Raw genomic sequence first — 45,534 nt, 5'->3', positions numbered from 1 at the left:
TGGCTTGCTCATGTTCCTCAATCAGGGCTTGCAAAACGGCACGAGCCATGAACAGGGGGTAGCGGCGGGAGTCTATATAATCGTCAGGGATGCGACAACTAGAGAACGCGCTAGCCCGTCGCATGACGATGGAGCTTTCGATGACTATCGCCATCGTCGCCGCAGCCGCGATCGGTGAGTTCTTCACTGCACTGGTGATCACGCTGTTCGTGCTGATTGCGGAGGTGCTGGAAGGCTTGACGGTCGGCCGTGGGCGCAAGGCGATCAGGGACCTGCTGGAGTTCTTGCCGCGCGAGGTGTCGGTGCGCAGGACGGGCGCCATCAAGACTGTCGCGGCCGAGGAACTGTCGGTGGGCGACGTGATTTTGGTTTCTCCCGGCGGCCGCCTTCCCGTCGATGGCGTCGTCGTCTCCGGCCACTCGTTCACCGACGAATCGCGCATTACCGGCGAATCGATGCCGGTTGAGAAGACCGAAGGCTCGCGCGTCTATGCCGGCGCGATCAACCAGTCGGGGGCACTGGAGATTCGCGCCGAACGCATCGGCCGAGATACGAGCTACGGCCGCATCATCGAGGCCGTGGAGCGCGCCGAGCGCTCGCGGGCGCCCGTGCAGCGGATGGCGGACCGGCTCGCCGGCTATCTGGTGTATTTCGCGCTGGGCGCTGCCGTGCTGACCTGGCTCATCACGCGCGACATGCGCGCGACCATCTCGGTGATCATTGTTGCCGGCGCGTGCGGCATCGCTGCCGGAACGCCGTTGGCGATCCTGGGCGGCATCGGCCGTTCAGCGCGACTGGGGGCCATCATCAAAGGCGGCGTCCATCTCGAAACACTGGGCAAGGTCGATACCGTTGTGCTCGACAAGACCGGCACGCTGACATACGGCCGGCCTGAGATCCAGTCCGTTTCGCCCGTGGAGGGCGTGTCGGCCGAGGAGCTACTCGATGCTGCGGCTACCGCCGAGATCCGCTCGGAGCATCCGCTTGGCAAGGCCATCCTGAGCCGCGTGAAAGCCGAAGGGCGTGAAGTTCGGGAGCCGGAGCACTTCGGCTATACGCCAGGTCGGGGCATCTCGGCGCGGCTGGGCGATGCCACGATCCTCGTCGGCAACCGCGCCTGGATGGCCGACAACGGTATCCACATGCCGCCGACTCGTGATCTCGGGGCGTGCACCGAGGTCGTGGTCGCGAGGGACGGACAACTTCTTGGCACCATCGACATCGCCGACACGATCAGGCCCGAGGCGAAGCGGGCCATCTCTGCGCTGGAGGCCATGGGCGTGCGGACGGTTCTGCTGACAGGCGACAACCATCAGGTCGCAACCGCCGTGGCCACCGAACTCGGCTTGAAGAACGTCGAAGCCGAATTGCTGCCCGAGGACAAGCTAGCCCGACTGGCCGACATGGTGAAAAAAGGGTGGACGGTGGCAATGGTCGGCGACGGCGTGAACGATGCGCCTGCGCTCGCTGAGGCGAGCGTTGGCGTTGCGATGGGGTCAGGCACCGATGTGGCACAGGAGAGTTCCGACATCGTGCTGCTGGGCAATGACCTGGCGTGCTTTGTGGACACGATGAAGGTGGCGCGCCGCACGCGCTCCATCATCTGGCAGAACTTTGTGGGCACGATCGGCATCGATCTGTTGGGCATTGCGCTGGCCGCGTTCGGATTGCTGGGCCCCCTGTTGGCCGCCTTCATTCACGTAGCCTCGGAGCTGACGTTCATCCTGAACTCGGCACGTCTGTTGCCGCAGGCACGGCGCAAGTCGCTCCCCTCGGCGGGCGGTGTTTCAGCGGAAGGGCCTGCCGACGTTGCCGCTGCTGGCCGCCACTGAGGCAATACGATGACAACTGCCTCCGCATCGGTCACCTGGGTTGGCGTCAGGGTGGCCTTGGGACGGGTGCGGTGTGCTCAGCACCGGGCTGGTGTCATTGCATTGGCTTCTGCGAGGCAGCAGTTCTAGCGCTGCCTCGTCGTAGTCCCCGATCTCCCGCCATGAACGCCTCCAGCATTGCGGGAGCGTAATCAGCTTGAACTCGATCAGCGTGAAAGCTGGATCTCCAGCACGAAGAAGCACGACACCACGACCAGCCACGCAAGGAGCAAATAAAAGGGGGGCAAAGCCCCCCTGGCAAAGTCAGATCACGTTCGGCGAAAGACATAACGCTATGCGCGTGGCCAGCCTTGATGCAGATCGTCCACGATCAGAGGATGGTGGTGCCGATTGGAGCCTGAATGTTCGCGCAGATGCGGATGATCCGGCGGTAGATCCGGGTGGTCGTGGGCGATATCGGACGGATCGCCCGCAGGCCATAGTCTTAGCGCAAGCACTACGCCGGCAAAGCCAATCAATGACATGACGATGAAGGTTGACTGTAGCCCGAAGGTAGCGCCGAAGCGCCCCGCCAACGGGTAGCAGATCAGCCAGCAGGCATGTGACAGCGCAAACTGCGCAGCAAATAGTGCAGGCCGATCCTCGGCATGGGCGGAACGGCGCAAAAGCCGACCGGAAGGCGTTTGCGCCACGCTGTAGCCGAAACCGATCACCAGCCAAAGCGGCAACAGCAGCACATAAGACGGAATCAGCGCTCCGACGGCCGTACCGATAACCAGCACCGCCGCTCCCGTGACCATGACAGGCCGATCCGCCAATTTGTTGAGCAGACCAGGCAGTGCAAATGCGGCGATCATCGAACCGCCCCCGAACGCTGCCAGCGCCCAAGCCACTTCCGCTTCACCAAGGCCGAAGCGCGCCTTCACGATGACCACCGTATTCACGATCACCATAGCGCCCGCTGCTGACACGGCGAGGTTGACTGCCAGTAGTCCCCGCAGCCGCGGCGTTGCAAGATAGAGGCGAGTGCCCCGCGTGGTGCGCTCCCAGATGCCGCGACGTGGGCCAGGTGTGGACGCGGGCAACACCACACTGACCACCAGCGCGGCCGAGACAAGAAAGCCAAACACCGTCCCGGCAAACAGGTTATGAAAACTGATGACGGTCAGCAGCGCAGCCGCCAGCATCGGGGAAACCAGGCTTTCAAGGTCGTATGCCAGCCGCGAGAGCGACAGCGCCTTCGTGTACTCCTCTTCGTCAGGCAGGATGTCTGGGATCGTCGCCTGAAAGGTCGGTGTGAATCCAGCGGAGGCTGCCTGCAACACGAAGATCAGCAGATAGATTTGCCAGACCTCGGTGACGAAAGGCAGACAGAGAGCCACGGCGGCTCGAACCAGGTCGAGGGCGACCAGCAGCGATCTACGCGGCAGGCGGTCAGCGAACGCCTGAGCGATCGGTGCGATGCCGACGTAAGCAAGCATCTTGATAGCCAGCGCCGTACCTAGCACGGCTCCGGCGTCCGCGCCCGCCAGGTCATAGGCGAGCAGGCCCAGCGCCACAGTCATGAGGCCGGTGCCGACGAGCGCGATCACCTGCGCGGCGAACAGGTGGCGATAGGTGCGGTTCTTAAGGACAGCGAGCATCAGTCGGCCTCAAAGGAGTTTGGCGAGTGCCTTCATTTCAGGCAGGGCGGAAGCTGCATCATGGTCAAGGCAATGATCGATGTGGTCGTGGATCAGCGCACGCTTTGCTGCCGTCACCGCGCTTTCTACCGCCGAGAGCTGGCGGGCAACATCGAGGCAAGGTTCCTCCGCCTCGATCATGCCGATGACATGCCGAAGGTGGCCTTCGGCACGCTTGAGCCGCTTCACCAGGTCGGGATGGCTGGTGTGTTTGTGTGATTCCATCATGTGAGAATTATATCCCCCCTGGGGGGATGCGTCTAACGACAACCGTGCCCTGTCACAGACGGAGCCAAGCGACAGCGCAGCAAAAAAAGCGCGCCGCCCTTGACGGGACGACGCACCAAGGTCAGCGCAGCGCGACTACCTCACCGCCGGCGCCGTCGTCGACTGCAATTGGTCGATCACACCTGGTTCTACGAACGCGCACAGTGGCTCGTCCTGCTGACCTGTCTCAGTCATGCTTGCGAAAGATATGGATTGTTCGGAGGCACCTCGGTGAACAACAGTGTGGGTTCTTTCAATAGATACCCGTGAAGGCGGCGAGACTTCCGTGGCCCAATAACTTCGCACGTCCAAATGTTCAGCCCGCTGGCCTGCTTCTTGTGCAGTCCCAGCTTCTCAAAACGCTTCTGCACCCATTGCCAATCTGACTGGTTTTCCTGCTTGGCCAGCGCACTCACCTGCGGGTGCTCCTGCGCATACCGCTGGAACACTCCGGGGCTGACCAGGTACGCGGTATCGCTCACGGTATGCACGAGCGCCTTTGCGTCGTTGATGATGAGCCGGCGGGAGGCGATGCCTTGTTGCAGCCATGCCATGAAATGCTCGGCGGACGGCTGCTCCGCCGAAGGCGTTGGCGTAGGTACAGGTGACGAACGCAGCGCAGCCGCCAAGGTTGGCGCGGGCGCTTCGAGGCATGCGGAAGGTTTCTCGCCCAAGGCGGCTTCCACATCCTGCCGCGGGGCCGGCGACTCGCCCATCCCCACCATCGTCAGCATGTCTTCCATCACATCGGGCACGAGCTGGGGCGAAGCAACCGGCGCTGTGCTAGCAGCTTCTTCCCGTGGCAGTGCCTCTTGGCTTGCCGGGGCGGCCTTCGCGTCAGCCGTGGCAAGGTGGGGCGGCGCATCGGCCTCCTTGTCCGCGGGGGCCGTGTCAGTCGCCACCGTCCCGGCGAACGGCGCCGGCCGCTCGCCAGGCTCCCAAATCAGCGCAGGCGCCAGTCGCAACAGGGTGAACGAGTGGGACCAGCCGGTCGCACTGATCACGGTCGCGCGCCAGATCGCCTTGCCATCGGACGTCGGCTGCAACATGCCGTGGTCCTGGAGCACGTTGAACACCGCGGTGTTGTTCGCGGGGATGCCATCGACCCCCTGGGACAGCAGGTGCGCGCGCAGCTTGTCCGATACCGTCTTGCTCACCAGCCACAGCGCGTCCTCGGTGAGCCAGCCATCGGAGGCTTCGGGCTGGTTCAGTTTCAGCTCTTCCTTGAGCAGGTAGCGCAGCCCGTTGACCAGCTTGCGTTGTAGCGAGTGCTTGGGCGCGGCCATGGCGCGCGCGGGGTCGCCGCCCAGCTCCTGGGCGACGGAGGCGCGGTCGGCCTGCACGACCAACTCGCCCAGCACCCCGGCGTGCTCGTACTGTCCGGCCAGGACGTAGAGCAGCGGCGCCCACAGGGACGGATAGCCGCTGAGCCAGTCCAGCAGATCGCGATCGAGCAATTGCCGGTAGAGCAAGCCTGTCGCGGCGCTATGGAGCCGGTACTCGCGGTCGTCGCGGTAGCGGAAGCGGTACGGTTGGCGCAGCGGGCCGTGCCACGGGTGCCAGGTGCTGCCATCGGCCAGTTCGACGTGCAGATCGACCGCCACCTTGCCGATGTCATGGAGCAATGCGGCATAGGCGACGGCCGCAGTCCATGCTTCGGCCTGCGCCGCCTGGTCTTCGGGACTGGCGCCGATGGGCAGCAGATGGGACTGCCGCAGCTTCAGGCTGTAGGCGACGATTTCGAGGCCATGGTCGAGCATGCCGCCCGGGTAGGCGTGGTGGTGCGCTTCGGAGGCCGGGAAAGCCTGGACCAGCTCGGCGTAGCGCTCCAGTGGAGTGCGGTACAGGCTGGCGAACTGCCTGCGCGAGAGCGACGTGCGCTGCCAGATGTGTTCCAGCAGCTTCTGCCGGCGCGGGGTGGCCAGCAGCGATGCGGCCGACTCCGGCCGCATCAACCCTTTCGGGAGGTCGGTGGCGGGGGCTGGCGACGGCGCGGCAGCGACCGGGGGCCGTTTTCGCTGGAACAGGGAGAGCATGTCGGTGTCCTGATGGCGGGCCGGGCGGGAGGCCTTTTGGCCTTTTCGGGGTAGGGCCTTTCCCCTTGCACCCCATTCCCTTGCCGTTTCGACCCTTTGGCCTTTAACCGTTTCGGTATAGCGGGGCTTGGGCTGCGGCTCCAGCGTCAATGGGGAACCCGCATTAATGGATTGGACGGCGACCCGGCACTGGCCGCGGCCTATGCTCCCAAGACGCTACCCCGCCAGGTAGGCTTTCACTCAGGCGACAAAGTTGACAAAAGCGACAAGGGCGACTAGAGTGAATCCTGTCTCAAACCTACCTGGGAGCTGACCATGCCCACTGCGATCGAATTCATTGCCGACCGGCTGCCGCGCGTCACGGTGGACGATGTGCGACGCTTCGCCGATACCGTCGAAATCCGGGATGCCCCGGCTTTCGCGGCCGAGTTGCAGGCGTTCATCCACGAGCGCGTCGAGGCGGTGACGCTGCCTGCCAACCTGGAAGGTGAAACGGTGGCGCAGGCCTTGCAGCGCAAGGCGGCCGCGCTGCGCGCCGACACGCGCTGGGCACCGGCTGAAACCGACGTCCAGAGAGGCCGCGCCGTGCTGCTGGAAGCCTTCAACCAGCCGGACAACCTGCCGCCTGCCGAGTTCGCCAAGCTGGCGGACAAGTCGCGCCAGCAAATCTACAAGGACATCCTCGCCCGTCGGCTGCTGGCGCTGAACGTGGGGCCGCGCGGCCAGAAGCTGCCCGACTGGCAGCTCGACCCGGTGAAGCAGCAGTTGACCCAAACCGTGCTCCAGGAGGTCGAGGGCATCGACCACTGGACGATCTACCGCGCGCTGTCTGAACCGCTCGAAGGCTTGGGCGGTCGCTCGCCGGTGGATGCGGTGACGCATGGCACGATCGATGACGTGGCCGAGGCCGTGTTCAACGTGCTGGGCGTGCAGGTGCATTGAAGCGAGATCGCCATGAGCCACGAGCTGCCTTCGTTCCTGATCGATGCCGGTGAACTGCTCCAGCATGTGAGCCGCGTCGTCTATCGGGGCAGCCCGCTGTACTATGGCCGCAGCAGCACGAATCGCTACGATGACCCGGCAGGGGCCTATGGCGTGCTCTACCTGGGGCGCGACCTGCCCACGGCGCTGATGGAGTCGGTGTTTCACAAGCACCAGTGGCTTGAAGACACGAAGCGCTCCATTGCCATGAAGGAAATCCAGGCCCGGATGGTGCGCGCAGTAGGCGTGCTGGACGACGTGCTTCTGGCCGATCTCACGGCGCCGGGCGTCATGGCGGGCTACTTCGGCCTGAACCTGGAGCAGTTGGCCAGCCGCGACTACACGCACACGCAGCAGGTGTCCGCCCAGGTGCATGCGATGCGCGGAAACGACGGCCAGCCCCTGTTTGACGGGGTGCTCTACCCGTCGCGCAACAACTACCCCGCCAAGAGCATCGCCTTGTTCGAGCGTGCGGGAGCCAAGGTCAGCGTTGTCGAGGACATCGACCTGGTTGACCATGTGGACTGGCCGCAGTTCGTTGCCACCTACCGCATCGGCGTGGAACCCGATCCCGGCCCGGTGGAGCCGGAGGACGAAGCGTCCTGAAGCAGCAAGAAAGCGCATTGAAGCCTCAAACCGAATGAATTGGAGCAAACTGGAATAGGCATTCCTCAACAGCAGGAGACGACCATGAACACGACGACCCGCACCAGCACCGCAGAACGCCTCGGCCGCGCCTTTGGCCGTGGATGGCGTGCCTATGCGCGCGGCGAACGGCGGGCGTCGAACTGGTTGGTATCCAAGGGTGTGCCGCGAGCAGGCGCTGTCGCGCTCGTGTGGGTGGTCAAGCTGGTCGCGCTCGGGGCGTTGCTGTACAGCACCTTCTGGCTGGCTCTGCTGCTGGTATGCGTCATGGTTGTTGCCTGGATGGCCCGTAACGCTGACCTGGGCGAGGAGTTGCCCGAGCCAGAATGGCGAAATGGACAGGCCGGGTTCGGCCTGTACACCTACGACGGTTTTCGCATTGATCCTCATGTCGAGGACGATTAGCAGTGATCACTTCTTCGACACTGCATTGATCGCGATACTTCCTCCCTTCCCACCGGCAGCCTTGGCATCTCCGGTGGCACCAGCGAGGCCTTGCAGCACGTTACCGGCGCGAACGCCCGCCCAAGCCAAAGCCATGATCCAGAAGGTAGGTAGCACGATGAACATCGTCCCCGTGATGAACATCAGTAGCATGTCGCCGAAGGCGTTGTTCAGCCCCACCAGCGGGTCGAAGTTGGTGTGCGGCCGGTTCCAGCCGAAGCCCCAGCCATAAAGCGCGTCCAGAATCGTCGAATCGATCCAGCGTGCGAGCTGGAACCAGAAATCCGTAAAAAACAATGCGAATTGCACGACGCTGACGGTGACGACCGTCTTCAGGTCGTAGGTGCCCACGACCAGCACCAGCGGGATGCAGATGACCAGTGCCATCTTCAGCAAGGCGAGCACCATGGGCAGGGATTGGCGCACGACATCCATGGCGGGAAACGCGGCAATCGCGCCGACTGCCATCCCGACGTCGCCCGTGGCGCGCGTCACGATGTTCGGCAGGGTCTTGTCGATCTGGCCGCCGTAGTCCGTATAGACGCTGCCCTGGTTCAGTTTCTGCTGCCGGGGTGACGCGATGGCGCGGATCACCGAATCGTCCACCTCGGCACGGCTCAGGAACCCAGCCCAGCCCGCCAGGCGGTTGAGCAGGCTCGGGTCCACCTGACCCAGCAGGCGTGCCCGCAGGCCGTTGCTGCCCTCTGACCACCACTGCCTGCAGGTCGGGTAGCCGCCACCATTGGCAACCTGCGCGAGGCCTGCATCGCGGGTGTCGTCGTAGGGCCATGCCTCGCGCGCCGTGCTGGAGCGGTAGCTGTCGTAGTAGCCACCCGTGTCCGTGAAAAAGCGCGAGCCGATCCAGGTCACGTCGTGCATCTGCTGCTCATCGAGATCCGGGCGCTGCATGAACAATTTGGCCCGCGCAGGCCCATAGCAATCCCGCGAGAAGTCCGCGACCTCCTGAGCGAGTACCGGGTCGTCAATGCGGGTCGCGTCGATCTCCATCCTCATCTGCCGCAGGTCCGTACCGCACGGGATCGCAGCCACCGAGGCGCTCGTGACCGCGCGCGAGAGCGCGTGCATGAAGGCCCACCAGACCGGCACCTTCGCCGACTGGTTGTTGATGGTGCTGAAGGACTGCGACCAGCCGGTTTCCGCGGGCTGCGGCACGCTGACCTGGCACTGGGCCGAGCGCGAACTGTCGTACTGGATGGTGCTGAGGTCCACGTCGATGAACGGAATGCCCGCGAACATCACCACCACGATCGCAACGAAGACCCGGTTCTCGATGCGCGCGGCAGAGAGCACCCCCTTGTTGCCCTCGTCAGCACCTTCCGCACGGGCCTTCAGCCACTCCTGCACGACGATGGCAACGAAAGGCAGCGCGAACACCCCGCTGGACACCAGCACGGCCCAGATGCCGTTGTTGACGATCCAGGACACGAGGGTGAGGTAGTACTCCAGATAGTCGGTCGTGAAGAGCGTCATAGCCCCGATCTCCCCTCAAGCGGCCTGCATCAACAGGCTGGCTTCCAGCGCGACGATGGCGACGACGCCGGCGACCTCGGTGCGGATCAGCCGGCGCCGCGCCTGCCCATCCGTCCCGCTTTGGTCTTCGCGGGCCAGCACCCGGCGGCGCATCCAGAACCATCCATAGGCCGTTGCCGCGTACACGCACAGCCGCCAGATGAAGAAATACCCTGCGGAGGCCGCCAGCCACCGTTCCCAGCCTGCAACGCTGCCGACCAGGTAGATGCCCGCGACGTTGGCCCCCACGGCAGCGGCAACGATCAGCACCAGCCACAGCAGCGTCTTCGCCGTGTGCCGACTGAACAACCAGCGCAGCGGCCGCCAGGCCATGCGCGCCGGGCTCATGGCCGACTCCCCGGATTGCCCTTCTGGAGCTGGTCGAGACGGTCCGGCACAGGATCGCCCTCGTAGATGCCGCGCGAGCCGGCCGCGCGCGTGCCGTGGCGCTGGATGATCGCCATGGGTGAGTTGTTCGCCAGCTCGCGCCGCAGTTCCAGTTCGGTCTTGAGGTTACGAATCTCACGGTCGAGCGTGTCGCTCTCGTGGTTCACGGCCGCCACGGCAAGCTCGTTCGCCGCGACGTTGGGCTCCTTCTTCCCCGTGAGCAGCGTGCGCTGCAGCAACAGCGCCTTCTCCAGCACGGATGCCAGCGCGACCTCGGACGCCAGGCGCTGCGACAGCAGGTGCTGGTCGGGCTCGTCGCGAAGCGCCTCGATCACGCCGCGCGTAATGGGCAGTGACGCGCTGCCGGCTTCGCGCAGGTTCTCGGGCGTCGTGTTCTTCGCCTTGGAGACGAGATCCTGGAGCGCCTGCAGCTTGGTGTCGTATTCCTCCTGGATCAGCGGCGTGAGCCCGACGCCGGGCGTCGTCTCGGTCTTGGTGCAGGCATCGCACGTGCGCTGCTCCTTCTCGCCAAGCACGCGCGTGGCCCACTCGACTGCGGCCTGCGGCGAGGTCCAGGTCTGGCATGAGAGGCTGCTGCAACTGGACGACGCGATGGACGAGGTGTCGGTCACGCCGCGGCCGTTGACCAGGTTGTAGCCGGCGCGGGTGACATCGCCGACGACCTTGATCGCGGGCTGGCCGGAGCCGCCCGCGTTGCTGCCCCCGACCCACGGCACGCCGTCATTGCCGCGGCGCGTCTCGGCCTGCTCGATGGCCGAGACCGCATCCGTGCTCGACACGGCATCGCGCAGCGCCAGGCCTTCGGCCATCTGGCTCCAGCCGAGCTGGCCGCCCGCCGTTTCGGCCATCTTCTCGGCCATGGCACGACACGTCAGCTTGGAGCGGTCGAAATCGAGTCGCGCCTGCAGCACGCCATTGGTGAGCAGGTTGTACAGACCGGGATCGGCCCGCTGGATGATCAGCGCGGGCAACGATGCCACCGCACTGGTGGCACTCTGGATCACCGACGACATGATTTGCTGGAAGCCGTTGGTGATGCCGTTGAGTTGATTCCTCAAGGTGGTCTGGATGCTCATGTCACCGCAGATCAAGTTGCTGTTCCAGCCCACGCCGACGCCGAGGGAGCGCATGCCGGCCGCACGTCCCATCGACACGGCGTTGCCGCCGCCGATCGAGTACATGACGTCATCGCCGATGACGCTGCCGCTGGTCTGGTATCCCAGTTGACCCCAGGCCACGCCGCTGCCCAGCGCGAGCGCGCCGGCCAGCGCCAGGACGATCTTCGTGCGGGGTGCCCGGCGGGAGAACGGATTGAATGCAGGACGGAAGTTCATGGCACCACCTCAGAGGAAATCGACGCTGCCCAGGAACACCTGGCCCCGGCGCTCGCAGCAGGCATACGGCCGCCACAGCGCCCATGCGTAGTCGCCTTGCTGCGCCTGGGTAAGGAAGCCGCTGCGCGGGAAGACCGTGCAGGACGAGGACAGGACGGGCGTGAGTTCTTGCCACTTGCCGGTGGAGGCATCGCCTTCCATCAGCGCGCCGGCCGGCCAGTAGCCGTCGCGGGAGTTGGCAAGCAACGGCTGATAGACGTGAATCTGCCTGCGGCGAGTGACCACATCGCCCGCACGTTGGGCCACCACTGCGCCGGCCTTGAAGTCGTCGGTCTGGTGCAGGAACCCGCCACGGGGATACACGTTGCCCCACAGGTTCATCGTGGTGCGTGCGCCGACCTCGCGCCGGCCCGGAATCAGCGCTTCCGGGTAGGCCATCTCGGGCACGTTGTAGCGCCAGGCCAGCGTATCCAGGGTACTGAGCAAGTACGGCATGAACGCCGTGCCCGCGCCTTCACAGAAGTAGCCCGACGACGAGACGAACTGGTTGAATACCTCGGCGCCGGGGTGGCCGATGACGTCCGCGTTCTTGAATTTGGCGAGGTTGTTTTCGTGGTCCTCGTTCGTCGTCCCGTCGCCACCTGCCTGGGCGGACGGATTGGACGTGCTCATCGCACGGACTTCGACCCAAGGGTTCTCGCCGGTGTTGCTGTAGCTAGAGACGACCGCATCGGGGATGTAGTGGCGCACCTTGACGGACGTGCGCACCGTGCAGCCCGTCCAGGTGCAGTAGAGCCAATAACAGATTCCGACGACCCGGTATTCGAGGCAGTCTGGCGATGCCACCGAGCCGACGATGGTGGCGGTGTTGACGGCGTAGCTGCCTGTGGCACAGAGCAGCAGCAACGAAGCGACGCCTACACGCATGCGGCGCAGCAGGTCGAGCGGGTGGCTCATGGTTGTGCCCTCCGGTACTGCTCGATGCGGGCCACGGCACGCACCACGTCCGGCTCGCCATAGACCACGTACCGCTGATCCACCACGACGGCCGGGAGGCTGGTAATGCCGAAGCTCCATGCGTCTGTGACGCCCTGGTATGCGATGGCGATGCGGCGTTGGAGGTCGGCGCCGCCGTAGCTCAGGCGGTCCCGCGCCAAGCTCTCCGCGCGCACTGGGTCGGCCGGTAGGCCTGACGCCAGTTCGGCCTCGATGCGCGCGGGCGCGTCCAGCAGGATCAGCCGATCGGCACGGCCGGTGACTGGATGCGCCTGATCGGTGATGACCCAGGTTTCAGCATGGAGCGTGCCGACGACGAGCAGCGTACCCAAGCCGGTGGCCGTCAGCCACGTCCGCTTGACGGAAAGGAGCGAAGGAAAATGGCGCATGGCATGCCACCCCGGAGTTCATGATTCCGGTAGTGCAGCGCAATGCCAGTGCCGAGGCGACAGGAAATAGGAACTGAGCCCTACCCGGTTTTCTCATTCGGTTCCGCTGACGTGTGGACAGAACATGGCTCCCCCGGACCGGGGAAGGCAGGTTGAAAAACCTCCCGACTCTCAGAGGCTCGGTCCGAGCTAGTACGCCGGCAGAATGCCTACGGTCATGGCTCGTATTGACCGCGCCGTCGCCGCTAGAGTCTGACGTATCCGACACAGCTCCCGGCAGGCCGAAAGCATGTTCGTGCGAAGTCCGGTCGTGGCGCCCAAAGTGGCTGACCGGCTCATCAACGCTTTAGCCCGCCACTACTGCCCAGGTTGCTCGGGTAGGCAGAAGTATGAGCAACAAGGCGGCAAGCCAGCGGCAAATGAAAATGGGTTAGCAGTAGTAGGGTGCACCTAAGGGAGCGGCAGGCTGAGAAATCGGCCTCTCTCGTTCGTCGGCTTGCGAACAGCGCCCGAGTGGAGGCTCGGGTGCCGCGAGACGCTCAGGCGCTTATATCAACCGCCGGAGAACAATTCGAGCCGAGCACGGCGAGCTTCCGGTGTCTCGTTGCGCATCTCGTCCAGTACCTGCTGACGGGTTTTCCGAGGCTCCGTGCTCTTGATGGGCAACGGCACGCCGCGTTGCAGCAGCGCAAGAGATCCATCCTTGCGCGCAGCTTCGACCTCGGCCAGCACTTGGGCGCGAGTTTTGGTGCTCTTGAAATGATCGGGGTGGTAGGTGAACCCTTCTTCCGTGGGTGCGGGATGCCATATCGAATTGGCCTGTGCTGCCATGGGCAGGGCCGTTGCGAAGACGACAGCCTGCAATGCGACGAGATGGGTGAGTTTCATTGCATGATCCTTTGCTGTGTGTGATATGAAAAAATCCACATGCCCGCAGGCATGCGCACAATGTAGGAAACTGCACCGAACGGAAGCACAACGTGAAGATGACAATCTGGACAGGTGGCGAAACGCCCGGGAAGAACCGGCAGGCCGTATGAAACTGCTTGTCGTGGAAGACGAAGCCAAGCTTGCGGACTACCTTCGCAAAGGGTTGGCGGAAGAAGGCTACGCAGTCGATGTGGCCACCAACGGAATTGATGGGCTTCACATGGCGTCGCTTGGAAACTACGACCTCATCATTCTCGACGCCATGTTGCCCGGAATCGATGGTTTCGGTCTGTTGGCCGCACTAAGGCAGAGCAAGCAGACGCCGGTGATCATGTTGACGGCACGCCAACGCATCGAGGATCGAGTGCGTGGACTGAAGACTGGGGCGGACGACTACCTTGTCAAACCCTTCGCCTTCTCTGAACTGGTCGCTCGTATCGAGGTTCTCTTGCGTCGCGCAGCCGGTACGAGCCCGGCGCCTGATGCCCTCGTTCTGGTTCTTGCGGACTTGCAAGTTGACTTGGCAAGGCGACGTGCGACCCGAGCCGGACAACGCATCGACTTGTCAGCAAAGGAATTCCAGCTCCTGACACTTCTTATACGCCGCAAGGGCCAGGTGTTATCGCGTACCGAAATCGCCGAGCAGGTGTGGGACGTGAACTTTGATTACGGTACGAATGTGATCGACGTTGCCGTTCGTCGGCTACGCAACAAGCTCGATCTGCCATTTGAGCGTCCGCTGTTGCATACGGTCCGAGGAATGGGCTACGTACTTGAAGAGCGGCAATCGTGAGGCTGCAGCGTACTGGTTCGTTGGGCGGCCGCCTCGCCCGCTGGCTTGCACTTCTGGCGCTGGTGGGGCTTACGCTGACCTGTTTTGGGGTCTACACCGTCACTGCGCTGAGTTTCCAAGAGCGTCAGACGGACACGCTTCGCCAGAAGCAGCTTCAGGTGAGCCACTTTGTTGAAGAGGTGGGCGGCGCGGACAACTCCGTGCTGACGCACAAGCTCGACGACGCCATGGTCGGCCAACCGAACATTGGCGTCACTCTCATTGATGCTGATGGTCGCGTGCTTTATGTCAATTCTGCCGGTCGCTTGCTCCACTCTGCCTCTGATGGCCGTGTTCCCAACACTGGCTCCAGTGTGGCAACGAATCAACGCACGATTGAGCAGAAATTCGAGATCACAACGGCCGCCATTCCCATTCAAGTGGTACTGAGCCTGGATGCCAGCGAAGACGACCTGGTACTCAAGCGCTTGGCACGAACACTGATCGCGGCTGCGCTCGCTGGAGCCTTGGTGATTGCAGCCGGTGGTTTCTTGCTGGTGCAGATTGGGCTCCGTCCGGTACGCAATCTTTCCGTCCGGATTCAGGCGCTGGAGGCTGATACCCTCCATCAGAAACTGGACGGCGCTGACCAGCCCGATGAATTGGTCCCGCTCGTGGGTCATGTCAACGGACTGCTGATGCGTTTGCGCAAAGCCTATGAGCAATTGGAGGCGTTCAACGCAGATGTTGCGCATGAATTGTTTACGCCTCTATCGACGCTAATGGGGAGCACCGAGGTCGCTCTACGCAAGGTGAGAGATGTCAACACGCTTAGGGATGTGCTGGGTGCGCACTTGGAAGATTTGCAGCGTATGTCGATGATCGTACAAGACATGCTTTTTCTGTCGCAGGCGGATCGAGGAGCGGAGGCCCGCCGAGTGAGGGTCGACAGCATGGCAGATGTTGCACGTGCGGTCATGGACTTGCACGATGCAGCCATTGAGGAAGCGGGCCTGCGGTTGCAAGTTGACGGCGACGCGACTTTGGCGGCGGATATTCGCCTGCTGCAACGCGCCATCTCGAACCTCATTAGCAATGCGACCCGGCATGCTCGCCCAAAGAGTACGGTGGTCATCAAGATTCTCAGGCAAGGCGACCAAGTGACTCTGTGCGTGGTGAACCAAGGTCACACGATCCCGATCCAGCACATACCCCATTTATTCAATCGCTTCTACCGAGTGGACGTCGCGCGGGCAGAAGCTGTTCGCAACCACGGGCTGGGCTTAGCCATCGTGGCCGCCATCGCCCGCATGCACGGTGGATGGACGGTGGCCGAGTCGAGCGACGAAACTACGTCTATCGGACTGGTTGTGCCTGACAAGGCTAATTCGTCTACTTCGTGCTTAGCGGCCGAAGACTGTTGAGCACGACAGGCGGGGTGGCCAAGGATCTTGGGCTACCTGGGCACTTCTCCAAAATCGTCGGTGGATGCTTCCGAGGAGTATGCGGGCGAAGTGACGTCAGCAGACAGCATGTCCATGGCCGAGAGCAAGGCATCTCCTTCGATCGGCCCCTGCAGCAGGATGGCCTGGCCCGTCTGGCGATCGAGCAGCCGCAGCGACGGCGTGGCGGTCACGCCGCTCTTGGTGGCTTCTGCGGCCTGGGAACGGATGGCCGCGTCTGGCCGCTCGCTTGCCATGCACTGCTCGACGGCCGGCGTCGATTCGGGATAGCGCAGGCCATCGGGCAGACCCTGGCCGTCGCTGCGCGTGTGGGCATAGACCCACTCGACGGCTTGCCAGAACGCGGCATGCCCGCCAGCTTCAGCGGCGCACTCTGCCAGACGTGCCTCGGCCGACGCGGCGGGCTCGTGTGCGGCCAGCGGCTGGTGATGCCATTGCAGCGCCACGTCGGCGCTACTGCCAACCCAGCGCTTGAGCTGCGGGAAGTACTCCCGGCAGAACGGGCATTCCAGGTCGGCATAGAGCGTCAGCGTGAAGCGGCCCTCCGGGTTGCCCATCTGCCAGGGCGGCCCGGAGGGCTGCGTCATGCTGACCGGCGCGGGCGACTGCGGCGGGGATTCGCCGGGCGACCGGGACACAAGCCAGATCAGCAGCAGCGCGACCAGCACCGCAGCCAATACCCAAGGCCAGCGGAGCCGCCGATTGCGGCGGGGGAACGCCTGGACCTGCATCGGGATGGAAGGACGTTTCGGTTCCATGGCGTTCTCCGGCTTACGACAGTTCCAGGGCCGGCGACTCGATGCCGCGCGCCTGGTCGATCTTCTCGGCGACCCGGAAGGCCGCCACCAGTTCGGTGCAGCCGTATTGCTGCATGAGCTGGTAGCGTTCGGCCTTCTCCTCGGGTTCTGTCTGTGCGAGGGCGAGGTACAGGCTCGGCGGCACGGCGCGGAACAGCACTTCCATGCTCTTGGAGAGGATGACGCCCTCGGTGAATTTCCCCGCCTCTTTGCGCGCTGAAAGCATCAGCGCCTTCTGCGCGGGCGAGAGTTCGCGGAACCGCGCGATCTTCTCGACTTCATCGGGCGGCATGCTGAGACAGATCCACCACTCGATCATGTTGAGCATGGGCTCTGCAGCGCGCGGCAAGTCGTCGATGTTCTGCGTTGCGAGCCAGAACCAGGCCCCCAACTTTCTCCACATTTTTGTAATTTTCACGACATAGGGCGCGAGCAGCGGGTTCTTCGTGATGATGTGCCCTTCGTCGGTGACGTTGATGATCGGGCGGCCCAGGTACTGGTCGCGCTCGGCGATGTTGTTCACCGTGCTGATCAGGCTGAAGTAGGCGATGGAGAGCTGGGCGTTGTAGCCCTCGCGGGCGTAGGTCGCCAGATCGACCAGGGTGATGTCGGCTTCGGGCCACGGCGTGCCGTCGCGGTCGAACATCTCGCCGTCCGTGCCTTGGCAGAACATATCCATCGCGTCCGCCATCTCCAACAGCCGCACGCGCCGCATCTCGGGCAGCGTCGGGTCCTGGCCACGGGTGCGCAGCGCGTTGCGCACGTCGCGCGTGAGAACGGTGCGCTTCTCGATACCACCTCCACCGTGGCAGTGCTCGGCGGCGTCGAGGATGCACTGCCGAATCAGCGAGCGGTCGGCCCGCGTCATCCGAGCTTCCTCCTTATCCTCGCCGCCCGTGATCATCAGCCGCGCCGTGATCTCCAGTTCGCCCAGCACGTCGCGCTGCTCGTCCGCCTCCATGGCCGAGGCGTCCGGGGGCAGGTCCTCGTCCAGCGCGTCGGCATCGAGGGTCTGTACGTCGCTCGGCGTTTCAATCAGCCGGCGCGCATCGGCGAACGGCGCGAGGCTGATGCCCGAGCCAGGGGCCAGCTTGACCCGGTTCACGGTCAGGCCCAGACGCTTGGCGAAATCGCTGAACAGGCCGAAGCTGTTGCCGGCCTCCACGATGAACAGCCGCGGCCGGTAGATGGCCGTGACCTGGTTCAAGAGGTTGTTGAGCGTCGCGGACTTCCCCGAGCCGGTGGGACCGAACAGGAACAGATGGGCGTTCATCTGCCGGTCCAGGCGGTTGAGTGGGTCGAACGTGATCGGTCCGCCGCCGCGGTTGAACATCGTGATGCCGGGGTGTCCCGTACCCTGGGCGCGGCCCCATACCGGCGACAGGTTCGCCGCGTGCTGGGCGAACATCAGTTGGGTGTACCACTGGCGCCGATCCGTGTCGGGGTTGTAGCAACACGGCAGCCATCGCAGATAGCTGTTGAGCGGCGCAACTTCATCGTCTTCGCGAACGGGCTGCAACCCTGCGTTGAGCATCACGTTGGCGAGGTCGAGCCCGCGCCGATCAAGCTCGGCGTCATCGCGTCCGCGCAAATAGAAGGCCAAGGTGCAGCGATACAGCTTGTGCGCGCTGCCGATCAGGGAGCGCGCCTCATGCACGTCCTTGAGGGTCTGCTCGGACGCCAAGGTCTCACCGACCGCCTTCTTTGCCAAGTGATTCAGGTGAGATTCGAGAACATCTTGGGGCGTCGCTACCATGGTCAAACACATGGTCGTGTCTTCGGGCATCTGGTCGAACAGCGTGTTGATTGCATCGCCCTTGCGGGTTTCACCTGTCAGGTGCCCAGTCCCGGGCGGCATGCGCAGCCGGTCGGTGATTAGCACACGGTGGGGCATGCTGTCGAAGTACCAGGTGCCGTGCGCCACGTCGGAGCGTGGCTGGCCGAAGAACAGCCGCTGGCTGAAATCCCGTCCGCTCGCCAGCTCGATTTCGCCGGCTTCGGTCTCGTCGGGGTAGCGCGCCAGTGCATAGAAGCGCTCCCGATCCTCGGCCCCAGGCCCGAGCAATGCGGGGCACGGATTGAACCACCGCAGCAGCCAGTCGTGGACGTCGGCCGCGGCCATGCGCCGTGCCTGGATACCGGCATTCGCGAGTCCGCCGCACAGGCGGTCGCAGACGATGTTCAGCATCTGCTCGGGCGTCTGACCGCGGCGGCTTGCTTGCCCGGTGGCACGGCGATAGACCACCATCCGCACGCGCCGCGTCTGGCCGCGCCAGCGCAGCCGCGTGACCACCGTGTCCTCAAAAAGCCCGCCCGGTTTGGCGACCGCGCGCAGGTGATGGCTGAAGAAGCGGAGATAGAACTCGGTGAAGGCCGTATCGCGGGCTCGCGGCTGCACGTAGTCGCGCAGGGTTTGCATGTACTGGTCGAAGCTGGGTTCATCCTGGGCGTAGAGCTGGAGCACCCAGGGGTTCTCGTCAAGTTCATCGAAGCTGTCTTGCAAGGCGTTTTCGAGCGCGTCGCGGGCGTGCGCCAGCCATCCGGGTTCCCGGCCCTCGGTGCCCAGAGGCACCAACTCGTAGAAGGCCGCCACCGACTGCCCGTCCTCCAGCAGCATGGATTTCGACTGCGGCAGGAACTCCACCCATGGCAGCAGTTCCGCGAACGACGGCGCGACGTCGTACAGTGCTTGCTCGTCGGCCACGGTCGCCGGCCTGCGGTCCTGGACCGCCGCTCCGGGTTCGGGGACGCCGGCCTGGCGCAAGGCCTCGACGTGGCGCTGCCAGCCGTCCGGCTGTTCGTCACCGCCAGCGCCGGGTGCGGTTAGCTTTGGCCAAGGGAGCTTCCAGCGCATCAGTAGTCCTCCGTCCTTTCACCTGGCATGGCGTACTGGACGCGCTGGTACAACGGAAAAACCGTCGTGTAGCCGGGCACGGGCACGGGGTCCGTGCCCGCCAAGTGCGGGTACACGTACATGACGAGATCGGGATTGGGCAAGCGCTGGAACTGGCGATAGACCTCGTTGCGCGCCGTGCGCGTGTAGCGCATCTGCTCGGCGGGCGCAGCCTGCACGTCAGCGTCGGTCAGCGGCCGGCGCAGGCTCTGGCGCGCGTCGAGCAGTTGCCTGCGCGCCAACTGGCCGGCATTGCCGCCGCCGCCGGCGTTCTGCTGCCAGATGTCCATCATCGTGCTGTCGCCGCGGGGCAATAGCTTTTCCTTATTGGTGGCGCAGCCGCCGAGCACCACGACGGCGAGGGCCAGCGCCAGGCCCTTAGTCAAGTTCGAGAGCATGGCTTTCTCCTGCGCGGTGATCGACCTTGCGGCCTTCGGGATCGAAGTCGATGGCGAGTGGCTTTTCGAGGTGAACGGCGACCTTGGCGCCGGGCTGGACATAGACGGCCGCGAATGCCTGGCCGTACAACTTGTTCACCCAGTCCGCCATGTCGCGCACGCCCCCGGCCATGATGCGGCCCACGGCCTCGTTGCCCGAGATGCCGACGCTGCCGATGGAGCCATCGGCACCCACGTAGGACATCTGGCCGCTGTTGCTCTTGATGAGCGAGGCCACGCCAGCGCCGGCAGCGGTGATCAGGGCTTGCGAGCCGAGATATTGCTGGGCGTTGCTGCGCCGATCTCCGCTGACACAAGGAATACCGTACGGATCGCTGATCCAGCCTAATCCGTTGCGCTGCTGGTTGTTCTGCTGGTTGCCTTCGCGGTCTTCGGGGATCGTGCGAATCGTGCCGTCGTTGAAGACGAACGTGATGCTGCGCACCTGGCCGCGCACGCACGAGAGCGTCCAGTCCCCAGAGGCCGTGCCGGAGAACACCGCGCCGGCCACGTCGGGAATGTCGATGCCATTGGCGGTGAGGTTGTCTGGGCCGACCAACACCTTGAACGGATACGGATCGTTGACGGTTCCGTCGATCGGCACCCGTCCGATCAGCGCCGTCATGGCGACCGACCCCATGAGCGTGGAGTTCGTCGGCACGGTGTAGACGGCTTTCGCGGTCTTGACTCCGGCAGCGCGAGCACCCGCGTTCTCCACGGTTTGCGCCGTGGTTTCCAACGTGCTCGGCGCGGGGCCGAAACTCGTCGGGAAGCTCATGCCGCTACCCGTGCCACGACTGCCGCTACGGCCCTCGGCCTTCTTAGCGTCGTCCGGTTCAACCCACCGCATGCCGCCCTCCATGCCTGCCTGGTCGCCATCGCGCAGCCCCAAGCCCACGGGCAGATCGGCATCGCCGCCGCCGCGCCCGCCGATGCTGTCCAGGCGCCGCTGCAGGTCGGCGAGCAGCCCTTCGGTCTGCTGGCGAGCGCTGGCTGCGTGCTCCTGGTCGCGGCGCAGATTGGAGCGCTCGGATTCGAGGGCCGAATTGATGCGCTGATCGATTGAGTTCTCGCGCTGGCGCAGCCGCTGGTTTTCTTCGCGCTGTGACCTGTTGTCGGACAGCGCGGACTGAAGTTCGGTGCGCAACTGCTTCACCTGCGCCACCAGGGTTGCCACGGTGTCGCGGGGGGTGTCGCCCTCGATGCCCAGTGCCTTCATTTCATCCCGCGTGAGCTTGGTGCCGGCATCCGCTGCTTGCGGTGCCGACGAGCCTCCACTGGAGAACAGCCGGATGGCAACGAACAGCACCAACAAGGCGACCGGGATCATCAGCCACTTGAGCAAGCCGTTACTGCGCATGGCGGGCCTCCTTGCCATCGTCGGCTTCCGCTTCCGGCTGCGGCAGGTGCGCAGCCGGGTCGAAGCGGTGGATCGCCGGCAGCAGCGATTGCGCGAGGCCGTGCCCGCGCGTCACCAGGTACAGGACGGTCGTGTCCTCGGGCGTCCCGCGGGGGCCGAGCGCTTCGTGCTGGAAGGTGGCGGTGAGGAAATCGCCTTGCAGCACGCGCGGGTCGAGCGTGACCCAGCCGCTGCTGCTGTTGGTCAGGCGCACGGCAGTGACCCACTGGTCTTCCAGCCGCCACGACGCGAGAGTGACCGCGCGCACGGGCAGCGTCGGCATCAGCGTGCCGAGGTCGAGGTCACGGCGCAGGTTCACCCGCATGACGCCCGGCAGTGGCTCCACGGTGCGCAGGGGCGCGTAGAGGTTCTGCGCGGCGAATCGTGTCAGGACGACCGAAACCGGGGTTTCGCGCCGCGCCGCATGAGTGCCTGTCTGATCCTGGGCGCGCGCCGGGGCCTCATCGGCACCGCCTGCCTGATCGCCATAGCGCGCCGGGGTGCTGCTGCCCTCGACAATGCGCACCGGCTCCAACTCGGCTTCGCCGTCCTTGGGCGGTTCGGCCGCGATGTCCAGCAGGATCAGCGCGCCCGTGTCGGCGTCCTGCAGTTGCAACCGCGTGGGCTCGATCGGCTCGCTGGCGCGCAGGTACACCGCGCCACCCGCGCTCTGCACGCGCAGGCGTTCGCCCACGCCTGCGGGCACGCCCACGCGGACGTTCCGGTCGATGAACACGATGCGCTCCTGGCCCACCTTCAGCGGCACCGCCAGCGGCATGCGTTCCCAGCGCAGAATCTCCACAGCATGGGAGACGGGTGCCGCGGCCGCGGCCAGCAGCCCCAGCAGCACGAGTGCAGGTTGCTTCATGGGGTGTTTCCTCCTTGGGGCGCTTGCGGAGACAGGCCGCCAGGCGCCGGGCGCGTCGGCTCCGGGGCGCTGATGCGCTGGGGCGCGCCGTCGTAGCAATCCAGTGCCAGGCCGAACGGGTTGCGGGCGGGATCAACGTCCACCCGCGTGACTTTCACCGGGTAGCGCACGAGCGCGCGCTTAACCTGCTCGGCGCCGTAGTACTCGTCGGCGGTGATGTCCAGCGTCACCACCCAGTCGCGGTCGGAGACCACGCGCACGCGCGCCGTGGGGTCGTCGCCGTAGCCGCGGCCGGGGATTTCATAAATCCCGCGCACGCGCTGGCGCAGTTCGCCCGTGCTGCGGCGGTAGTCGTAGTCCGCGCGCAGGAAGGCCTGGCAGGACGGGGTGAGGTACGGCGAGAGCGTATGGAGGTTGCGCGGGTAGTCCTCTTCGCCGTTCGTCGGCCAGCGGTTGAGGGTCTGGAACACGTAGAACGTGAACGCATAGACCGATTCGGGCGGCACTTCCCACCACTTGCGGGTACTGCCGGAGCGCAGGTCGGGCGGAACGTGGATGGTCAGGTCGCGCGGCGCGCTCCACCAGCCACCGCCCATGACCAGGGCGACGATGACCAGCGCGCCAGCACCCAGGCGAAGCGTCTTGATGTGCGCCTGCAGATGGGTGATCTCGTTCTTGAAGCGGCTCATCGTGCCCCCCTTGCAACAGACCTTCGGGTGGTCCAGAAGCCGGAGCGCGAGATCAGCACGTGGCCGCCTACCCAGCCCGCCATCAGCGGATGGCGCGTGGCGATGCGCCATTGCAGTTGCCGGTACAGCCAGGTATCGGGACGCCCGCGCTTGAGCCGGCGCAGGATGCCGCCGCCGATGAAGACGCCCAGGGCCACGCCCAGGACGACGAACGTCGGCGCGATGGCGATCGTGCGGAACACCCAGGACAGCGGCGCGCCGACCAGCAGGCCGGCGGCACCGGACAGGCCGCAGCAGATCCACAGCTCGTCGGCGGTGAGGCCGCGCACGACAACGGGGTGGCGGTTGAGCCGGTGCGGAAGGAACGTGACCGTCCCGTCCGCACGGACGTGCTGCTGCTCGGACATACCGGCCTCGCCTTACAGGATGCCGGTGGCTTCAGTGAGCAGCCAGATGCCGATCACGAGCAGCACGGCGCCGATCGCGACGGTGAGGCCGAACTGGCCCCAGGTCTTGCGGCCGGTGTGGATTTCCGCGTAGGTCCCGTAGGCGTGGTAGCAGACGCCGATAAACATCGACGCCACGACCAGGAGAGCCACGAGCATGATGATGTCGTAGCCATAGTTCCTGATCGTTTCCATGATGCCGTTGCCGGTGCCGCGGGTCGGGTTTTCCAACTGCGGCAAGCCCTGCGCGAACGACAGCGCGGGCAGCGCGGCGGCGCCCAGTGCCACGGCGGCGCGCTGGGCAAGACGGGAATGGAGGATGCGGTTTTGCATGGTCATGCCTTTCAGGTCAGGAGAGGAGGAAGAAGCTCAGGACGAGGTACATCGCGACGAAGCGGATGCAGACGCCGAGGAACTGGCGCTGGTTGAGGCGGCTCTCGGACCACCCCACGTAGGCCGTTCGGATGGCCCAGACGCCCCAGACGAGGAGCACCGCGAACACGGCGCCGACCAGGACGGTCGCCATCGCCGAAGGCGCGATGCCGCTGTTGGCTTGAAATGCCGAGACCTGGGCGCCGTTCATCGCTTGCCCTCCGCAGTCGTCGTCGGCGATGGCGAGGCGGCCCGCTCGGTGCGGTAGTCGCCGGCCAGTTCGGAGGGGTCGCGCGGCTGGGCGCGCGACGGTGTGAGATGGGCCTGGATGCCGGCGCGCACGCGCGCCAGATCAGCCAGCAGCCGCGGGTAATCGAAGTGGTAGCGCTCGCCCGGCTGGATGGGGGCATGCGCGGCGCTGTCGGCGACGGTGCGCTCCAGCGCATCGAGTTGGCGCAGTGCGGCGACCAGCTCCTGGCGCTGTGCGGGGGACTCGGCCAACGCCATCGGAAACTGACCCAGCAGGAGGGCCGTCACGAGAAAAATGGGCACGCCGCGATGCGCGGCGCGCTGCCAGATCGGAGCCAACATCGCGCCATTCCTGTGTGATCAGCAATGGCTTGATCGTGGGCAGCGAGGGGCTTTTAGGCCGCAAACAATAGGAACTCGCGCATGCCCGGATTGATGGCCTAGAGGTACTTCTTGAAGCTGCCTGCGGTCAGGCTCACGGCCAGTCCCAGCAAGGCGGCGCTGGGCAGCAGGATCAGCAGTGGATGCACCGAGATCGGCAGGGCCAGGTACGTGACCCATGGCAGCACGGCCAGCGGCATCAGGCTCGCCTTCGCGCGGTGGTAGATGAAGCCGGATTCCCGGCCTGCGCCGAACCGGCGCACGTCCCGCCGCACAAGACCGTCGATCAGGCCGACGAACGCCGCGGTGAAGATCAGCGGCAACGTGAGCACCAGCACCAGCAGGCGCACCAGGAACGTGAGCGTGGTGAAGGCAGCGGCGATCAGGTAGCTTTCAGTCCAGACATAGACCTGGCTGATGTAGTAGCGGAAGTTGCGGCCCCCGTCCTGGTCCTTTCCGTGGCTGGGCGCACGGGCGCGCTCGGCGGTCTGGCTCATGCGCTCCAACAGCCCGGAACGCACGAACACCCATTCGTAGCCGGTGTCCACCAGCTCATGCGCCGTGCGCCCCGGCTCCTGCACGACCACGCTGCGCGTGAAGTGGCTGGACAAGTGCCCCAGCTCGTACTGCAACATCTGCTGCGAGTGACGCCAACCCTGATCCTTCCAGAACAGGTGCATGCCGACGCACTCCACCACGATCGAGAACAGCAGCGAGCCGATCAGCACCCCCAGCAACCGGAACGGCAAGGTGATGGTGCCGACGATCAGGCCTTGGCGCTGGTTCTGCTCCCGTTGTGCGGTCGAAGCGGCGTCCTTCATGGCGAGGCCTCATTGCCGATGCCATCGCCGATGGGGGTGGCCACCGCGGAGGGTTCTGCCGGAGCGGCGTCATCCAGCAGGTCGTCGGGCAGGCCCGCGTCCTGCAAGGCCGGGGAACTGGTGAACTCCCACCACTGCGTCGCTTCGCTGTAGCTCTGGCGCATATACCCGGCCAGTTGCTGCAGGTCTGCCGGCATCACCTCGTCCGGGTCTGGCGCCGGCAACGGCATGCGCACTTTCCAAAGCTGACCGCCCTGCAGCAATGCGAAGCACTGGCCCTTGGGCAGGCCGACGACATGCGACGGCTCAATCATCGGTACGCTGGACATGCTGATGCGGTCCTGCGTGTTGCTGGTGAAATCCGTCGCGCCGCGGATGTCGGAACTGTCGGTCGCGCCGCTGACGATGGTGGTCGTATAGACCTCGACCTTCGGCAGTTGCCGGGTCAGCAATTCAGCGGTCGCGGTCTCGCGCACGCGCAGCATGAACAGGTTGTTGAAATTCCCGATCACCTGGCCCGCCTTCGCGCGGTTGCCGATGCGTGCCTCGATGTCCGAGAGCGTCTGTGTGTAGGCGGTGACTTGCAGGCCGGCACCGCCACCCTTGTTGATCAGCGGGATGAACTCGTCGCCCATCAACTCGTTGAACTCGTCGGCGTGGACATTGATCGGCACGCGCGCACCGGCTGAAGCGCCCGGCAGGCCGTCGTCGATCCCGTGCTTGTAGATGTGCCCGGCGACCGACACGAGATCGCTGAACATCGAGTTGCCGACCGCTGCGGCGACCTCGGCGTCGGAGAGCGCATCCAGGCCCACATAGACGATGGCCCTCTTACGGATGATCTGCATCCAGTCGAAGATCGGGCGCGGGTCGGCCAGGTCGGAGTAGTTCGGGGCCAGGAGCTGCGCGATCTTGCCGCTGGTAAGCTTCTCCAGCAGCGGCAAGAGGCTGGCGACGATCTTGTCGAAGTACGTCTTGTCGTATCGGACAGCAGAGCGCAGGCCGTCCAGCACTGGGTCGTAGTTGCGGGCTTGGGAGAGGTACTGCTCCAGCGCCACCACACGTTTTTCCCGCCCGATCATGTTGCGCGGGATGTTCTTCTCGTTGAGCTTGGCCTCGATCTGGACGATCACCTCCCAAGCCTTGGGCTCCGTCTTGGCGAAGTAATGCTGGGCGTACTCGATGAACAGCGCGTCGATGTTGATGACGTGCCGCTGGATCAGCATGTAGTCCGGGCGCTGTCCCAGCTCCACCAAGGCGCGGGCGATGATGTTGACGAAGCGCCAGGCGAACTCGCGGAACGCCGCGCTGTTGCCTTCGCCGGAAAGCTGCCCCGCGACGCGGGTGGCCACCTCGCTGATGCGCCCGAATCGCCCCACGGCGTTGTAGCGCGCGGAAATGTCCGGCCAGCCCAAATGAAAGACGTAGAACTCGCCTTCGCGGCCCGCGCGCTTGGCCTCGACGTACATCCGCTTCAGGAGATCGGCGTCGCCCTTGGGGTCGATGACGATCACCACCTCGTGCTCGCCCGCAGCGTTCACGCGCCGGATGTCCTGGGTCACGAACAGTTCGGCCAGCCGGGTCTTGCCGACGCGCGTGGTGCCCAGCACCAGCGAGTGGCCGACGCGCTCGCCGAGTGGCAGGCTGACGTCCACCTCCTCGGGTTCGATACCGTGCAGGCGCGGCAGGCCGCCCACAGGCGGAAGCGGCCGCACTGGGTTGAGCGGCACATCCCAGCTCGTGAGCCGGGCCAGGCTGGACAGCGGGAACGGAGCGAACTCCAGCCGTTCCTCCAGGCGCCGCGCCAGCCGGTATGCAGGTGTCGGCTCGACGTAGCGGCGAAACTCCGGCCGGTACGTCTGCATCAGCCTATGGGTGTGCTTCTGCTCCCACAGGAAGCCGCGACCCACGAACAGCCGCTGCTGGCTGACCGGCACGTCCTTGCTGGTCATCACGTAGCGCGGCAACCTGCGAATGTTGCGCCGGTAGCGCAGGATGACGCGGGAATCGCGGTAGCGGATGGCACCGTAGGCGCCGAACGCCAGCGCGCTGCCGACGCCCATGGACGGGCTCAGCGCGAGCGACCATGGGGCCACCAGGGACAGAAACGCGGCGCCCGCGCATGCGGCAACGGTGTATAGCTCCACCGCTGGGCGTAGCAATACCTCGACCGGCTGTTTCCCCGACATGGCTTCATTGCTCGATGCCGGTGGCCGTGATCAGCGCCGGGTAGTGCCGCAGGCCCAGACGCTCGGCCAGGTCGTCGCCGGACACAGGCGCGAGCGGCACACCCGGCACCAGGGCCCGCAGCCTCGCCAGGCCCTGCATGGTCTCGACGTTGACCACCAGGCCGATCGCGCCGCGCTCGCGCAGCGCTGCCGCCTGGCGGCGCAGCCAAGCCCGGGATGCCTCGTCGTCGCCGACGACCACGAAAGGCCGCAGGCCCGGTGCCTCGATGACCCGCCGCGCGACGGTGCCGGGCGTGAGCTTGGCGCTGCGCACGGGCAGCATCGCGGCCTCGTCCGCCGGCGTGGCGGGAACCTGGGGTGTCGGGATCGGCGGCCGGGCCGGCGCGTTGGTGCGCGGCTGGAGGTTCAGGGCTTCGTAGTACGGCAGCGCCGACGCGCCGCCGCGGTCTTCGACCACGATCAGCGGCTCGCCGGCGAGCGAGGCCAGCGGCAGACCTGCCAGCAGTACGAGCAGGCCCCGCAAGGCCAGATGGGATGTCGTCATGGGGATGTCTCCTGGCGCGCGGCGAGGACCGCGGCGGTTGGGCGCGCGCCCTGCACGCGGGCAAGGTGGCGGGATACGCTGCGCCGGTAGCGGGCGGCAGGCTCGCCCCCGGCAGGACGGTGGTAGCGGCCGATCGCCAGCAACCAGTCTTCGCCCGGGGTGTGCTGCTCGCGCAGGATCTCGGCGGCGATGGCCAGATTCCGGTACGGGTCGAGCAAGTCGCACGCGCTGGCGTAGCGCTGCTGGTGGTAGCCGAGGTTGATCTGGCCCAGGCCCGCGTCGATGCGCGTGTGCGGCGTGGAGCGCATCGCCCGCTGCAAGCCGGCGCAGGCGTCGGCGCGGGTCGCATAGCGGCGCGACTGGCCGGCGACGTTGAGCGACCACGGCCACGGGACGATGCGCCCATTGCGGCGGATGCCGCTCTCCTGCAAGGCCACGGCGTAGAGCACCGTCGAGGGGATGCCTGCGCGCTGCGCGGCGAGCTGGTACGCCGGTGGCGGAACCTCCCGGGCCTGGGCGACGCAGGCGCACAGGCCAGCGGCGAGCGCCAGTGCGCGCAGGAGTGCGGCTATGGCTGGCGCTGCCATTGGCCGTTCACCTCGCGCACGACCGCAGGCAAGTCGCCAGGCAGGCCCAGCGACAGCCAGCGGCCGCCGTCGTGGTTGAGCGTGATGCTGCCGCGGCGCACGCGCGCCGGATCGACGTTCGCGCGCTTGGCCCATTCGCGGATGCGCGCGTCGTCCTGGCGGCTGCCGACCATGTACAGGTCGAACGCGGTGCCCGACGATTGCAGGCGCTGCACGAGCTGCCCGCAGGCTTCGCAGCCGTCCTTGACGAACACCGCCGTGCGGCCGGAGCCGCGCGTGGCGCCGGCGACCGGCTTGTCGTCCGGCAGGTTCACCCGTTGCATGCCGGGGTTCAAGCGCTGCCAGGCCTCGTCGTAGGCACGCTGATAGGCAAGCAGCTTCTCGACGCGGCGCGCCTCGACCTGCACCTGCAGTTCTGCGTAGCGGCGTCGTTCCTCGTCGGTGCGCGCCTCGATGCCCAGGGCCGACAGCGGGTCCAGGTTGGGCGAGTAGATGCCCAGTGGCCCGTCCATCAGTTCGCGGTAGCGCGCCCACTCCTGCGGTTGCAGGCCCCAGTCGCTTGCCACCCGGTCGTCCAGAACGCGAGCGGCCAGCGGGCGTTCCTGGCTCTGCGCAGTGCGAGCGGGAGCCGTGGCCGGCTGCTGCGCCCACGCGGGAAACTGGGTGGACGCCAGCAGGAGCGCGGAAAGGATGATCGACGGCTTCATGTGGTGTGCTCCGTTCAGGGGATCGCCACGCGGCGGGTCTGGTCGCCGGCCTGGAACACCGCGGTGCTGCCCTCGACGGCCTGCAAGCGCCATTGGCCGACCGCATCACCCGGCAGCAGCACCTGAAGCTGGTCGGGCGTGAAGTCCCCACTGCTCGGCGCGATGGACACGCTGCGCTCGCCGGCGCGCAGTTCGACACCGACGATGCGGAATGGCAGCGGTGGCGGTTCAGGCTTGGCGGCGGCCTTGTTCGCTGCGCGTGGCTGGACGGGTGCTGCGGCGCGTGCGGCGGTCTGGCGCGCCTTGACCTGCTCGACTTCGGCGCGCAGTGCCTGAAGATCGTCAGCGGCGGCATAGGCGCTTAGGGACTGCTCGACCTGGGCCGCGCGCGCTTCCAGGATTTGGCGGGTGTCTTTGAGGTCCGCCGCCGTGGCGACGGCCGGACGCTGCTGGATGGCCTCGATGGTCTCGGCCAGGCCCGTCGCCTGCGCTTCGAGGCGTTGCAACCGGGTATCGAGTCGTTCTTGGTCGGTCTGGTCGTTCATGGCCTGGTAGCCCAGGGCCACGAGAGCACTCAGGCCAAGCAGCCAGAGCCACATCAGGCTCTGTACCACCACGGTGGCGGTTGAACGCTGGGCGGGCTGCGGAGCGTTCATGGCTGGCCTCCCGATGCTGCGGGCGCGAGCGGGAACGTCTGCACCGTCTCGGTGGCGGGCGGCGCGGCTACGTTGTCGGTGGTCATGCTGTCGCCGGGCCGCTCGAAGCAGATTTGCCGTGCGCGGTCATCCGCGTGCAGTTCCCAGGCCGGGCCAGCCAGGGTGAGCAGCGCATCGCGCAAGGTCATGGGGCCGAGATGCAGGTGCGCTGCCGGCAGTGGCAGCGCGTACAGCGCGACCACGGCGTGCGCCGCCTGGCACAGGTCGTAGCCGCTGCGCTTGAGCACATGCCGCAGCCCGTCGCCGACCGTGGCGCGAGCATCCCCCGGCATGGACACGTCGATGGTCTGCAACAGCAGGTCGCGCTGCGCTGCTGTCGGTGCCAGTTCCACGAGGGTGTAGCGGCCGTAGCGCACCACAGGGATGTACTCGGGCACCTCGGTTTCGGGCGCGGCCGAGACTTCCTCGATGATGTCGGGCGCGACCGGCGCGGTCGTCGTTGCGCAGCCGCCGGCCAACACCGACCACAGCAGGCCGAGAAAACCCGCCAGCAGGCGGCGTTCGGGATGGTGAAACCAAGGTGGAGAGGGGCACATGGCGCGTCGTCCTGAAACTTCGAGCCCTCACCATCGCCGCTCAGGCCGGGTGCGGCAGCAAACAATGCGAACCACGCTCCGCCCGATTTGCCGGCAGCGCCTCGCTCAAAGAAAAAAGGCCCCCGAGGGGGCCAGTGAAAGAGCAGCCACGTCCACGGAGACCGTGGGCGTGGCTGCAAATGGGAACAACAAAGAGCCGGCGGCACTAAGCCGGCGATGGCATGAGGATCAGGCAGCGACCAGTTGCCGGGCCAGTGCGACCTCGACGGAATCACCGTCCTGATTGAGCACATCCAACCCGGATTCGGGTACGTCGCCGGAGGTGGACTGCGAGACCATGATCTTCTTGGCCATCAGCTCCAGGCAGGTCATCTGCGAGGAACCTGCGTAGCCGAGGTAGATCACGCGCACCGGCTGTTTCTGTCCGATGCGCCAGGAGCGGCGTGCCGCCTGCTGGAGCGAGTACACGTTGTAGCCCGACTGCATGAAAACGATCGTCGGGAAGTCCAACAGGTCCAATCCCGTCTTGACCAGCTCGGGGTTGGTGATGAGCACGTCGATGCCACGATCCAGTTGCTCGGCGATCCAGTCCTCGCGGCGGCTGGCGTCCACGCTTGCGCGCAGCACCGCCACCCGAAAACCTTCCTGCTCCAGCAGCACCTTCAAGCGCGACGTGGTGTCGCGCGTGCCGGTATAGACCGTGTAGGCCAGAACCTTGCGGCCCTGCGCCTTCTCCTCTTTGCAGATGTCGATCAGCTCGCGCTCTTTCGGCGTCACCTCGAACTCGTTGAACTGAGCCGGGACGAACGCCAAGGTGTTGCGCGTGCGCGGATGCACCACGGTCTCCGACCGGAAGCAGCAGTCCGGCCAGGCCAGCAGCACGTTGAGGACCACACCCAGCAGCGTCGTATCGCGTCGCGCCAGAGCCTGTTTCAGCTCCGCGGTCAGCCGACCCGCCAAGTCGCGGTAGGCCGCAGCTTGCGCCACGTCCATTTGGACTTCACGAAACTCCTCGTCATACGGCGGCAGGACGTTGCCACCGATGTCCTTGAGCTTGAGGAAGATCGTGAACGGCAGGATGCACCGCAAGACCCCTTTCGGGCCGAAGCCGGGAGCCTTGACCGTGCGCACCGATACCTTGGTGCCTCTGGCCGTCTTGTGCGCCGTGCCGGCGCTTTCGGAGTAAATGTCCTTGAGGACCCCGTGGTCCCTCATGAACGCCATGGCCGCCGAGGTCATGCTGCCGCTCGTGGTCGGGCGGTAGCCGTCTTCGATCATCCGCCCAGGCAGGGCTCGGAACAGCAGGTAGAACAGGTCGTCCCCGTAGCCGCCCATCAGCGTGCCTGTCAGCAGCAAGGTCTTGCGAGCCTTCGCCGCCAGCACGCCCATAGCCTGGCCCTGGGCACTGCCACCGTTCTTGTACTCATGCGCCTCGTCTGCGATGCACAGGTCGAACGTGCCTTGCGGCAGGTAGCGCTTGATGAACTCGGACGGCTGATAGCCGCCCTCGCCAAAGCCGAACTCCATGTTGGCCATCGCACGCTCCATGCGCGTGGCCTGACGGTCGGAAAACACCAGCTCGCCGTTGCCGTCCATGAGGTTGATGAACTCATGGATGTTGTCGCCCAGCATCGACGCCAGGAACCCGTCGCCGAACTTCTGCATCAGCTTCTGCGCGGTGACTTCCCCGATGGTCGGGATGCGCTTGAGGGCTTTCAGCACAGCCGAGGACTGGTCGCTGCCGGATAGGCCGCGCGGGCGGATCAGTGTCCACAGGGGCGCAGCGCAATGGCTGCACTTCCTGCGGTATTCCTCGGCTTCGAGCGCGACCGGGTTGACCGGCTCGCCGTCGAGGTCGGTGATGACCGTGCCGCAGTCCGGGCACGCCGCCACGTTGCCGTGACGGGTACGCCGCTGGGTGAAGACGGGCTTCCAATGGAACCCCATCCGCATCCGCACGCGGCCCAGGACGAAGAACTCCTGGCCCGTGGGCTGGACATTCAACTGCTCGCGCAGCTTGATGAGCTTGACGAGCGTATCCGGCCCGTTGAGCACCCACACCTTGGCGCCCGCCACTGTTTCCTGGATCTCGCGCCGCCACTTGTAAACAAGGTGCGGCGGGGAAAGAACCAGGGTGCGGCGGTAGCCTTCGGCGTTGAGCACGGCGGCCGTGGCGATGCCGACGGTCGTCTTGCCGCAGCCCATTTCGCCATTGACGATCGCGGCGCGTTCGCCACGATCGATCAGCAGCTCCGCGGCGGCGTGGACGACTTCGGCCTGGGCCTGGAAGAGCTTGCGCTTGAGGCTGGCGACGATGAGTTGCCGGTGCGCCTGCGGCTGGCCGTTGTAGACCGGCGGGTTGGCGCTGTTGAGGGCGTCGAGCAGTTCGTCGCCGAACTCGCCGACGAAATCCTGAAGGCTCAGGGTCAGAGCGGAAGATTCCGCATCAAGCAGTTCGCCCTGTGCGGGCGCGGCTTCAGCGGCAGTGGTTTCAAGATCGGTGGACATGGTGATGCTCCAAAGAAAATGGGGCATGCACCACCCCCAGCGGGGCGATGACATGCCCCGTGGTGGGAAAAGAGACGGCGAACCGTCAGCAGTGAAGAAGTGATCAGCGAATGGTCAACACCTCGCCCAGCGTGGCTGAGCCTGGTGTCATGTCCCACGCGCGGATGACAGGCACGAACTTGTCGGTGAGGATGCGGGTCTCGGCGATGGAGCCGTCTTCGCGTTCGGTGAATTCCCGCTGGAGCGTCTTGTCCTTGTGGGTGTCACCTTTGACGACGAGCACGCGCCCGGCCTTGGAGCGCACAACCCCCGAGATCGCGCCCGCGGCCAGAGCCAGGGCCAGATGCCAGTGGGACAAGGCGCGCGCCGGCGGACGCAACGATTGCTGCGCGGCCCCCAGGTGCGTGTCCTGCGACGGCCAGAGGCCTTGCAGCCGGCCGACTTCATCGGCGAACTGCTCCGGCTCCATCGTCACGCGGAAGAAATGCTCCGGTTCGGCCGGACTGGCGGGGACGATGTACGGCAGGAACGGCCATTCGCTCGGCAGTTCCTCGGCTTCGACTTCGCTGAGCCCGACCTGCAGCAGCAAATTGCGCACAGCCTTGAGACCATCGGGTGCCAGCTCGCGCTGACGTACCCTGCGGCCGAAGATCACCACCTGCTTGAACTGCGTTTCCACCGCTCGGTAGATCCGCAGGTCCGTGTAGTGGCGCGTCAGCCAGCCGACCAGCTCCGCATCCAGCACGTAGCCGGGGACGATGAAGACCAGCACGCCGCCGTACTGCAACAACGACAGACTGCGCTGGTAGAACAGCTTTTCGAGGCGGGCACGGCCCTGTCCCTGATAACCGATGTTGCCGTTGACGTCCTTGGACAGGTCGCCATACGGTGGGTTGAGCCAGAGCAGCCCGAACGACTGCTTGGAGATCATCGCGTCCATCAGGTCCGCGTGCAGGCAGTGATCGACCAGGCCGCGGGCATGGCGTGCCCGCTCCGCGTCGAACTCGACCGCGAACGCCTTGGCCTGCTCGCGCCCGAGGGCATGAGCAGCTTCGGCGATCGCCACGCCTTCACCTGCGCAGGGATCAAGGATGCACATCGGCCCGTCGCTGGGCATGAGTGCGTTGAGGGCTCTTTCGAGCGTGGGTTCATCCGTGGGGAAGTACCCGTTTTTAACGAAGTTGCGGGCGAGCCGCGGGAACATGAGGGCCATGGAAGTCTCCTGGTTGGCGGGGATGAAAGGCGGAAGCACGCCAAGGCGTGCTTCCGCGGGTAGGTCAAGCCGCTACCGCTTCCGGCGTCCAAATCTTGGCCGGATAGGGATAGGCGGTGAGTACGTCACTGCGGATCAGGGAGCCCAGCGCCAGGGTCAGCGCCGGCACGTCGATGGCGAGCCGATGACCTTCCAGTCGCCCGAGGGCGAACGGAAGGCGGGCCAGCATTTCGCGGGTTTGCAGCAGTTCCAGCACGGTCTCGCGCCAGTGATCGAGCAGCGGCAACGGGCAGGTGTCCCGCACCAGCGTCCACAGGCGGTCAAGCCGGTGGGCGCTGCCGCGTGGCAGCAGTGCGAGCGCGCTGGCGTTGGCCTTGTCGGGCTTCACGCAGCGGCGGTCGAACAGCCACACGTTGGAGAGCGATCCGAACAGCGTTCGTCGGTAGGCGCGTGTCATGCGCTTTTCCAGACGATCGACGTTGCCGACGAACACCGGGACGCTGCCGCCCTGGTCGGTGATGACGTGAAACTGGTCCAACCCCTGCTCGTCGCGCCCGAGGGTCAGGCGAGCTAGGAACTGCTGGACGGCGGTGTCCCGCGCCCAGATCGAGAGGAAGACGAGGTTGCCTTGGTCATCGCCGACGCAAGCGTCGGCCATCACGTCGGGGCATTCGTCTATGCGATACAGCGTGGTGGAAGAAGTGTCTGCGGGCATGGTGGTGTCCTCGGATGAACGGGAACAGCACCGCCCGCTGGGGCAAGTACTGCCCCTGGGGGTGGAAGAAAATCGCTCAGTCCGGCTCGAACTGCCGGGTGTGCGGGTTGAAGTGAAGCGCCTCATCTACCGCGGTGATCGGCGTGAAGCCATCCAGGTAGAGGTTGTTGAGGTACTGGTCGCGGTAGGTCAGTGCCTGCCGCGCCTGCTCCTCAGTGAGGCCGTTGCTGATGAAGTACTCCAGTATTTCCTCGTCGGAGGACACTTCGTCGTTGGACAAACTCCCTTCAACGAGCTTCAGCAGCGCGGGCGGGAGCGCAGCCAGGATCGGGTCCATGTCGCTTCCTCCTGGCTCAGACCATCAGCGCTGCGGTGGATGCCGCAGGTGCAGTGGGTGTGCGCCGCCGTGCGTGGTAGGCGCGAACGCCTGCACGCCAGTCGGCGGACTGCTCCGGTGCGAGGTCCAGATAGGACAGCGGGCACGAGTAGTAGTACGGGTGCATGGACTCATCCAGTGGCTTGTGGCCCCACTGGTTGCCGCTGCGTTCGAGCAGATAGCAACGGATGTAGCGCAGGGATTGGCCCGGCGCCAGATGACGATGCACGTCTTCGACCTTGGCCGTCACTTCCGCGACGGACCAAAGGACGTTGCCGCGCAGCGCGTGGGCGATGACCTTGACGCTGGCGCGCTCGGTCTCTTGCGGTGTGATCAGTTCCGCGATCAGTTCAGACCGCGACTGAGGAGAGAAGTACCAGCCCATGAGAGGCCTCCTGAAAAGTAGAGCCGGAGGCCTCCCCGCGGGGAGGAGCCCCCAGCGGGTGATGAAAAGCCGCAAGTGCGGCGAAGGGACCTATGCTTTGGCCTCAGTCCCAGTCGTCATCGTCGCGATCACAACCGGCCGGGCAGTAGCCGAACTCGATCCCGTGCGAGCAATAGCCATGCTCCGCATTCCAGTCCTGGGTTTCCTGCCGTTCGGCAGGCGTTGTGTAGTCCCATTCTCGGGCTGCGATTTCCAACGCTTGAGTGCGCTGATCCTGCGGCAATCGACTGGCTTGCGTGTCGATCTCCGAACTGAAAAGCGTGACCCAGTGGTCCCAGGACAGGCCGCAACCACGCTGGGCTTGCTCAGCGGCCGTCTTGCAGACAGCGCGCCACGCGGGTTCATCCAACGTGGAACGGGGGGTATCGATAGCGATGGTGGACATGATGGAGACCTCCAGAAGAAAGCCGGAGCCTCCCCCGCATGGGGAAGGAACCCCGGCGGGTGGATGAAGAACACCGCGGATGCGGCGTCTGCGATCACGCAGGTTGCAGTTGACTCCACTCCTGCGTCTTGAAGTCCAGCGCGTAGCCCAGTTCACCCAGGCGTGCGATCTGCGCGCGCAGGGTGCGGCGGTCGATGGTCGAATCCAGTTTCACGGACTCACCCAGCGGCCAGAGCAGCCCGAACAGTGCGGCGTCGCCATCTTCGGTGCTGCCGGGGGCAGCAGCCGCAGCGGGCGGCGGCGCATCCACACCAAAAGGCGTGGTATCGACCAGTGGGTCTGCCGATGCCTGCACGGGTGCAGGCTTGGCGGGCCTGGATGCTTTGGCAGGCTTGGCCGGCGTTGCCGCAGGCTGCGCGCCCAGTTCTTCATCGAGCGGATCGACTTCCTGGGTGGTGAAGCTGCGTGCCTCGTCACGGCTCAGCTTATCGATGCCGTTGAGCGTCATCCCGTCCAGGTTGGCACGGATCTCGAACCGCATGCCGTCGCCGACGGGATAGGACTTCGGGAAGATGTAGCGGATGACGAACTCCCCGTCGTACTTGCCCTCGGGGTACTGCTCCAGCTCCGCATCCTTAACCGCGAACTTGCCGATGGGGGTGACAAGGCGGCCGACGTTGAAAGGGCCGTTTCTTCCGCGGATCGTGCGCAGCGTGAGTTGGCCTGGAACGGTGATGGGCGATCCCGATTGCTCGGGCGCCGATGTGACTGCCATGATGGTTCTCCTTGGGGAATAGGAAAAAGGCAAGGCCCCGTGAGGGGCCATGCCGGATCAGAACGAAGCAGCCAATGCCGGCTCCTGCTCCTCGACTTCACTTGCGGGCTCGCGCTCGGCGGGCTCGACAGGCTGGTCGGCAGCGGTGTCGGCGGCAACCTCGGCTTCGGGCGCGGGTGCGTCCTCGGCTTGCGGCGCCTCGGCTTGCGCCTGGCTCGTCGGATAGACCTGGGTGCCGTCGATCTTGATGAGACCGATGTGAACCAGCGTCGATTCCAGGCTCGCTCCCGGTTCCCCGGCGCGCTCGCCCTTGGTGCGGATGTACGGATCGATCTTCATGTCGTTCAGACGGAAGGCGATCAGCACCTTGCGGTCCCCTTCGATGGCCTGCACGCACCGGCGAACCAGGTGCTCGGCTTCAGGGGTGGCGACGATGGTGTCGAAGTACCGATATTCCGGTTCACCGACAGGCCCGGCCAGTGCCGCGACGCAGCACGACAGGAACGGATCGCCATCCTTGGGGGAGACGTCCTTCGGACGGCTGAGGTAGCCGATGCCGCGGGTGATCAGCTCGTGCTGCTTGATCGAAGCCAGTTCGGCCCGGTCAAGCGGCTCGGCCTTCAGCAGTCGCGCCTTCAGAGACGCGGCGGCCTGGCCCTTTTGCTCACCCTTGTCGCGGATGTACGCATCGCCCCAGAGGTCGCCGAGGCGGAAGCGCACCAGCGGGCGCTGCTTGGGATCGTCAACGCCGATGTAGCGCTCGACCAGTTTCTTGGCCTCGGCACCCGAGACCTTGACGTCGAAGTAGCGGTAGCTGGGGTCCTTGGCGGAACCGACCAGCGCGGCGATGGTGCATGCCAGGAAGGGCTGCGCGCGGCGGCCGCCCCGGACGGGAACCTCGCGGGCACGCTGGATGTAGCCGATGCCCGAGGTGTGGAGGTCGAAATACGATTTCTCGTTGGACGTGGTGCTCATGGTGAATCTCCATTGGGATGAAGCGGAGACACACCGGCCCCACGCATGCGGGGAAAGGTGCGTAACCCCGCGGTGGGTTGATAAGGCGAAAGCATCCGCCACCAGAACTGGTGGCCGCTCGCGGATGGATGCGGTGCGAGCTGGCTCGGTCACGCAGTGGGAACTGCGCGGCAACCTCGAAGACCGATGGTTGCCTGGCATGTCGCTGACAACGTCAGCAGGCATGGGGGCAGCATGTCCGGGCCTCGCGCGCGCGGCAGCAATCAATCGGCATCCGGGTGTTTCCCTTTGTCCGCACCGCCCAGTGCTTGCCACAGGCACTTAGGGCCGCGCAGTTGGTCGGGGGTGTCAGCGCGGGGACGGCTGGGGCGGCTCCAGGCGCCGCCGCCGCGTGTGCCGACCAGCCGCCAGCCGGCGGCGCGCAGGCTGGCACCACCTTCATCGGGCAAGGTGTAGGTGATCAGCCGCGTGTAGCCCAGGGCCTTGGCCGCCTTCCAGGCCGCGCCGTAGAGCTTGCTGCAGGCGTTCGGTGCGCCATCGGTGCAGACGCGGGTGACTTCGAGCGTCCAGCCGTCATCCAGGTGGCGGGCGACCGGGCGGCCAACGATGGCCACGCCGCAGATGCCATCGGTGGCGGACAGCGCGACTGCCAGGGCGAACTTCGCTCCTTGAACCGGACGATGGTGGCGGTGGTGCTCCTGCACGAAGGCATTGGCGCAGCGCAGAGACACCGGCAGCAGTCGCAGCGATGGCGAGGTCGATGGCCCGTCCATGGCCGTCAATCACCGCAGAAGCAGGCGATCGGCTCTTCGGCGGCGTCGAACAGATCGCCCTGGTCGGCGGCGAAGCGCGTTAGATCGGCGTAGCTGGGGCCATCGGCGCGGAACCGGGCACCGCTGGGCTTGCTTGCCAGGTTCAGCGATTCCATGCGAATCCACCACACGGCGGCCTCCGGCCGCGCCTTGATGAGGGCCAGGCGCTGCCCGCTCGGTTTCAGGAAACACAGGTCGCAGTTGCCTTCGAGCGTGCGCCCGTTCACCGTCAACAGGTCGAGGTCGAACGCTTGCGCCTGCCAGAAGGCGCCCACGTCTCGCACGGTGACGCCGGCATCCGCAAGCGGCATGCACATGGTCTCGTGGGTCGATTCGGTGGAATGGCCGCGCGCACGAATCTTGGCGACGCGGCGCTGCTCGTCGGCACGAATGCCGATCATCTGGTCCCAATCGGTCCAGCCCAGATGCCGCAGGTAGCGGTGCATCGGGCGGATCTTCAGGCTGGTCGTGCAGCCGCGCGCGACGGGATTGGGCAGGTACTGGCGCTTGCGGATCAGCGCCTCGAACGGCTCGCCCTGGCGGCTGGCCCGATCGAAGTCCACCAGCGTGAAGCCTGGCTCCGTGGGCAGGTATTCCAGCCAGTGGATCGGCACCTGCCAGTGCGCGCCGCAGTCGCGCACAAAGCGCAGGGTCGCTTTCACCTCCTTGCCGGTGTTGGCGAAGCAGACCACGGTGTCGGCAGGCAGGCCGCCATTGGCCTGCAGCACGCGCCAGAGCATGTAGGCGCTGGTGCGCCCGCCCGAGAAGCTGATGCAGGTCGGTTGGGTGATCTTGAACGGGTCGTGCATGCGGTCGTCTCCGGGGTAGGTCGGCGGGCGGGCCGACGCGGCGGGCCATGGCGGCCGGAGACGAGCACGCACGCGGCGAATGCCGCGGTGCGGAAAAAAGGAAGCCCCCAAGAAGGGGGCCGTGAGGGGATGGTGGTAGTCGTTGCGCTACAACGATGGCACCACCTCCAGCGACAGGTGCGTCGTGGTGGCGGACAGCATCAGATCGTCCGTGCCGTGCAGGACGCGTGCGAAGACGCCTTCCTTCGGGTCGAAGAACTCGCCGAAGTCGTCGCCACCCAGCTCGGCGCGCGCCAGTTCCCACCAGTCGTCAAACGGGTCGGTATCCGGGTTGCAGCCGACGGCATAGGCCAGCAGCTTCACGCGGCCATCGGGACGGCGCTCTCCCTGCTCGGCGAGGAAGTACACGCCCTGGTCCTTGGCGAGGACGACGCGGCATTGGTTGGCAACGGCCTCGGCCAGCACGGGGCGCAGGTCGGAACCTTTGAATCGCAGTGACATGGTTGATCTCCTGGAGAAAAAGGCCCTCCACCCGAATGGATGGAAGGCCTATGGGGGCAAGTCGCCGGTAGGCTGTGGATTCAGCCGTAGCGCCGCTTGGTTGCCTTGGCGTCGATCACGCTCACGTCGATCAGGCGCCAGCGCCCGTCGTCGATAAGCCGTTCCAGCACTTCACCGAGCATGTCGAAATACACCTCGTCGTGCCGATCGATCAGCTCGCCGTCGCGGCGCAGCTCGACCACGTAGGTGTCGCCGCCGCGGTCGTAGAGGATCGTCACCTGGCCCTCGAACTTCGCGGTCGAAACCGAGAAGCTGATCGCTGGGGGTGTCTCGATGATCTTGGACAGCTTCGGATCGACCCAGGTGAAGTCGCGGGCACCCGCATCGACCAGCATGTGGGTGATGCGCCGGAACCCGTCGGGAGCCGGCATTTCCTCCAACTGCTGGATGAGCTGCCCCAGTTCCATGCACTGCGGCTCGGGGATGGGCAGCTTGGCAGGCGCGGAGCCGAGGATGTGCCTGGTGATGGTGTAGGGAACACCGTCCGCGGTCTTCTCGGTGATCACGTCCGGGGTGTCCGCGCGCAGGCCGTCGAAGCGGCGGCGGGCATACGGTTGGACATGCACCTTGGCGCCTTCGCTGGGAACGGTGGTCACCAGGTGGGGATCGAGCACCGCGAACTCGCTGGGCTTGAGCTTGACGACGATGGCGTCGTCGTTGGCCGCGACCACCTTGCCGTCGAAGGGCTTGGGATCGATGGCGAAGCCCAGCGTCGAGGACTGCGGCTGATCATCGAACACGCGGTACTTGAACGACCGCACGTTGCGGGGCACATGGCCTGCGACAAGCGAAGGCATCATGGATTTGATGAGGGAACGGTCCATGGGAATCTCCTTGAGGAAGAACAAGGGATTCCCCGCCCGCAAGGGAGAGGTCCCTTGTGGGTGGATGGACGCGGTGCGTCCGTAGGAAGAAACGACCAGCGCGGTTTCCCGTGCTTGCAGCCTCGAAGGTCTTGGCTGCCTGGGCATGTGTCGGCAACGCCGACGAACATGGGGGCAAGGATGGCCCTGGGCCGGGCTACCCGCCCGCATGAAACGGCACCGCGCCGCACCCGGTTTTCCTGCGCTGCGGGCAAGAAAAAGCCCCTCGAAAGGGGCTGGTTGGGTCAGGCTTCGTACACGAAGTAGTGCTCGCGCTGACGCGGGAAGAAGACATGCTTCCACGTGTCGCCGCTGGTGTTGCCACCGTCGAAGACGACCATTTCGTAGTCATCAATGTCGGAGTCCACCAGGTCGTCGCTGGCGATATGGCGCATGTGCAGCATGCCGTGCGTGCGCTCGAATACCAGGATCTGGCCGATGGCGTCGTCCTGGCCCATGGCGTTGACGCAGGCTCCGAGCTGGTGCTCGAAGTCGGGTGCGCGCGAAATGAGGTCGGGGAACATGAGGTTGCTCCTATGAAAATGGACCAGCCCGGCTCCTCGGGGGAGACGGGCTGGCATGAGGGGACAAAGAGGATGACTGGCGCGTCGTGCGGCTGCTAGGACTCAGCCAGCGGCAGGCCCAGCAGCGCAGGTGCGTCGGCGTCGAGGATCAGGATGCGCACATCGGCCTGGCCAGCCAGGTCAAGGATGTTCGCCAGGTCGTCCGGCATGCCCTTGTTCCGGTGCTCCTGCCGAAGCTGCTCGACGGTGATGCCCTCGGCGTGCTCCAGGTTCTGGTCCGTCCAGGGCGTGGAAATCAGCTTGACGCCGATCGCCGGGCTGTACGGCACCCGGAAGGCGATGAACAGCATGGCCTCCGGCGTGGCGAGGTCCGCCAGGTTGGCGAGGTAGTGCCAGGTATCGACGGTGATGTGATCACGGCTGATTTCCCAGCACCGGCTGTAATAGCCGGTCTCGAAACTCAGGCGCTGCACGGCATCCCGCGCGGCCTCGGCCGAATAGGCATCACCGACGTGGACTGGGCGGCCGTCGAAGTCCTCGCCATGGATGGCATAGACCACGGCCCCAATCACGCCTTCCCCGCTGAGGCCTTCACCGGCATCGCATTCGGCCAGCACCTCGGCACTCACGGGTTGGGGGCCATTGCTGACCAGGGCGAAATCGTTGGTGACGATGCAGGACGACGAAACCAGTTCGTCGTCGGAGAGGTGATCTTGGCTCGCGTGGATGTTTCGCCAGACATGCGGGCTTCCATCGTCGTAGCTGATGGACAACGTGCGGACGATTTTCAGATTCCAGTAGCCGCGAAGAAAGGGGTTAGTTTTCTGAGACATGGGAACTCTCCAGATTGAATATTGGAGCCAATTCCCGTCACCGGGAATCGGACCCGGTGGGTTGAAAATGGAAAAAGCGTCAGGCAACGCTGACCATGGCGTTGGCAGCACTGCGCTGGACGGCGGGAAATAAATTGAGGGACATGGCCTCGTGGGCGCATGTCCCTCATGGGGCGTGAACGAAGACGCGGTGGTGTGCCGGAGACCGGCTCACCAGCCGTTGTAGTTCATGAGCAGATCGGCGAGGACCTTGCGGCGTTGCAGGTCGAGACCGTCGAAGTCCGACAGTCCGTGGAAACGGCAGCGCTTGAGCATGGCACCGCCCTCGCGCGCGTTGTAGAAGCTGACCATGGCGGACAGGAACATGCGTTCCCCGCTGCTCAGGACGCCGAGGGCGTCGTTGAGCCGCAGCATGTTGGGACGCAGATCCCACTTGCTCTTGGCCTGGTTCAGACTTTCACGGGTGCCGTCGCCGAACCACTCGGGGCCAGCGATCTCGACGCCGCGCTTCCATGCCTCGAAAAAGGCTTGGGGCGCGGCAGCGAAATGCTGATCTTCCCGCATGATCTGATCGACGACTTCCCGCGGCAGTAGCTGGTTCATGACGTGACTCCTCCAGTTGGATCAGGGAATGGCGAGCTGGGACCAGCCGCCTCTTTCGAGGGCACGTTGAGCCGCGGCATGGCTACGGAAGTACTCGCGGGACTCCCGCGAAACGGGGCCTTCGGTATCGCGCGTGCCGATGTAGTGGCCGGCGGCGCTTTGCAGGACTTCGAGCGGCAGAAACTTGCCGCAGTAGGTCGAGGCCAATTGCCCGAAGGTTTGGCCGAAAGAGGCTTGCTGGGACATGGACGGGCTCCTTGGAAAAAAAGCGGGGCCTCGTCCCTCACGGGATGGCAGCTCCCGCACGCGGTTGATAAAAAGCATCGACGTCACGGGGACGCGCGTCCGCAGACTTGATGCGATGCGGACTGGTGGGCAACGCGGGAGAGACCCGCGGCAGCCTGGAACCCTGGCTGCTGGCATGTGCTGACGAATCAGCGAACATGCGGGCAGCTTCGTGTGCGGGGCGCGCTGCGTCAGTTGGAAAACGGCATCCGGCCCAGCCCCGATTGATGGGCACCCGACAAAAGAAACCCCGCATCGAGTGCGGGGCTGTCAGGACGGTGCGTCGGCGCTGGTCAGTCGGGCTTGTCGCCCAGGACATGCTGCTTCCACAGGTCGAATGCCTGCTCGGGCGCAAGCTCGGCGAGGATGACAATGGGCTGGGCCTGCCGGGCGCGCAGCGAATCGAAGTACGCCTTGCGATCGGCGATGGCCTTGAGCTTGATGCCTTTGATGAACAGCAGTTTGCCGTCCTTGATGAACAGCACCTTGTTGCCGATGTCGCGGTTGAACGCGGATCGCACCTTGCGTTCCGCGTGCATGGCATCGGCCAGTTCATCGACCAGGAAGTCGAGCGTCATGTCGATGTAGTGAGGGTCTTCACCCTCCTGGCCGAGGTCGAGCGGCGCAGGCGGCAGGCCCTTGGCGAAGGCTTCGGCCTGCGCCAGCAGCGCCGCCTTGCCGTTGAGCGCGTGGAGGAACGTCGAGCCGCCGTGGCCGTCGTTGCGGGCCTCGGCGATGGGAGTGCTGTCGAACACGACGGTGGCGCTGAAGCACATCGTTTCCTCGCTGGCGAAATCTGCCACCTTGAGGTTCTTCAGCGTGATGCGGTCTTGCTTGGTGATGTTGTCCATGGGAAGTCCTGAAATCGACCGGGTGGCGACATGCCCCTGACGGGACGTGGCGGCCATCCCGTGGGTTGGAGAAATGAGGCATCAATGCCCCGGTGGGCAGCGTTCGCCGGTGAGATGCCGAGGCGAACTGGCGGGTGGCGTGGGCGGAACCCACGGCAGCCTTGACACCCTGGCTGCGGGCTGCTGCCGATACATCGGCAATGCAGGAGGGAGAATGGCGCGGCCCGCAGGCTGCGTCGCCGATCAATCCGAAGTGGTCGAGCCCGTCTTGTGCAGGCACTGCACGAGCCGCTGCCCCAGCCATGCCATGCACGGGACGGCCATGGAGTTGCCGATCGCCTTGTAGCGCGGAGCATCCGCGGCGGACTTGCCGCGGTACGGGATCAGCGTGTAGTCGTCGGGCATTCCTTGCAGCCGCTCGCACTCAACTGGCATCAGCCGCCGCACGCGCCAGTGCGACCAGTCGCCGGGACCAGGTTCGTTCCAGTCGTAGCGGAAATGCGCCTCGAAGTCGGGGGCCAGCACATGGGGCTTGTCCGCGCCGCCGCCGCTGGTGCGCAGTGCGGTCGCTACGTTGCCGCCCAGTTCCAAGGCCAGTCCTTCGGCGCGGCCACGCAGCGCCGCGCTCAGCACCATGGGCCGGCCCTGGCCCGGCTTGCCGCCGCCCGTGGAAAGCGTTCCGGCAAGCTGGCCGTGACCGGATTCGAGCCGCAGTTCGCCACGGGAGTTTTGTGCGAAAGCGACGGCGGGCACCACACCCGCATTCGCGTGACTGTTGCGGTGCCCGCCAGCGCGCAGCGTCGGTGCTTGGTTCTCCATCGCATCCGCGCCGCTGCCCTGGGCGGTGAAGGCGATGATCGGAACACCCTTGCCGGTGCCGTCTTCGCTGCTGCCCTTGCCGCCATTGGCGGTGCTGAGCGTGTGGGTGATGTTGCCTGCAACGGACTGCGCGAGGAAGGTTTCGACCTCAAAGTCATTCTTCGGACCGGGCGCGGCGGTCAGGCAGGCGGCCACGTCGATGGGACCTGCGGTATTGCCACCGCCGAACCCGAACGTCATGGTGACCTTGCCATAGGGCTGCTTCAGTCCGGCGTAGCCGCCTGCTGCTGCAGCGCCATGTCCAGCAGTGCGGGAAGCGTCTTGCCACGGCGAGCAGCCCGGCGAAGAATCCCCGCGCAGGCCGTCGCGCTCAAAAAGTACTTCTGCGGGATCGAGGTCATCTCCACCACTTGCCACAAGAAACACACGCTTGCGGCGTTGGGCGACACCGAAATATTGAGCGTCGAGCACGCGCCAGGCGATGCGGCGGCGGGGTCCAGACACACAACCAGCGTGCGCCCACCGATCCCCTGGCGGCTGGAGCGCACGGCCTTCTCCGGCCAGTGCCCCCAGGAAATGCCCGAAGGCGTTGCTGCGATCGTTGAGGACGCCGGGGACGTTTTCCCAGACGAGCGTGGCCGCCGGGCGGCGGTCTTGGTGGCGGGTTTGGTCGATGGCATTGGCAAGCTCCACATAGGCAAGGGTCAAGGCACCGCGCGGGTCATCCAATCCGCGACGGCTACCTGCAACGCTGAACGACTGGCACGGCGTGCCGCCGACCAGGATGTCGGGCGCCGGCACGGTGCCGGCGCGCACCTGGCGGGCGATCGCGGTCATGTCGC

General features: G+C 65.5%; 50 protein-coding genes. 6 read left to right on the top strand and 44 right to left on the bottom strand.

What is annotated here, in order from left to right; all coding sequences use genetic code 11:
* Positions 1–89: 89 nt before the first annotated feature.
* On the top strand, positions 90–1,832 hold the full coding sequence (locus ABD104_RS27830; RefSeq protein WP_425543362.1) for a heavy metal translocating P-type ATPase: 1,743 nt from the start codon (positions 90–92) through the stop codon (positions 1,830–1,832).
* Between the two features lie 332 nt (positions 1,833–2,164).
* Here the strand turns inward: ABD104_RS27830 and ABD104_RS27825 are convergent, their stop codons facing one another.
* The 3 genes from ABD104_RS27825 to mobH all read right to left on the bottom strand — a co-directional run bounded on the left by ABD104_RS27825 (position 2,165) and on the right by mobH (position 5,817).
* Positions 2,165–3,475, bottom strand: a complete 1,311-nt coding sequence (locus ABD104_RS27825; protein ID WP_056930816.1) for an MFS transporter — start codon at positions 3,473–3,475, stop codon at positions 2,165–2,167.
* Positions 3,476–3,484: 9 nt separating this feature from the next.
* A complete protein-coding gene (locus ABD104_RS27820) occupies positions 3,485–3,742 on the bottom strand; it encodes a metal-sensing transcriptional repressor (RefSeq protein ID WP_082594919.1) in 258 nt (85 codons plus the stop codon).
* Positions 3,743–3,972: 230 nt separating this feature from the next.
* Positions 3,973–5,817 carry a MobH family relaxase gene (mobH, locus tag ABD104_RS27815; protein ID WP_056930815.1) on the bottom strand — a complete coding sequence of 615 codons (1,845 nt, stop codon included), beginning with the start codon at positions 5,815–5,817 and terminating at the stop codon, positions 3,973–3,975.
* Between the two features lie 315 nt (positions 5,818–6,132).
* On the opposite strand from mobH, the gene ABD104_RS27810 reads away from it, so the two are divergent.
* The 3 genes from ABD104_RS27810 to ABD104_RS27800 all read left to right on the top strand — a co-directional run bounded on the left by ABD104_RS27810 (position 6,133) and on the right by ABD104_RS27800 (position 7,848).
* Entirely contained in the window at positions 6,133–6,759 is a 627-nt protein-coding gene (locus ABD104_RS27810) for a hypothetical protein (protein WP_056930814.1), read from the top strand.
* 12 nt (positions 6,760–6,771) lie between these two features.
* A complete protein-coding gene (locus ABD104_RS27805) occupies positions 6,772–7,404 on the top strand; it encodes an RES family NAD+ phosphorylase (RefSeq protein WP_343928632.1) in 633 nt (210 codons plus the stop codon).
* An 84-nt stretch (positions 7,405–7,488) separates the two neighbouring features.
* Complete coding sequence (locus tag ABD104_RS27800; protein WP_056930813.1) at positions 7,489–7,848, top strand: DUF3742 family protein; 360 nt, start codon at positions 7,489–7,491, stop codon at positions 7,846–7,848.
* 6 nt (positions 7,849–7,854) lie between these two features.
* Here ABD104_RS27800 and ABD104_RS27795 read toward each other — a convergent pair whose 3' ends face one another.
* The 6 genes from ABD104_RS27795 to ABD104_RS27770 all read right to left on the bottom strand — a co-directional run bounded on the left by ABD104_RS27795 (position 7,855) and on the right by ABD104_RS27770 (position 13,432).
* Positions 7,855–9,378, bottom strand: coding sequence for a conjugal transfer protein TraG N-terminal domain-containing protein (locus ABD104_RS27795; RefSeq protein WP_234265438.1), 1,524 nt, complete (start codon positions 9,376–9,378; stop codon positions 7,855–7,857).
* 15 nt (positions 9,379–9,393) lie between these two features.
* On the bottom strand, positions 9,394–9,765 hold the full coding sequence (locus tag ABD104_RS27790) for a hypothetical protein (protein ID WP_343928631.1): 372 nt from the start codon (positions 9,763–9,765) through the stop codon (positions 9,394–9,396).
* Complete coding sequence (locus tag ABD104_RS27785; RefSeq protein ID WP_343928630.1) at positions 9,762–11,159, bottom strand: integrating conjugative element protein; 1,398 nt, start codon at positions 11,157–11,159, stop codon at positions 9,762–9,764. The genes ABD104_RS27790 and ABD104_RS27785 overlap by 4 nt, the downstream gene beginning before the upstream one ends.
* 9 nt (positions 11,160–11,168) lie before the next feature.
* Positions 11,169–12,116 (bottom strand): TIGR03756 family integrating conjugative element protein, encoded by a 948-nt coding sequence (locus ABD104_RS27780; protein WP_343928629.1) that lies wholly within the window; start codon positions 12,114–12,116, stop codon positions 11,169–11,171.
* Positions 12,113–12,544, bottom strand: a complete 432-nt coding sequence (locus ABD104_RS27775) for a TIGR03757 family integrating conjugative element protein (protein WP_343928628.1) — start codon at positions 12,542–12,544, stop codon at positions 12,113–12,115. Before ABD104_RS27775 ends, ABD104_RS27780 begins: the two co-directional genes overlap by 4 nt.
* Before the next feature lie 552 nt (positions 12,545–13,096).
* The gene (locus ABD104_RS27770; RefSeq protein WP_234265444.1) at positions 13,097–13,432 is read right to left on the bottom strand and encodes a DUF4148 domain-containing protein; all 336 of its coding nucleotides are present in this window, start codon (positions 13,430–13,432) and stop codon (positions 13,097–13,099) included.
* A gap of 148 nt (positions 13,433–13,580) precedes the next feature.
* Here ABD104_RS27770 and ABD104_RS27765 point away from each other — a divergent pair, with 148 nt between their 5' ends.
* Both ABD104_RS27765 and ABD104_RS27760 read left to right on the top strand, forming a co-directional pair.
* Entirely contained in the window at positions 13,581–14,267 is a 687-nt protein-coding gene (locus ABD104_RS27765) for a heavy metal response regulator transcription factor (RefSeq protein ID WP_343928627.1), read from the top strand.
* On the top strand, positions 14,264–15,670 hold the full coding sequence (locus ABD104_RS27760) for a heavy metal sensor histidine kinase (RefSeq protein WP_343928626.1): 1,407 nt from the start codon (positions 14,264–14,266) through the stop codon (positions 15,668–15,670). The genes ABD104_RS27765 and ABD104_RS27760 overlap by 4 nt, the downstream gene beginning before the upstream one ends.
* A 32-nt stretch (positions 15,671–15,702) precedes the next feature.
* Here ABD104_RS27760 and ABD104_RS27755 read toward each other — a convergent pair whose 3' ends face one another.
* The 35 genes from ABD104_RS27755 to ABD104_RS27585 form a co-directional block, all read right to left on the bottom strand.
* Positions 15,703–16,467: a DsbA family protein gene (locus tag ABD104_RS27755; protein ID WP_343928625.1), complete on the bottom strand. Its 765-nt coding sequence runs from the start codon at positions 16,465–16,467 to the stop codon at positions 15,703–15,705.
* Between the two features lie 13 nt (positions 16,468–16,480).
* Positions 16,481–19,360: a conjugative transfer ATPase gene (locus tag ABD104_RS27750; protein WP_343928624.1), complete on the bottom strand. Its 2,880-nt coding sequence runs from the start codon at positions 19,358–19,360 to the stop codon at positions 16,481–16,483.
* Positions 19,360–19,797: a TIGR03751 family conjugal transfer lipoprotein gene (locus ABD104_RS27745; RefSeq protein WP_343928623.1), complete on the bottom strand. Its 438-nt coding sequence runs from the start codon at positions 19,795–19,797 to the stop codon at positions 19,360–19,362. The genes ABD104_RS27750 and ABD104_RS27745 overlap by 1 nt, the downstream gene beginning before the upstream one ends.
* Positions 19,778–21,196 (bottom strand): TIGR03752 family integrating conjugative element protein, encoded by a 1,419-nt coding sequence (locus tag ABD104_RS27740; protein ID WP_343928622.1) that lies wholly within the window; start codon positions 21,194–21,196, stop codon positions 19,778–19,780. Before ABD104_RS27740 ends, ABD104_RS27745 begins: the two co-directional genes overlap by 20 nt.
* Positions 21,186–22,103, bottom strand: a complete 918-nt coding sequence (locus ABD104_RS27735; RefSeq protein WP_343928621.1) for a TIGR03749 family integrating conjugative element protein — start codon at positions 22,101–22,103, stop codon at positions 21,186–21,188. Before ABD104_RS27735 ends, ABD104_RS27740 begins: the two co-directional genes overlap by 11 nt.
* Positions 22,100–22,792: a PFL_4703 family integrating conjugative element protein gene (locus tag ABD104_RS27730; protein WP_003821110.1), complete on the bottom strand. Its 693-nt coding sequence runs from the start codon at positions 22,790–22,792 to the stop codon at positions 22,100–22,102. The genes ABD104_RS27735 and ABD104_RS27730 overlap by 4 nt, the downstream gene beginning before the upstream one ends.
* On the bottom strand, positions 22,789–23,199 hold the full coding sequence (locus ABD104_RS27725; RefSeq protein ID WP_343928620.1) for a TIGR03750 family conjugal transfer protein: 411 nt from the start codon (positions 23,197–23,199) through the stop codon (positions 22,789–22,791). Before ABD104_RS27725 ends, ABD104_RS27730 begins: the two co-directional genes overlap by 4 nt.
* Before the next feature lie 12 nt (positions 23,200–23,211).
* Complete coding sequence (locus ABD104_RS27720; RefSeq protein ID WP_023095489.1) at positions 23,212–23,571, bottom strand: TIGR03745 family integrating conjugative element membrane protein; 360 nt, start codon at positions 23,569–23,571, stop codon at positions 23,212–23,214.
* 16 nt (positions 23,572–23,587) lie between these two features.
* Positions 23,588–23,821, bottom strand: coding sequence for a TIGR03758 family integrating conjugative element protein (locus ABD104_RS27715; RefSeq protein WP_003821106.1), 234 nt, complete (start codon positions 23,819–23,821; stop codon positions 23,588–23,590).
* Positions 23,818–24,201, bottom strand: a complete 384-nt coding sequence (locus ABD104_RS27710) for an integrative conjugative element protein, RAQPRD family (protein ID WP_343928619.1) — start codon at positions 24,199–24,201, stop codon at positions 23,818–23,820. The genes ABD104_RS27715 and ABD104_RS27710 overlap by 4 nt, the downstream gene beginning before the upstream one ends.
* Positions 24,202–24,299: 98 nt before the next feature.
* Positions 24,300–25,061: a TIGR03747 family integrating conjugative element membrane protein gene (locus ABD104_RS27705; RefSeq protein ID WP_343928618.1), complete on the bottom strand. Its 762-nt coding sequence runs from the start codon at positions 25,059–25,061 to the stop codon at positions 24,300–24,302.
* Positions 25,058–27,250: a type IV conjugative transfer system coupling protein TraD gene (gene traD, locus ABD104_RS27700; protein ID WP_343928617.1), complete on the bottom strand. Its 2,193-nt coding sequence runs from the start codon at positions 27,248–27,250 to the stop codon at positions 25,058–25,060. Before traD ends, ABD104_RS27705 begins: the two co-directional genes overlap by 4 nt.
* 4 nt (positions 27,251–27,254) lie before the next feature.
* A complete protein-coding gene (locus tag ABD104_RS27695; protein WP_343928616.1) occupies positions 27,255–27,794 on the bottom strand; it encodes an integrating conjugative element protein in 540 nt (179 codons plus the stop codon).
* Positions 27,791–28,381: a transglycosylase SLT domain-containing protein gene (locus ABD104_RS27690; protein WP_343928615.1), complete on the bottom strand. Its 591-nt coding sequence runs from the start codon at positions 28,379–28,381 to the stop codon at positions 27,791–27,793. The genes ABD104_RS27695 and ABD104_RS27690 overlap by 4 nt, the downstream gene beginning before the upstream one ends.
* Positions 28,363–29,088 (bottom strand): TIGR03759 family integrating conjugative element protein, encoded by a 726-nt coding sequence (locus ABD104_RS27685; RefSeq protein WP_343928614.1) that lies wholly within the window; start codon positions 29,086–29,088, stop codon positions 28,363–28,365. The genes ABD104_RS27690 and ABD104_RS27685 overlap by 19 nt, the downstream gene beginning before the upstream one ends.
* Positions 29,089–29,102: 14 nt before the next feature.
* Complete coding sequence (locus tag ABD104_RS27680) at positions 29,103–29,744, bottom strand: hypothetical protein (RefSeq protein ID WP_343928613.1); 642 nt, start codon at positions 29,742–29,744, stop codon at positions 29,103–29,105.
* Complete coding sequence (gene pilL2 / locus ABD104_RS27675; RefSeq protein ID WP_343928612.1) at positions 29,741–30,340, bottom strand: PFGI-1 class ICE element type IV pilus protein PilL2; 600 nt, start codon at positions 30,338–30,340, stop codon at positions 29,741–29,743. The genes ABD104_RS27680 and pilL2 overlap by 4 nt, the downstream gene beginning before the upstream one ends.
* Before the next feature lie 228 nt (positions 30,341–30,568).
* A complete protein-coding gene (locus tag ABD104_RS27670) occupies positions 30,569–32,848 on the bottom strand; it encodes a helicase-related protein (protein ID WP_343928611.1) in 2,280 nt (759 codons plus the stop codon).
* Between the two features lie 103 nt (positions 32,849–32,951).
* The gene (locus ABD104_RS27665) at positions 32,952–34,085 is read right to left on the bottom strand and encodes a DUF6094 domain-containing protein (protein ID WP_343928634.1); all 1,134 of its coding nucleotides are present in this window, start codon (positions 34,083–34,085) and stop codon (positions 32,952–32,954) included.
* Between the two features lie 40 nt (positions 34,086–34,125).
* The gene (locus ABD104_RS27660) at positions 34,126–34,776 is read right to left on the bottom strand and encodes a hypothetical protein (protein WP_234265463.1); all 651 of its coding nucleotides are present in this window, start codon (positions 34,774–34,776) and stop codon (positions 34,126–34,128) included.
* Positions 34,777–34,852: 76 nt separating this feature from the next.
* The gene (locus ABD104_RS27655; protein WP_343928610.1) at positions 34,853–35,113 is read right to left on the bottom strand and encodes a hypothetical protein; all 261 of its coding nucleotides are present in this window, start codon (positions 35,111–35,113) and stop codon (positions 34,853–34,855) included.
* 16 nt (positions 35,114–35,129) lie between these two features.
* Positions 35,130–35,537: a hypothetical protein gene (locus ABD104_RS27650; protein WP_343928609.1), complete on the bottom strand. Its 408-nt coding sequence runs from the start codon at positions 35,535–35,537 to the stop codon at positions 35,130–35,132.
* Positions 35,538–35,640: 103 nt separating this feature from the next.
* On the bottom strand, positions 35,641–35,982 hold the full coding sequence (locus ABD104_RS27645) for a hypothetical protein (RefSeq protein ID WP_343928608.1): 342 nt from the start codon (positions 35,980–35,982) through the stop codon (positions 35,641–35,643).
* A gap of 94 nt (positions 35,983–36,076) precedes the next feature.
* Positions 36,077–36,757 (bottom strand): DUF3275 family protein, encoded by a 681-nt coding sequence (locus tag ABD104_RS27640; RefSeq protein ID WP_343928607.1) that lies wholly within the window; start codon positions 36,755–36,757, stop codon positions 36,077–36,079.
* Between the two features lie 57 nt (positions 36,758–36,814).
* The gene (locus tag ABD104_RS27635; RefSeq protein ID WP_343928606.1) at positions 36,815–37,732 is read right to left on the bottom strand and encodes a DUF3577 domain-containing protein; all 918 of its coding nucleotides are present in this window, start codon (positions 37,730–37,732) and stop codon (positions 36,815–36,817) included.
* A 263-nt stretch (positions 37,733–37,995) separates the two neighbouring features.
* Complete coding sequence (locus tag ABD104_RS27630) at positions 37,996–38,505, bottom strand: XF1762 family protein (RefSeq protein WP_343928605.1); 510 nt, start codon at positions 38,503–38,505, stop codon at positions 37,996–37,998.
* Positions 38,506–38,510: 5 nt separating this feature from the next.
* Positions 38,511–39,353 (bottom strand): phosphoadenosine phosphosulfate reductase domain-containing protein, encoded by an 843-nt coding sequence (locus ABD104_RS27625; RefSeq protein ID WP_343928604.1) that lies wholly within the window; start codon positions 39,351–39,353, stop codon positions 38,511–38,513.
* 147 nt (positions 39,354–39,500) lie between these two features.
* Entirely contained in the window at positions 39,501–39,854 is a 354-nt protein-coding gene (locus ABD104_RS27620) for a DUF3085 domain-containing protein (RefSeq protein WP_343928603.1), read from the bottom strand.
* 80 nt (positions 39,855–39,934) lie between these two features.
* Entirely contained in the window at positions 39,935–40,738 is an 804-nt protein-coding gene (locus ABD104_RS27615) for a GTPase (RefSeq protein ID WP_343928602.1), read from the bottom strand.
* Between the two features lie 284 nt (positions 40,739–41,022).
* Complete coding sequence (locus ABD104_RS27610; protein WP_343928601.1) at positions 41,023–41,301, bottom strand: uridylate kinase; 279 nt, start codon at positions 41,299–41,301, stop codon at positions 41,023–41,025.
* Positions 41,302–41,396: 95 nt separating this feature from the next.
* Positions 41,397–42,134: a DUF5983 family protein gene (locus ABD104_RS27605; protein ID WP_343928600.1), complete on the bottom strand. Its 738-nt coding sequence runs from the start codon at positions 42,132–42,134 to the stop codon at positions 41,397–41,399.
* Positions 42,135–42,344: 210 nt separating this feature from the next.
* On the bottom strand, positions 42,345–42,737 hold the full coding sequence (locus tag ABD104_RS27600; protein ID WP_343928599.1) for a hypothetical protein: 393 nt from the start codon (positions 42,735–42,737) through the stop codon (positions 42,345–42,347).
* 21 nt (positions 42,738–42,758) lie between these two features.
* Positions 42,759–42,983, bottom strand: coding sequence for a hypothetical protein (locus ABD104_RS27595; protein WP_343928598.1), 225 nt, complete (start codon positions 42,981–42,983; stop codon positions 42,759–42,761).
* Positions 42,984–43,315: 332 nt separating this feature from the next.
* On the bottom strand, positions 43,316–43,873 hold the full coding sequence (locus ABD104_RS27590; protein ID WP_343928597.1) for a hypothetical protein: 558 nt from the start codon (positions 43,871–43,873) through the stop codon (positions 43,316–43,318).
* 243 nt (positions 43,874–44,116) lie between these two features.
* On the bottom strand, positions 44,117–45,534 hold a 1,418-nt coding region (locus tag ABD104_RS27585; RefSeq protein WP_343928596.1), incomplete at its 5' end, for a DNA cytosine methyltransferase.

It is taken from the genome of Pigmentiphaga daeguensis (assembly GCF_039523035.1).
Taxonomy (GTDB): domain Bacteria; phylum Pseudomonadota; class Gammaproteobacteria; order Burkholderiales; family Burkholderiaceae_B; genus Pigmentiphaga; species Pigmentiphaga daeguensis.
The sequence above is the reverse complement of the archived record's forward strand: the minus strand, read 5'-3'. Positions and strand labels throughout refer to the sequence as shown.

Bases quoted from the DNA above. Each gene is read 5' to 3' on its own strand.
- ABD104_RS27830 (WP_425543362.1), top strand. From the start codon at position 90: ATGCGACAACTAGAGAACGCGCTAGCCCGTCGCATGACGATGGAGCTT.
- ABD104_RS27825 (WP_056930816.1), bottom strand. From the start codon at position 3,475: ATGCTCGCTGTCCTTAAGAACCGCACCTATCGCCACCTGTTCGCCGCG.
- ABD104_RS27820 (WP_082594919.1), bottom strand. From the start codon at position 3,742: ATGATGGAATCACACAAACACACCAGCCATCCCGACCTGGTGAAGCGG.
- mobH (WP_056930815.1), bottom strand. From the start codon at position 5,817: ATGCTCTCCCTGTTCCAGCGAAAACGGCCCCCGGTCGCTGCCGCGCCG.
- ABD104_RS27810 (WP_056930814.1), top strand. From the start codon at position 6,133: ATGCCCACTGCGATCGAATTCATTGCCGACCGGCTGCCGCGCGTCACG.
- ABD104_RS27805 (WP_343928632.1), top strand. From the start codon at position 6,772: ATGAGCCACGAGCTGCCTTCGTTCCTGATCGATGCCGGTGAACTGCTC.
- ABD104_RS27800 (WP_056930813.1), top strand. From the start codon at position 7,489: ATGAACACGACGACCCGCACCAGCACCGCAGAACGCCTCGGCCGCGCC.
- ABD104_RS27795 (WP_234265438.1), bottom strand. From the start codon at position 9,378: ATGACGCTCTTCACGACCGACTATCTGGAGTACTACCTCACCCTCGTG.
- ABD104_RS27790 (WP_343928631.1), bottom strand. From the start codon at position 9,765: ATGAGCCCGGCGCGCATGGCCTGGCGGCCGCTGCGCTGGTTGTTCAGT.
- ABD104_RS27785 (WP_343928630.1), bottom strand. From the start codon at position 11,159: ATGAACTTCCGTCCTGCATTCAATCCGTTCTCCCGCCGGGCACCCCGC.
- ABD104_RS27780 (WP_343928629.1), bottom strand. From the start codon at position 12,116: ATGAGCCACCCGCTCGACCTGCTGCGCCGCATGCGTGTAGGCGTCGCT.
- ABD104_RS27775 (WP_343928628.1), bottom strand. From the start codon at position 12,544: ATGCGCCATTTTCCTTCGCTCCTTTCCGTCAAGCGGACGTGGCTGACG.
- ABD104_RS27770 (WP_234265444.1), bottom strand. From the start codon at position 13,432: ATGAAACTCACCCATCTCGTCGCATTGCAGGCTGTCGTCTTCGCAACG.
- ABD104_RS27765 (WP_343928627.1), top strand. From the start codon at position 13,581: ATGAAACTGCTTGTCGTGGAAGACGAAGCCAAGCTTGCGGACTACCTT.
- ABD104_RS27755 (WP_343928625.1), bottom strand. From the start codon at position 16,467: ATGGAACCGAAACGTCCTTCCATCCCGATGCAGGTCCAGGCGTTCCCC.
- ABD104_RS27750 (WP_343928624.1), bottom strand. From the start codon at position 19,360: ATGCGCTGGAAGCTCCCTTGGCCAAAGCTAACCGCACCCGGCGCTGGC.
- ABD104_RS27745 (WP_343928623.1), bottom strand. From the start codon at position 19,797: ATGCTCTCGAACTTGACTAAGGGCCTGGCGCTGGCCCTCGCCGTCGTG.
- ABD104_RS27740 (WP_343928622.1), bottom strand. From the start codon at position 21,196: ATGCGCAGTAACGGCTTGCTCAAGTGGCTGATGATCCCGGTCGCCTTG.
- ABD104_RS27735 (WP_343928621.1), bottom strand. From the start codon at position 22,103: ATGAAGCAACCTGCACTCGTGCTGCTGGGGCTGCTGGCCGCGGCCGCG.
- ABD104_RS27730 (WP_003821110.1), bottom strand. From the start codon at position 22,792: ATGAGCCGCTTCAAGAACGAGATCACCCATCTGCAGGCGCACATCAAG.
- ABD104_RS27725 (WP_343928620.1), bottom strand. From the start codon at position 23,199: ATGTCCGAGCAGCAGCACGTCCGTGCGGACGGGACGGTCACGTTCCTT.
- ABD104_RS27720 (WP_023095489.1), bottom strand. From the start codon at position 23,571: ATGCAAAACCGCATCCTCCATTCCCGTCTTGCCCAGCGCGCCGCCGTG.
- ABD104_RS27715 (WP_003821106.1), bottom strand. From the start codon at position 23,821: ATGAACGGCGCCCAGGTCTCGGCATTTCAAGCCAACAGCGGCATCGCG.
- ABD104_RS27710 (WP_343928619.1), bottom strand. From the start codon at position 24,201: ATGTTGGCTCCGATCTGGCAGCGCGCCGCGCATCGCGGCGTGCCCATT.
- ABD104_RS27705 (WP_343928618.1), bottom strand. From the start codon at position 25,061: ATGAAGGACGCCGCTTCGACCGCACAACGGGAGCAGAACCAGCGCCAA.
- traD (WP_343928617.1), bottom strand. From the start codon at position 27,250: ATGTCGGGGAAACAGCCGGTCGAGGTATTGCTACGCCCAGCGGTGGAG.
- ABD104_RS27695 (WP_343928616.1), bottom strand. From the start codon at position 27,794: ATGACGACATCCCATCTGGCCTTGCGGGGCCTGCTCGTACTGCTGGCA.
- ABD104_RS27690 (WP_343928615.1), bottom strand. From the start codon at position 28,381: ATGGCAGCGCCAGCCATAGCCGCACTCCTGCGCGCACTGGCGCTCGCC.
- ABD104_RS27685 (WP_343928614.1), bottom strand. From the start codon at position 29,088: ATGAAGCCGTCGATCATCCTTTCCGCGCTCCTGCTGGCGTCCACCCAG.
- ABD104_RS27680 (WP_343928613.1), bottom strand. From the start codon at position 29,744: ATGAACGCTCCGCAGCCCGCCCAGCGTTCAACCGCCACCGTGGTGGTA.
- pilL2 (WP_343928612.1), bottom strand. From the start codon at position 30,340: ATGTGCCCCTCTCCACCTTGGTTTCACCATCCCGAACGCCGCCTGCTG.
- ABD104_RS27670 (WP_343928611.1), bottom strand. From the start codon at position 32,848: ATGTCCACCGATCTTGAAACCACTGCCGCTGAAGCCGCGCCCGCACAG.
- ABD104_RS27660 (WP_234265463.1), bottom strand. From the start codon at position 34,776: ATGCCCGCAGACACTTCTTCCACCACGCTGTATCGCATAGACGAATGC.
- ABD104_RS27655 (WP_343928610.1), bottom strand. From the start codon at position 35,113: ATGGACCCGATCCTGGCTGCGCTCCCGCCCGCGCTGCTGAAGCTCGTT.
- ABD104_RS27650 (WP_343928609.1), bottom strand. From the start codon at position 35,537: ATGGGCTGGTACTTCTCTCCTCAGTCGCGGTCTGAACTGATCGCGGAA.
- ABD104_RS27645 (WP_343928608.1), bottom strand. From the start codon at position 35,982: ATGTCCACCATCGCTATCGATACCCCCCGTTCCACGTTGGATGAACCC.
- ABD104_RS27640 (WP_343928607.1), bottom strand. From the start codon at position 36,757: ATGGCAGTCACATCGGCGCCCGAGCAATCGGGATCGCCCATCACCGTT.
- ABD104_RS27635 (WP_343928606.1), bottom strand. From the start codon at position 37,732: ATGAGCACCACGTCCAACGAGAAATCGTATTTCGACCTCCACACCTCG.
- ABD104_RS27630 (WP_343928605.1), bottom strand. From the start codon at position 38,505: ATGGACGGGCCATCGACCTCGCCATCGCTGCGACTGCTGCCGGTGTCT.
- ABD104_RS27625 (WP_343928604.1), bottom strand. From the start codon at position 39,353: ATGCACGACCCGTTCAAGATCACCCAACCGACCTGCATCAGCTTCTCG.
- ABD104_RS27620 (WP_343928603.1), bottom strand. From the start codon at position 39,854: ATGTCACTGCGATTCAAAGGTTCCGACCTGCGCCCCGTGCTGGCCGAG.
- ABD104_RS27615 (WP_343928602.1), bottom strand. From the start codon at position 40,738: ATGGACCGTTCCCTCATCAAATCCATGATGCCTTCGCTTGTCGCAGGC.
- ABD104_RS27610 (WP_343928601.1), bottom strand. From the start codon at position 41,301: ATGTTCCCCGACCTCATTTCGCGCGCACCCGACTTCGAGCACCAGCTC.
- ABD104_RS27605 (WP_343928600.1), bottom strand. From the start codon at position 42,134: ATGTCTCAGAAAACTAACCCCTTTCTTCGCGGCTACTGGAATCTGAAA.
- ABD104_RS27600 (WP_343928599.1), bottom strand. From the start codon at position 42,737: ATGAACCAGCTACTGCCGCGGGAAGTCGTCGATCAGATCATGCGGGAA.
- ABD104_RS27595 (WP_343928598.1), bottom strand. From the start codon at position 42,983: ATGTCCCAGCAAGCCTCTTTCGGCCAAACCTTCGGGCAATTGGCCTCG.
- ABD104_RS27590 (WP_343928597.1), bottom strand. From the start codon at position 43,873: ATGGACAACATCACCAAGCAAGACCGCATCACGCTGAAGAACCTCAAG.